We start from the raw sequence: 57,671 nt of genomic DNA on the forward strand, positions 1-57,671 counted from the left end.
GCCGCGGCCCAATCCACCTTTGCGTGCTTGACTCATCTCACTGCTCCTGGGTCGTCGTGGTGGCAGAGCGGGCGGCAAGTTCACGGCCGGCGTCGAGGTAACTCATGGCGCCACGTGAACCCGGATCGTAGTCGAGAACTGTCATCCCGTATCCGGGAGCCTCGGACACCTTCACGCTGCGCGGAATCACAGCGCGCAGAACGGCCTCACCGAAGTGCTTGCGTACTTCTTCGGCGACCTGGTCGGCCAGCTTGGTGCGCCCGTCGTACATCGTCAGAAGGACGGTGGAGACATGCAGATCCGGGTTGAGATGAGCCTGGACGAGTTCGATGTTGCGGAGCAACTGACCGACCCCCTCGAGGGCGTAGTACTCGCACTGGATCGGGATCAGAACTTCCTTGGCAGCGACCATCGCGTTGACGGTCAGCAGTCCCAGCGAGGGCGGGCAGTCGATGAGGACGAAGTCGACGTCAAGCTCTGCGAGCACCTTGTCGTTGAGCGCGCCTTTGAGTCGATTCTCGCGGGCAACCATGGAGACCAATTCGATCTCGGCGCCCGCCAGATCGATCGTTGCCGGGATGCAGAGAAGGCGCTCACTGTGCGGGCTGGTCTGGATCGCCTCCGGGGCCTTCACTTCGCCTATGAGCAGCTCGTAGCTCGACGGGGTGCCCGAGGTATGGACGACGCCCAGAGCGGTGCTGGCGTTGCCCTGAGGGTCCAAATCGACCACAAGGACAGTGAGCCCTTGAAGAGCGAGCGCCGACGCAAGGTTCACCGTGGTCGTCGTCTTGCCGACGCCACCCTTCTGGTTCGCGATGGTGATCACGCGGCGGAACGCCGGCTTCGGCAGCGTCACCGAATGGGGATGAAGCACTTGGCTCGCTCGATGCGCGGCCGCCCCGATGGGGGTCTCCTCCGAGGAGATCGCCGCGTAGGGGGCGGTGAAATTGTCGTCGTCGTTGACGATCTGATCCGCACCCGCACTCGTGTGCTGCTTCGGTGTTTCACGTGAAACGGCGGATTCAGATCGACCCGACATTGACTGCTCCTTCGATTGGGAATCGATCACTAGGTGCTCTCATCATCTGTACATTGCTCTCGATTGCATGCGTGTAAATCATCAACGCTGGCGGCGCTTCGGGAGACGTTCGGCCTTCACCACAACAGTGGGGGTGCGGAGAATCTTGGCTCCGCATTCGAGTATTTCCAACTTACCTGCGCCCAACTTGGTGAGCGCCGTACGGTCTCGCTCGATCTCCTCGGAGGCGCTCGAACCCTTGAGTGCCAACATCCGGCCGTGCTCGTGAATGAGTGGGAGGGACCAACGTGCCAGCTTCTCAAGAGGCGCCACAGCTCGCGAGGTGACTACATCCGCGCCGCCCGCTTCCTTCACAACACCCGATTCCTCGGCTCGCCCTCGGACAACCAATACGTCCAATCCGTTGGACTCGATGAACTCCGCGAGGTACACCGAGCGTCGGAGCAACGGTTCGACCAGAGTCACTTTCAAGTCCGGGCGGGCGATTGCGAGAGGGATACCGGGTAAACCGGCACCGCTTCCAACGTCCACAACCGACTCGCCTTCGGCAATCAACTCACCGATGACGGCGCAATTGAGAAGGTGACGCTCCCACAGTCGAGGGACTTCACGGGGACCAATGAGCCCGCGCTCGACACCATCCGTCGCCAGGGATTGGTAATACCGTTCCGCGATCTCATATCTGTCACCGAACACTGCGCGCGCAGTCTCTTGTTCGTCCCAGTCAACCGACGCCGCACCATTCTGTTCCACGTGAAACATCCTCCCGCGTAAACCGCGAAATCAACAATCAAGACCGAAATCATTATCCGCTCTGGAGCCGACATGTGTTCGCTTCTGCACACCGACTCGCTGTGAGTCTGCCGACTCGTTCATTCTTTGGGAAGTATTCGGCCCAAAATTCAAGCGGGGGAGGGGAGGGGTTCACGTTCCACGTGAAACATTGCGCTGAAAAATCTTCCAATTCTGACGCGTTTCACGTGAAACATGGCCGGGCGATCGAATGCAGATAGGAGCGCAATTCTTAGTATCATCACAGTGACGAAACTGCCATGGGTAGTTACATGGATGGAATTCTGACCCAAAAAGACCAATTTTCGATGAAAAAGTCGTTGCAAAAGATCGCCGACGTCGGACTGCAGAACGGACTCGGTCAGTCAGATCCTCTCTGTAGGTCGACTCGGAAAACAGACTTCGATTCCAGATCTCGGACAGCTTCGGTATCTCATCGCCGGTTGTTGCGAGCCATATATCCGTCGGCTTGACACTCCTGTTGCGGGACGCCGGAGGCTTGGCATCACAAACCGCGAATCCAAGGAGCTTCGCATCACAGGATGCGCATGGCGAGTTCGCCCTCTCCTCTGGACTGATGGTGAACGCACTCCGCAGCATTGGGCTCGCCCTCGACTCCGTCGCAGATGCATTGAGCAATCCGCACCACATAAATTTCTTCATCGAACTGCACCGTCGTTCCATGCCGGCTCGACACTGGGTGGGACTCGAACACGAGATCCGCCAGTTGGCATCTCCGGAACGATCGTCGACTCCGGCGCACGACGAACCGTTCGCGACATTCGAAATATCCGAAGACGATCCGATCTCGGCGATCTAGGCGCCGAAGCCCCACAGATCGCGATGATCGAGCAAGCAAACGGTGACGGGCTGAAGTTGGTTCACGGCCGCATCCGTCAGGTTGGGGTTCGCGCTGACGATGGCACACCAGAAGCCATTGGGTCGTGATCGCCATCCAGTAGACATCCAATACCAATCTGGGATGGAGATCGAGGGCTCGGGGCAACAACCATCGATCCGGTTTCACGTGAAACGAAGGGCCGACTATTTCCGCTGGGGGAGGGGAGGGGCTCACATGTAGTACGGCATGTTGTCGATCGAATATCCGAACATGCACAGTGCCCCGCCGACAGCCAAGAAGGCAATCATGAAGCTGAGCATGACGGCTCTCAAGAATCGCCGCCCGCCTGTGAGAGACGTTCGGGATCGAAGTTTCGGTCGCTGCCGACCTCCTCTGTTCCGACTTCCCCGTGGCTGTGGTGACGATGCAAGTGACCGAGCGTACCGCCGAATGCGCCAAGTCGGCCGTGCGCGCGCAACCGATGGTGGCACTTCCTCGACCGGGTGACCGGATCTGGAGACCTCTATTTTCGTACGACACCGTTGCAGCAGGATATGTGGGCCGAGTTGGAACCTGGCCACCTTTACCCCCTGGTACACGGCGGTCTCCGCGTCACCCCGTACACCGTCGGACAAGCTGGACAGAAAGGCCCGCGCCGGCACGACGGCAGCGAACCTCCGGTTGAGGCCCGGATCAGCCCGCCGGGGCCTCGAACACCATCCGGACCTCGGTCACTTGGTAGTTCGCCCGCTTGAACGCCGCGGCCATGGGTGTGTTGGGTACGTCCGTGGTCGCGGTGATGCGATTGGCGCCATCGGCTGCGTGAAAGCGGGTGATCTCGCAGAGGATGTCGTCCACGTAGCGGCACCCGCGTAGCTCGGGCACTACTCCGAGGTATCCGACGTTGCGGTGGTAGGGCGTCGCGGACGGGATCGCGAAGCCGACCAGCGTCCCGTCCATGGTCTCCGCCAGCCGCCACCACGATCGTTCGCCGGGGCACGACCGGTAGAACTCGAGATCGTCCCGGGCCTGGCTGACGATGTCCGTAGCCGCGATGCCTCGTTGCGTGGCGACGTCCAGGCTGCCGACAGCGACCCGCTGGAACACCGCGAGGAACTCCTCATCGGTGGCGGGACGGAAAGTCAGACGCTCGGAGGGGGCGGGCACACCGGCCGCAGGCGTCCACTCGAAACGCAGCCGCTCGATGATCTCGGTCAGTCCGGCCGCCTGGGCCGCCTCACGACGCCAGGACACGGCGTCTGCGACGGCGGAATTCGCGTCCTGCCCGGCGGTCGGCACGACCAGCACATACTCAGGTTTCGCATGGAACTCGGTGTGCGCCCGCGACATGAGTTCGGCGGCAAGCGCAGCACGATCCGGCACGTCAGCCAGCACGTGCAGGAAATCAAGGGCGAGCGGACGCTCACTGTCCTCACGCCCCCACCACAGGGCACGCGCGACGATCCTGGAGCCGTCAACGGCGAACCAACTCCATTCCGGACGAAGCCGTCCGGCCGCCACCTCTTCCCGGAGCGAGTCAGTGTCGACGAACTCGACCGGATCGTTCATCGCGAACCCCACGGGCTCTTCCAGCTCGGCCCGTGTCGCGGGTCGTATCAGCAAGATTGCTTCCCTTCACGACGCTTCATTGACGACAGGTTCCGAAATAGAGATAGGCCGTGTCGACAACGATAGGCACCTGACCTTCACCGTGCCGCCGGATTCGGTTTCACGTGAAACACTCTCGGACACAAAAGCGGGCCCCGGAAAATCCGGGGCCCGCATTCGATCAAGGGGGGAGTGTCAGTCCTTGAGGACAACTACTCGGCGAGACGGCTCAGCGCCTTCGCTCTCGCTGGAAACACCGGCGACCTTGGCGACGGCGTCGTGCACGATCTTGCGTTCGAACGGCGTCATCGGAGCAAGCTCTTCGCGTTCGCCGGTCTCGAGAACACGCTGTGCAGCTTCCGCACCGAGAGCACTGAGTGCCTCGCGGCGGCCCGCCCGCCATCCGGCGATGTCGAGCATCAAGCGGCTGCGCTCGCCGGTCGACTGTTGAACAGCCAGACGAGTCAGCTCTTGGAGAGCATCCAGAACCTCACCCTTACGTCCCACAAGCTTGGTCAGGTCGTCGCCGCCGTCGATGCTGACGATCGCCCGATCGCCCTCGACGTCAAGGTCGATGTCTCCGTCGAAATCGAGAACGTCGAGCAACTGCTCGAGGTAGTCGCCGGCGATCTCGCCCTCTTCGATCAGGTCGTCATCGGAATCGTCGATGTCTACATCCACATCGGTAACCGGCGCAGTGGTCTCGGTGCTCACGTCTGCGTTCTCTCCATCCACAACGATGTCAGCTTCACTGGACATTGGTCGTTCTCTTTCCTGGATCAGCGCCGTTTATTGCGCTTGGGGGAGTTGCCGCGGTTGCTCTGTGGCCGGTTCTGTTTCGGTTTCGACGTGGAACCACCACTGGAACCCGAGGGCTTCGGCTGTGGCTTCTTGAGCGAAACTTCCGGGGCGTCACCGTCGTCGTCGGCTGAATCCGCGGTCTTCAGCGCAGCCGGAGATCCCTTCTTCTTGCTGGGATCGGGACGGGCACCGGGCTTGGGCGCATTGTCGTTGCGGCGAGTGATCGCTTCCTGCTTCTTGGCTTCTTCTTCCGCGTCGATCTTGCGGAAGACGAGGTGCTGCTGACCGTAGGTCCAGATGTTGTTCGACACCCAGTACAGGAGGATCGCGATCGGAAGGAACGGTCCACCGACCAGAACACCGAGCGGGAAGACGTACAGGGCGAGCTTGTTCATGATCGCGGACTGCGGGTTCGCGGCAGCTGCTTCGCTCTGACGGGCAACAGAAGCGCGTGAGTTGAAGTGCGTCGCGATGCTGGCGATGATCATCAGCGGAGCGGCCACGAGAATGATGTTCAGCCGTGACGGAAGCTCGGGAACGTTCTCGGTGACGTAGGCCTGAAGCTGCGCAACCGGCGTCGTGATCGCGGCCGAGATGGGCGCGCCGAACAGACGAGCATCCAGGAACGACTGGACGTCAGTGGCCGAGAAGACGTAGTTCGGGGTGTTGAGGTTGTCTTCGGCGCTCATGCCCAGCTGGCCCATGCCGGTGCCGGTGCGGTTGAACGAGCGCAGGACGTGGAACAGACCGATGAACACCGGAGCCTGAGCCAAGACCGGGAGACAGCCCATGATCGGGTTGAATCCGTGCTCCTTCTGGAGCTTCTGCATCTCGACGGCCTGGCGCTGACGGTCGCCCGAATACTTCTTCTGCAATGCCTTGATCTGTGGCTGCAGTTCCTGCATCTGACGCGTCGTGCGGACCTGCTTCACGAACGGCTTGTACAGAACCGCACGCAAGGTGAACACCAGGAACACCACGGAAAGCGCCCAGGCTATTCCGTTGTCCGGGCCGAGAATGAACCCGAAGACCTTGTGCCAGACCCACAGAATCGCGGATACCGGATAGTAGATGAAATTGAGCACGGCTCTAAGTACTCCTCTGTTCGTCCGTCGGACTGTGACACGCTGCGCGTGCTTCCGGACAGCTATGGCGGCTACCCGCATCACGGTCACGACGGGCAGGGACAGGGTCCCACCCTCCAGAATGCCAGGGGGCACACTTCGCCAACCGCACCACAGTCAAGAAAAGGCCTTTGATCGCCCCGTGAGTGCGCAGCGCTTCGACTGCGTATTCACTGCAGGTGGGGGTGAACCGGCAGGTCGGCATCCTCAAGGGCGACACATACGTCCGGTACAACTCGATACAGAAGATGAGAACAGTGGCGGGAGCGCGACGCACAGCCTTCAACACCGTGATGACACGGGAGGCTCTGGGAGTCTCGATCTGCTCAGAGAGCGGAGTACTCATGGCTCTTCACTTACCGACACCAATAGGTTCATTTTGGTCAGGCCCCCGCGCAACTGCTTGGCCAGTTCGGCTGAACTGGCGGTAGCTGCACCCGGAAGTGCGCGGATAACCACGTCTGTCTCCGGTGAAACCTGTCCGACGAAATCTGCACAGATATGACGAAGCCGGCGTGCGACTCGATGTCGAATCACCGCCGGCCCGACAGCCTTGCTCACGATCAGCCCGAACCGGGGACCGTGATTTGTTACTACCAGCGCCTCTACTTGCTCGCGATCGAACGCGTGCACGACAAGGTCGCGTCTTCCCATACGACGTCCACGTCGCACCGCCACGGAGAAATCCGCGTGGCGACGCAACCGGAACGGCTCAGGCAACACCCCGAGCTCCTGAACTCGAAATCAGATCAGGCGGTGAGGGAATCGCGGCCCTTACGGCGACGCGCCGAAACGATTGCACGACCCGCACGGGTACGCATACGAAGACGGAAGCCGTGAACACGCGCGCGGCGGCGATTATTCGGCTGGAACGTCCGCTTGCCCTTGGCCACGGTCAACACTCCTCGAAGTTCATTGACGCCTCCCGGCGTCATTCAGTGATCGACGCCTTACGGCGCCTTTGGATACAACAGGTACAGAACAATCAGCTTCACTCGTTGTGGCTTGGAAGACCGTTCCGACCTGACATATGTAGCCAGCACGAAGCGATCACCACCAGCGGGTGACCGTTCGAGGTTACTTACCACCGTTGCCAAGGTCAAACCAGCCCGATTCAGGGCCCTCCCGCGGCAACTGCGGCGACACGCCGACACTTCCATTATTCCGAAGATTCCGTTCGCGGTGTGCATACGGCCGTGACCTCGAGCGGGCCGGCAAGTGTGACCTTGGCAACAGTTCCGCTACGGAACGCAGGTGACCCGAAGGCAACCCGGACAGTTCCACCCGCGCACGCTCTCGACAAGGCCTCATCAGCACATACGGGCACGAGCACCGGACGCGACCCCGAATCCCGAGTTTCCACATTCATCCACAGGGCTGTGAGTGTTGACGCATCCCCGACACCAAGTGGCGAACGCCTCGAGTTCCGACAAAGTTGCAGGTAGATCAATTTCTCGGTCACTTTGACGAATTTGGTTGACGAAAAAACCGACTCGGTGCAGGTTTGTCCACATCTGTGGATAATTGTGTGGAAACACAGCCCAGGTGGCATATTCGTAGCCTGTTACGGGGTTCTCACCCCGGGTGGTAATCCACCGAATCATTCGACGCCGCAGCCATACGCTCGGCAGCTGCAGCACACCCACTGTCGGCGAAACACGGGAAGGAACCACGTGAACGACGATCCCAACGCGCTCGCACGGGTCTGGGTCGACGTGGTTGCAGAACTCACGAGTGATGACCCCGGAAGTAATCTTCCGGCTTTGAGCAGCAAGCAGAAGGCATTTGTCCGTCTGGTGAGGCCTCTCACACTTGCTCAGGGTTTTGCACTCCTCTCGGTTCCATCGCCATTTGCTCAAGAGACGATCGAGCGCGATCTACGCGAGCCGATCCTGCAGGCACTCGGACGCCATCTCGGCGGCCAGGTCGAGGGACTCGGTGTCCGCATCGCACTCGAAGACGATGCCGACGCACCCGCCGAACCGGTCGAGGAGCGCACGGGCAGCCGTCAGTTCGAGTCGGTCAACTCATCGGGCGCATACCGTCGTCGCAGATTCACCGAAGGCGACGGCGAACCTTCGGACTCCGAGACTGCCGAGACCGAAGAAGTCGACGACGACCGCGAAGCACTCGCGAGCGTTCACGAATCGTGGCCGTCGTACTTCACGAAGCCGCCCGCTACTCCTTCTGCTTCGGGGTCCGGCGCCAACAGCCTCAATGCGAAGTACACCTTCGACACTTTTGTGATCGGATCGTCCAACCGATTCGCTCATGCCGCTGCCGTCGCGATCGCGGAGGCGCCGGCGCGTGCGTACAACCCCTTGTTCATCTGGGGAGCTTCGGGCCTGGGCAAGACGCACCTTCTTCATGCGGCCGGCCACTACGCACAGCGACTGTTCCCCGGCATGCGGGTCAAGTACGTCTCGACCGAAGAATTCACCAACGACTTCATCAACAGTCTTCGTGACGACCGCAAGGTCGCGTTCAAGCGTCGCTACCGGGAAACGGATGTCCTGCTGGTCGACGACATCCAGTTCATCGAAGGCAAGGAAGGTATTCAGGAGGAGTTCTTCCATACCTTCAACACCTTGCACAACGCGAACAAGCAGATCGTCGTTTCCTCGGACCGTCCGCCCAAACAGTTGGCAACCCTCGAGGAGCGTCTGCGGACGCGCTTCGAATGGGGCCTGATCACCGACGTTCAGCCGCCTGAGCTCGAGACGCGTATCGCGATTCTGAGCAAGAAGGCGAGGATGGATCGCCTCGAGGTCCCGCACGACGTCCTCGAGTTGATCGCCAGCCGTATCGAGCGCAACATTCGTGAACTCGAGGGCGCGTTGATCCGCGTCACCGCTTTTGCCTCGCTCAACCGCCAGCCGTTGGATCTGACGTTGGCCGAGGTGGTCCTGCGCGATCTGATGCCCGATTCGTCGAGCCTCGAGATCAACGCGGCGACGATCATGGCGGTGACGGCCGAATACTTCAACATGTCGATCGACGACCTGTGTGGGCCGGGTAAGGCCCGGCCACTCGCTCAGGCCCGCCAGATCTCGATGTATTTGTGCCGTGAGCTCACTGATTTGTCCTTGCCGAAGATCGGTCAGACGTTCGGCCGTGACCACACGACGGTCATGTACGCCGACAAGAAGATCCGTAAGGAAATGACGGAACGCCGCAAGGTGTACGACCAGGTTCAGGAGTTGACCGCAAGGATCAAGCAGCGCTCCAAGCGTTGACCTGCACTTATTTCGATCGATGCCGCTCGAGGCAGAGGTTCCCTCGAGCGGCATCGGTGTATTCGAAAGGTTCCACGTGCGGTCCCCTCGAGGGCGGTTGGTCACCTCGAGGGACGACACGCCGGAGTCAGACACGCCGATGAGAACAAACTCTTCGTTTCTTGTGAAAAGTATTCACATCTGTGGATAAGTGTGTTGATAACTCCGAAAGTCTGTGGAGTTCTCGAGGAGGAATCCGAAAACTTTCAGAGAGTGCACAGAGGGGGTCGATTGGTCCTCGAGTCTGTCCTCGAGAAGTGCACAGGCCCTCGAGGGGACCTACCAGCGTCGACAACCGTTGCTCCACAGATTGCACAGGACTTATTACTACTACTGAGAATTTCCTAGGAAAAGCTCTTTGAAAATAGTTCTGGGGACAACTCCTGTTGAGAACCTCGCCTCAGGCTGCGCTCGCCGCGGCTTCGGCTTTCCACTTGCGCCCTCGAGGGCATACGGTGGGCATCGCTTGGTCTGTGTCAGACTTCAAGTGAGCTGATGCAGATCCGCAGCAGACGAACATGCCTACCGAGAGGAATAACCCGGCGATGGAGCTTGGAAGCCTGAAGTTTCGCGTTTCCCGGGAAGAGTTCGCTGATTCAGTAGCGTGGGTTGCTCGTAGCCTGCCCTCGAGGCCGCCCGTGCCGGTTCTCGGCGGAGTTCTTCTCGACGCAACCGAAGCCGGCCTCACCGTTTCCGGGTTCGACTACGAGGTATCCGCGCAGGTCCGCGTCTCGGCAGATGTCACAACTGCAGGTCAGGCACTCGTCTCCGGACGCCTCCTTGCCGATATCACCAAGTCGCTTCCCAACAAGCCGGTCGATGTGACCCTCGAGGGCACTCGCGTGCTCATCTCCTGCGGAAGCGCCAAGTTCTCCCTGCCCACGATGCCGGTCGAGGACTACCCCCAGCTTCCGACGCTTCCGCAGCAGTCCGGGTCCATTCCCGTCGACCTGTTCTCCGAAGCCATCAGCCAGGTAGCCGTTGCAGCCGGCAAGGACGACACCCTTCCGATGCTCACGGGTATCCGTGTCGAGATCGAACAGAATTCGATCGTCCTCGCCGCTACCGACCGCTTCCGTCTCGCCGTGCGTGAACTCGAGTGGACTCCGGCCAATCCTGACGTCCAGGCTGCTGTTCTCATCCCGGCCAAGACTCTGTCCGAGTCCGCGAAAACGCTTGCCGGCAATGCAAATTCGCCGGTCGAGTTGGCTCTCGGCTCCGGTACGACCATCGGAAACGACGGACTCCTCGGCATCGTCAACGACGGACGCCGCACCACGACGCGCCTCCTCGACGCCGAGTTCCCGAAGTTCCGTCAGTTGCTGCCCGCTCAGCACACCGCGATGGCAACGGTCGAGGTCACGCCTCTCATCGAAGCCATCAAGCGTGTAGCACTCGTCGCCGAACGTGGCGCACAGGTTCGCATGCAGTTCTCCGCTGACGGCCTGCTCCTCTCTGCGGGTGGCGACGACGCCGGCCGCGCGGAAGAGACGCTCAACGCGTCGTTCCAGGGCGAAGCACTCACCATTGCGTTCAACCCCGGTTACCTGATCGACGGGTTGAATTCGCTTCACAGCGAAAACGTTCTGTTCGGCTTCACCACTCCCAGCCGTCCGGCTGTTCTTCGCCCCGCGGCCGAGGAAGAGCCCACGGCAGACGAGTCCGGTAACTTCGCTGCGCCCTCGAGCGAGTACACGTACCTGCTGATGCCGGTTCGCCTTCCGGGCTGAGTGGAACCCCGCACTTCAGTTCGCGCCTGACCAGGGAGAACAGTATGAAGATCGGACTCGTAGGTCTCGGCAAGATGGGCTTCAACATGCGTGAGCGCTTGCGCGCGCATGGCCTCGAGGTGATCGGATACGACCCTCGACCGGAAGTCACCGACGTCGGGTCTCTTGCCGAACTCGCTGCTTCCCTCGAGGGACCTAGAGTCGTCTGGGTGATGGTTCCGGCCGGTGACATCACCCAGAGCACCATTGCCGAACTGGCGGATGCCCTCGAGGGCGGCGATCTGGTCATCGACGGTGGAAACTCTCGCTTCACCGACGACGCTGTCCATGCCGAGCTTCTGGGTGCCCGTGGGATCGGTTTCCTCGACTGCGGTGTCTCCGGTGGCATCTGGGGCCGTGAGAACGGCTACGGCCTGATGGTGGGCGGATCCGAGCCCGACGTGGCAAAGGCAATGCCGATCTTCGACGCCCTTCGCCCCGACGGCGACGCTGCAGACGGCTTTGTCCACGCCGGCCCCGTCGGGGCTGGTCATTACGCGAAGATGGTGCACAACGGCATCGAATACGGCCTGATGCAGGCGTATGCCGAGGGGTACGAGCTCCTCGAGGCGGAAAGCCTGATCGCGGACGTTCCGGGCGTGCTCCGAGCTTGGTCGAAGGGAACCGTCGTACGTTCGTGGTTGCTCGATCTGCTTGTCGACGCCCTCGAGGAAGATCCGGAGCTTGCGCAGATCACGGGCTATACCGAGGATTCCGGTGAGGGCCGCTGGACGGTCGAGGAAGCTATCAAGCACGCTGTGCCCGCTCCCGTCATCTCCGCTGCTCTGTTCGCGAGATTTGCTTCACGACAGGATGATTCACCGGCCATGAAGGCGGTGTCGGCCTTGCGCAATCAGTTCGGTGGTCACGCCGTCAAGAGCGCCTCGCCCAAGAATTCGGCTTCTGGAAGCTAAGTGTTCGTTCGTAGATTTTCGCTGCGTGACTTCCGATCCTGGGATTCGCTGACGCTTGACCTCACGCCGGGAACAACCGTGTTCCTCGGTTCCAACGGGCACGGTAAGACGAACGTCCTCGAGTCACTCGGGTATCTGTCGACGCTGTCGTCTCATCGAGTGTCCACGGACGCACCGATGATCCGCAGCGGTTCCGCCAGTGCTTTTGCCGGTGCAACGGTGGTCAACAACGGACGCGAACTGACCATCGACGTCGAACTGATCGAGGGAAAGTCCAACCGCGCCAGGATAAATCAGTCTCCGACGCGTCGCCCACGCGAAGTGCTAGGGATTTTGCAGTCGGTGATGTTCGCGCCGGAAGACCTGTCGTTGGTTCGCGGAGATCCTGGCGATCGTCGACGCTATCTCGACGAGTTGTTGACGTCCCGGATACCCCGAATGGCTGCTGTCCGTGCGGATTACGACAAAGTTCTGCGTCAGCGCTCAGCCCTACTCAAAACTGCCGGTGCGGCTTTGCGTCGCGGTTCTCGTGGTGGCGAGTCCGACAACGTCCTCTCCACCCTCGAGGTGTGGGACGGGCATCTGGCCGCTCACGGCGCACAATTGTTGGCCGGGCGCCTCGAGTTGGTCCATGATCTGGCGCCCCACCTGGCGGAGTCGTATCGTTCCATCGCACCCGAATCCCGGCCGGCGTCGATTCGATACAAGAGCAGTCTGGGGTCCTCGTTGGATCCCGAATTCACCGACCCTGCAAGGATTTCCGGTATCGACGACGTTGCGTACCTCGAGGAGAGATTCCATCTCGAGTTGGCACAGATGAGGTCGAAGGAAATCGATCGCGGAGTGTGTCTGGTCGGTCCGCATCGGGACGATCTGGAGCTGATTCTCGGTGACAGCCCGGCGAAAGGCTTTGCAAGCCATGGTGAATCGTGGTCTTTTGCGCTTTCGCTGCGGCTGGCAGGTTTTGCCCTGTTGCGCGCCGACGGCAGCGACCCGGTCCTGATGCTCGACGACGTATTCGCGGAGTTGGACCGTCGTCGGCGTCGTGCGCTCGCCACCGTTGCAGCCACCGCCGAACAGGTGCTGATCACGGCCGCCGTTCCCGAGGATGTACCGGACGAACTCGAGGCGGCCAAGTTCGGCGTCGAAGCCTCCGATACCGGAGACGGTCGGATATCCCGGATAGTGCCCGTAGGCTCGACGGATCAGGAGGTCGAGTTCGATGACTGAAGACAGCAGCGCGGCTCCGGAGCCCGAGCTCAAGGGGATCGATCTGGCGCGCCGTGCCCTCGAGGAGGCACGCGCGACAGCCAAAGCCAACGGCAAGGCCGTCGGGCAGGGGCGCTCGTCGCCCAAATACGGAAGTGGCCGTCCGCGTCGACGCAGCGGTTGGTCCGGCCCCGGCCCGGATGCGCGGGACCCTCAGCCGTTCGGTGCTCTCACCAGCGCTATCTCCAAATCGCGTGGGTGGTCCCCCAAGGTGTCCGAGGGCACGGTCCTCGGTCGGTGGCCGCAGGTCGTCGGAGAAGACATCTCCGCGCACGCCGAGCCGATCTCTCTGAAAGAAGGTGTTCTCAGCATCTCCGCCGAGTCGACGGCGTGGGCTACCCAGTTGCGCATGATGCAGTCCCAGATTCTGGCCAAGATCGCTGCTGCCGTCGGTGACGGCGTCGTGAAGACACTGCGGATCACCGGTCCGAGTGCGCCTAGCTGGCGCAAGGGAGAAAGGCATGTGAAAGGCCGCGGACCTCGCGATACGTACGGCTGAGGAAAACTCAACCAGGCCCTGGTTCTACCTATTACTTCGTGTTACAGTTAAAACTCGCTAGTGAGTGAACTGTGTCACAAGGCTGTCGTTCCCCACCGATCGGCAGGCATGAAGGAGTAGCTAGATGTCGCAGAAGATATCGACACCCGCTTCGTCGTTCGCCGAGCCGGATCACATCCTGTTGCAGGCTCGCAATGTCGAGTTCGACTGGTCCGATCTGCCCATGCACTGGATTCCGGGCGATCCGTTCAGCACACACGTTCTCAACGTGCTCCATCTGCTCCTCCCTGCCGGTGAGGAATGGTTTGTCGAGACCTTCAAGGAAGCTCTTCCCCTCATCGAGGACGAGAAGCTCCGTGAAGACGTCGTCGGATTCATCGGCCAAGAGGCGATGCACTCCAACGCGCACTCGGGCGTCCTGGTCCATCTCAAGGAGAACGGCCTCGATCCGACGCCGTACACCCAGCAGATGGAATGGACCTTTTCGAAACTGCTCGGACCGCGTCCGATGACAGGACTGCGTGCCGAGAATCACCTGGTGGAGCGCTTGGCGATCATCGCGGCAATCGAACACATCACGGCTTTTCTCGGCGACTGGGTGCTCAACGCCAAGGGACTCGACAAAGCCGGTATGCACCCGACCATGCTCGATCTGCTCCGCTGGCACGGTGCCGAGGAGGTAGAACACCGCTCCGTCGCGTACGACGTGATGCGCTACTTCGACAAGCGCGAGACACGCCGCATCCGAACCCAGATCGTCGTCACGCCGGTACTGGTGTGGCTGTGGATTCGTGGCACCAGGTTCCTGATGCGCAACGATCCCGAACTTGCCGCTCAGGCCCCCAGCCGTCGACGCCCCCACCTGTCCGATTTCATCGCGGCGGGTAAGCGAGGCACAGTTCCCACGTCGTTCGAGCTGGCCAAGCGGATGTCGACCTACTTCAGCAAGTCGTACCACCCCAGTAAAGAGGGCTCGACCGCCCAGGCGGTGCAATACCTGGCGTCGTCACCCGCAGCCCAGGCGGCCGCACGGTGATTTCACTCTCGAGGGTCAAGGACGTCATCTCCGGTCACGACGGGTTGCCGCGTTTTCCGGCTCCACCCGATCTGTCCGGGAAGAACCGTCCCGACCGCGCCATGCGCATCACGGAGTTGTTGGCGGACAAGTACCTTCGCGTGTTGACGGCCTACGACTACAACCCCGATATCGCGGGCCACAACCCTGACACGGCCATGAACATGGTGGTCAGCAAGCGTGAGGTGGTGGCGACCGACGAGAACGTCGTTCGCCTGCGCTTCGAATCCGCGGACGGCTCACCGATTCCGCCGTGGCATCCGGGTTCGCACCTGGACTTCCATCTACCTTCGGGTCTGCGGCGTCAGTATTCGCTGTGCGGCGACCCTGCCGACCGCACGGGGTACAGCGTCGCGGTGCGCCGGATCCCCGACGGCGGTGGCGGTTCCATCGAGATGCACGCTCTCCAGCCCGGTGAGCACGTCACGGTACGCGGACCACGCAACGGCTTCCCGTTTGTCGGAGAAGGCAGCGCGTTGTTCGTCGCCGGCGGCATCGGTATCACGCCGATCATCGCAATGGTCCGTGCGGCAAGAGAATTGGGGATGGACTGGTACTTCGTGTACTCGGGCCGCTCCCGTGAATCCATGCCGTTCCTCGACGAGATCGCAACCTGGGATCCCGAGCGTGTCTTCGTGCGCCCGGACGACGAGTTCGGATTGCCCACCACCACAGACCTTCTCGGACGAGCGCCGGTCGGCGGCGCCGTGTACTGCTGTGGCCCGACGCCGATGCTCGATGCCGTCCGCCGCGGTTTCCGCGATACACCCTCCACCGCTTTGCATTTCGAGCGGTTCGGGGCTCCGCCGGTGATCGACGGCAAGGAATTCGAAGTGCAGCTTGTCAATTCGGGTCAGGTACTCGCCGTGCCCGCCGACGAGTCCGCGCTCGACGTCATCAAGAAGGCATTGCCCGGTGTCGGGTACTCGTGTCAGCAGGGTTTCTGCGGAACCTGTCGTGTGAAGGTGCTCGCGGGTAAACCCGATCACCGCGAAAGGCGTCTGACCGACACCGAACAGGAAACGGAGATGCTCATCTGCGTATCCCGTTCCGACGGTGGACGTCTCGTTCTCGATCTCTAGATATTTCCCGACTCCGAAGGGTTCGACAATGTCGAAGCACTCTCCTGTCCATGCCGTGACCGCGCGTCGCGTGACCAACGGTTCCGTCAGCCTGGCCGTGTTCGAGCAGGGCAAGGCGGACGGCGAGACCATCGTCCTGGTGCATGGTTGGCCCGACACCCATGAACTGTGGAACCGCATCGTGCCTTTGCTGGCAGACGACTTCCGCGTCGTCAGCTACGACAGCCGCGGGGCCGGTGAGAGCACAATCCCCTCGAGGGTGCAGGACTACCAACTGAGCGCACTGGCCGGCGATCTTTTTGCCGTCATCGACGCGGTCAGCCCGGGCAAGCCGGTGCACGTCCTCGCGCACGACTGGGGATCCGTCGAAACGTGGGAAGCGGTCTGCGAGCCGGGTGCCGAAGAGAAGATCGCGTCGTTCTCGTCCATCTCGGGCCCCAATCTCGATCATCTCGGCAAGTGGATCCGGGCGAGCGCGTCCAAGCGTCGTTTCCTCGGCCCGGCGGCGCAGGGAATTGCGTCGGCCTACACCGTTCTGTTCCAGATTCCCGGGCTGTGCACCCTTCCGTTGCGTCTGTGGTTCTCCAAGCACTGGCCGGCATTTCTGGGCTTCTTCGACGGTCTGGACCCCCGTGTGGTCAACACCGCGCCCACCATCGCCGACGACATGGTGAACGGACTCAAGCTTTATCGCGCTAACATCCGGCCGTCTCTCGGCAAGCCGCGGGATCGGTACACGGACGTGCCTGTTCAGCTCATTCTGAACAAGTACGACAAAGCCGTTCGTCCGGTGGGATACGAAGACACCGAAAAATGGGCCTCCGACCTGCAGCGACGTGAAATTGCCGCGGGACACTGGTCACCGTTTTCACATCCGGGCGAGGTTGCCGAACATGCGCGGGCATTTATCGCGAGCCTGAGAGAGCGTCGCTCGGAGAAGCAAAGTTCCTAGCGTTTCACCTTCCGGGGATCGTAAAAATTCGTCTGCGGCGCAGCCAGGGGTGTCATTGGCCGCTTCTAGTCGGTGCTTACCAGTAAGATGGTCAACGGTAACTAGCGGCAACATTCTCGAACCCGCTCCGACGACACCCGCAAGGGCTTGCTGACGGCTGCGCTCGAGTATTGACGGAGAAGGAGAGCTACCCACCCGTGGCTGCCCAGAAGTCAGATACAAGCACTTCCAGCAAGGACTACAACGCGTCGTCCATCACCGTCCTCGAAGGACTCGAGGCGGTACGTAAGCGTCCAGGCATGTACATCGGTTCCACCGGTGAACGCGGCCTGCACCACCTCATTTGGGAGGTCGTCGACAACTCGGTCGACGAGGCGATGGCCGGACACGCCACCAAGGTCGAGGTCACCCTCCTCGAAGACGGCGGAATCCGCGTCATCGACGACGGCCGTGGCATCCCGGTCGGCATGCACGCCTCCGGAGTCCCCACCGTCGAGGTCGTGCTGACCCAGCTGCACGCCGGCGGCAAGTTCGACTCCGACTCCTACGCCGTCTCCGGTGGTCTGCACGGCGTCGGTATCTCGGTGGTCAACGCGCTTTCCACCCGGCTCGACGTCGACATCAAGGTCGACGGCTACCGGTGGCAGCAGACGTACACCGATTCCAAGCCGGGAGAGCTCGTACAGGGCGACCCGACGAAGGAGACCGGCACCACCGTCAGTTTCTGGGCGGATCCCGAGATCTTCGAGACCACCCGCTACAACTTCGAGACCGTTGCGCGTCGTCTGCAGGAAATGGCCTTCCTCAACAAGGGCCTGACCATCACGCTGACCGACGAGCGCGCCGAGGTCATCGACGACGAAGCTGCCGAGGTGGCCGAGGCTCCCAAGTCTGCTGCCGAAGAAGCCGAAGAAGCTGCTCAGGCAGCGCCGCGTAAGTCCAAGACCCGTATCTACCACTACCCCGGTGGACTCGAGGACTACGTCCGGCACATCAACAAGAGCAAGACCCCGATCCACAACTCGGTCGTCGGATTCACCGCCAAGGGCACCGGCCACGAGCTCGAGGTCGCAATGCAGTGGAACTCCGGCTACTCGGAGTCCGTGCACACCTTCGCCAACACGATCAACACCCACGAGGGTGGTACCCACGAAGAGGGCTTCCGCGCCGCACTGACCGCAACGGTCAACAAGTACGCGCTCGAAAAGAAGCTGCTCAAGGACAAAGATCCCAAGCTCACCGGTGACGACATCCGTGAAGGACTCGCGGCCATCATCTCGGTGAAGGTCGGTGAACCCCAGTTCGAGGGTCAGACCAAGACCAAGCTCGGCAATACCGAGGTCAAGTCCTTCGTGCAGAAGGCGTGCAACGAGCACCTCGCGCACTGGTTCGAGGCGAACCCCGCCGACGCGAAAACCATTGTGAACAAGGCTGTTTCGTCGGCGCAGGCCCGCGTCGCCGCACGTAAGGCGCGTGAGCTGGTCCGCCGTAAGAGCGCGACCGACCTCGGTGGCCTGCCAGGCAAGCTCGCCGATTGCCGCTCCAACGATCCGGAGAAGTCCGAGATCTACATCGTGGAGGGCGACTCCGCAGGCGGCTCGGCCAAGTCCGGCCGAGACTCGATGTACCAGGCGATCCTCCCGCTCCGCGGAAAGATCATCAACGTCGAGAAGGCGCGTATCGATCGCGTCCTCAAGAACACCGAAGTCCAGTCGATCATCACCGCGTTCGGCACGGGCATCCACGACGAGTTCGACATCGCCAAGCTGCGCTATCACAAGATCGTGCTCATGGCCGACGCCGACGTCGACGGTCAGCACATCGCAACGCTGCTGCTCACGCTGCTGTTCCGCTTCATGCGGCCGCTCGTCGAGCACGGCAAGGTCTACCTCGCGCAGCCGCCGCTGTACAAGCTCAAGTGGCAGAAGGGTGCGCAGCCGGAATTCGCGTACTCCGACCGCGAGCGCGACGCGATGGTCAAGGCCGGCCTCGAGTCCGGCAAGAAGATCAACAAGGACGACGGCATCCAGCGCTACAAAGGCCTCGGCGAGATGAACGCCAAGGAGCTGTGGGAAACCACGATGGACCCGACGGTGCGCGTTCTGCGTCTCGTCACGCTCGACGACGCGGCTGCTGCCGACGAGCTGTTCAGCGTGCTGATGGGCGAAGACGTCGAAGCACGACGCAGCTTCATCACTCGCAATGCCCGGGACGTTCGTTTCCTCGACGTGTAGGCCTGCGGCCCTGTGCGTGGTTGAGGAGTCCCCGGACTCCTTTTCCGCGCACAGGGGCTTGCCCCCTCTTTTAAGAAAGTGAGCTCATGACCGACACCACGTTGCCACCGGACGGTCCGCAACACGACCGGATCGAACCGGTCGACATCCAGCAGGAAATGCAGAACAGCTACATCGACTACGCCATGAGCGTCATCGTCGGTCGCGCTCTGCCGGATGTCCGCGACGGACTCAAGCCGGTGCACCGCCGCGTGCTCTACGCGATGTACGACAACGGATATCGCCCCGACCGCGGATACGTGAAGTCTGCCCGACCGGTCGCCGAGACCATGGGTAACTACCACCCCCACGGCGACTCCTCGATCTACGACACGTTGGTCCGTATGGCCCAGCCGTGGTCGCTGCGTTACCCGCTCGTCGACGGTCAGGGAAACTTCGGATCCCGCGGCAACGACGGCGCAGCCGCCATGCGTTACACCGAGTGCAGGCTCACGCCGCTCGCGATGGAAATGCTGCGCGAAATCGACCACGAGACAGTCGATTTCACCCCGAACTACGACGGCAAGACGCAGGAACCGACGGTTCTGCCCAGCCGTATCCCGAACCTTCTGATCAACGGTTCCAACGGCATCGCCGTCGGTATGGCCACCAACATTCCGCCGCACAACCTGCGTGAAGTTGCCGAGGCCATCTACTGGGCGCTCGACAACTTCGAAGCGGACGAGGAAGCCACCCTCGCGGCCGTCATGGAGCGCATCAAGGGACCCGACTTCCCCACGCACGGGCTCATCGTCGGTGGACAGGGCATCCAGGACGCCTACACCACCGGCCGTGGCTCCGTTCGTATGCGCGGCGTCGTCGAGATCGAAGAAGATGCCAAGGGCCGCACCACGATCGTCATCACCGAGCTGCCCTACCAGGTCAACCCGGACAACCTGATCACCTCCATCGCGGAGCAGGTTCGTGACGCCAAGATCGGTGGCATCTCCGACATCCACGACGAGTCCTCGGACCGCGTCGGCATGCGCATCGTCGTCACCGTCAAGCGTGACGCCGTTGCCAAGGTCGTGCTGAACAACCTTTACAAGCACACCCAGCTGCAGACCAGCTTCGGCTGCAACATGCTCTCCATCGTCGACGGAGTGCCGCGCACGCTGCGCCTCGACCAGATGATCCGTCTGTACACGGCGCATCAGCTCGAGGTCATCGTCCGTCGTACCAGGTACCTGCTTCGCAAGGCACAGGAGCGCGCCCACATCCTGCGCGGTCTGGTCAAGGCCCTCGACGCTCTGGACGAGGTCATCGCCTTGATCCGTGCGTCGCAGACCGTCGACATCGCTCGCGCCGGATTGATGGAACTCCTCGACGTCGACGAGATCCAGGCCGACGCCATCCTCGGCATGCAGCTGCGTCGTCTGGCCGCCCTCGAGCGTCAGAAGATCGTCGACGAGTTGGCAGAGATCGAACTCGAAATCGCGGACCTCGAAGACATTCTGGCTCGCCCGGAGCGTCAGCGCGCGATCGTTCGTGACGAGCTCAAGGAAATCGTCGACAAGTACGGCGACGACCGTCGTACCCGCATCATCGCCGCCGACGGAGACGTCAACGACGAGGATCTGATCGCCCGCGAAGACGTCGTCGTCACGATCACCGAGACCGGTTACGCCAAGCGCACCAAGACCGACCTGTACCGCTCGCAGAAGCGCGGCGGCAAGGGTGTTCAGGGTGCCGGCCTCAAGCAGGACGACATCGTCTCGCACTTCTTCGTCACGTCGACGCACGACTGGCTGCTGTTCTTCACCACGAAGGGCCGCGTCTACCGCGCCAAGGCTTACGAACTGCCCGAGGCGAGCCGTACAGCTCGCGGTCAGCACGTTGCCAACCTGCTGGCATTCCAGCCGGACGAACGCATCCAGTCCGTCATCCAGATCAAGACGTACGAAGACGCGCCTTACCTGGTGCTCGCCACTCGCAACGGTTTGGTCAAGAAGTCCAAGCTCACCGACTTCGATTCCAACCGCAGCGGTGGCATCGTCGCCATCAACCTGCGCGGTGAAGACGAACTGGTCGGCGCTGTCCTCTGCTCCGCCGAAGACGACCTCCTTCTCGTCTCGGCACAGGGCCAGTCGATCCGCTTCTCGGCCACCGACGAGGCACTGCGTCCGATGGGCCGCGCCACTTCCGGTGTCCAGGGCATGCGTTTCAACGGTGACGACGAGCTGCTCTCGCTCAACGTCGTTCGTGAAGGAACGTTCCTCCTGGTCGCCACGTCGGGCGGTTACTCCAAGCGAACCGGCATGGAGGACTACCCGGTGCAGGGTCGCGGCGGCAAGGGCGTGCTCACGATTCAGTACGACAAGAAACGTGGCACTCTGGTCGGTGCGCTCATCGTCGACGACGACGACGAGCTGTACGCGATCACCTCGGGCGGCGGCGTCATCAGGACGGCTGCCAAGCAGGTTCGTAAGGCGGGACGCCAGACCAAGGGCGTGCGTCTGATGAACCTCGGCGAAGGCGACACACTGCTCGCGATTGCGCGCAACGCCGACGAGCCCGAAGAGCTCGCTGCAGAGACCACCGACAACGCAGACAATGCCGATGGAGCTAAGGAGTCCTAGTGAGCACTCCCAACCAGCCGGGCAGTGACCAGAAGAGCGAAAGCACTTCAGGTTCGACGCCACCGAAGCCGGAGCAGGCAACTGCTCCGGCGGGGCCGCAGACCTCGAAACCTGCAGCTCCAGCGGACGGCGGACCCAAAGCTTCCGAGGCAGCTCCGGCGCCCAAGGCACCGGAGCCGCCTCGCGGCCCGTCGGCTCAGAAGCCGGCGGGTGGGGCTTCCGACGTCGCGGGTGCGGCCAAGGGTCAAGCTCCTTCCGCTCCTTCTGTGGCTCCGGCTGCGCCGGTAACTCCGGCAAAGGGTGACGGTCAGGCTCCGCCGCAACCGGTGGCCAATCAGGCTCGTGGCAGCCAGGCGCCGCCGTGGCAACGCGGACCCCAGCCGTCGGGTCAGCCGCAGGGGCAGCCAGCTCAGAACCCCGCTGCTCAGAACCCCGCTGCTCAGAACCCGGCGTCCAAGGCCCCGGCGTCGAAGGCTCAGCCACCGCAGAATCAGGCTCCGCAAAGTCAGCCGCAGACCAACATCACGCGCCCAGCCGGCGCTGGTGCTCCTGCGGGTCGACCGGCAGCTCCTGCCGGGGGTAAGCCGCCTGCGGGTCCGCAGCGTCCTGCAGCGGCAGGCCCGGCGCAGGGTGGTCCGGCGCAGGGTGGTCCGGCCAAAAACCCCGCGCAGGGTGGTGCGCCGAAGGGACAGCCACAGGCGGGTCGCCCCGCTGCCGGTGCACAGACGGGTCGTCCTGCCGGCAACCCGTCGGCACGTCCCGTCGTGACAGGAACGGCGGCTGCCGCAGCTACCGGTGGCGTCGCCGGCGCGGCAGCAGCCAAGGCTGTTGCACCCTCGGGCGCAAATCCCAAGGCTGCAAACGCCACGGTCGCCAATCCCACGGTCGCTAATCCGAAAGCAAAAGCCGCCGCGATCGACGGGCCGACTCGGCACATCGATCGCAAGGATCTTCCGAAGGACATGCCTGACCTCTCCGAGGCCAAGCATCCGTTGCCTGCTGCGGTGAAGGGTGAGAAAACTCACGCCGTATCGGCTTCGGTCGTGGACGGTGCGCCACTACGCGCAACGGTCCAGATCCGTCGTATCGACCCGTGGTCCACGCTCAAGATCACATCCGTGATCTCGGTGTCGCTGTTCTTCGTGTGGATGGTGGCCGTCGGACTGCTCTACGTCGTTCTCGACGGCATGGGCGTCTGGGATCGCCTGAACAACGCGTTCACCGACATCGTTGCCGACGGCGGCTCCGACGGTCTGGTGACGGCCGGCCAGGTGTTCGGCTACGCCGCACTGATCGGTATCGCGAACATGGTGCTTTTCACGGCACTCGTCACGATCGGATCGTTCATCTACAACCTCTGCAGCGACCTGGTTGGCGGCGTCGAGGTAACTCTCGCCGACCGCGACTGACCTGCGAAAACATTGCTCCGCCGGGCCCGTTTTGGTGTCAGCGGCCCGGTGGGGTAATCTTTGGAATCGGTTCAGGGGCCTATAGCTCAGGTGGTTAGAGCGCTTTACTGATAATGAAGAGGTCGGAGGTTCAAGTCCTCCTAGGCCCACTCCCATGTGCCGAAGAAGGGTTGCTGGAATGAAGGTTTTCCTGCTTGTCGGGGCCGGAATTCTGGTAGCTCTCGGGGTCACCAAGCTGATCAAAAGTCAGCGCGGAGACAAGGTTTGGCACGATTTGGAAACAGGATAGAACCTAGGTACTCTGACTCCGGTCAGAAAACCGAACGGGGCCTTAGCTCAGTTGGTAGAGCGCTGCCTTTGCAAGGCAGATGTCAGGAGTTCGAATCTCCTAGGCTCCACAGTAAGAAAACACCCTCCCGGGATCCGGGAGGGTGTTTTTGTATGCCGATGTACCCGATCTCTGCTCGCCCCGGCCGGTGCCCGACTTGCCCGACTTGTGTGCCCCCTGTTTTTGAGCGAACGGCACTTTCGGCGCACTGGAGGCGATGAACATGCCGTTCGCTCGGAGTGGGGTGGCCAGAACCGCGCCCACTATGGACCGTTCGTCCCGAATTCTCCGGAAAGTCTAGTGGTCATAACCAGCCGGGCGTAGCGTGAGGAGAATCCAATTTCAGGAGGTTCGTAGTGCTTCACAACGACATTCCCAGCCACGGTGAAATTGCCGCACTCGCGGAGGTGGAGGGGCCCACCTGCATCACCATCGTTACTCCGACTGAAGATGCGCCGCAGGATTACGACAAAGCGCGCATAGCCTTCAAGGACCAGGTCCGCTCGGCACTCGCATCGGTGGAGGATCCGGCCGAGCGCAAGCAGTTCGAGGCCGAATACGCAGAGCTCGACGACGACGACGATTTCTGGCGCTTCCAGTCGCGCTCATTGGTCACGTACGCGACGCCGGAGCGTCTGGTGACCTTCCGCCTCCCCAACCGTCTGCAGGCGCTCGAAACGGTCAGCGATCGGTTTCATCTCAAGCCGCTGCTCCGTTCGGTGACGTTCCCCCAGACGGCGTTTGTTCTCGCTCTGGCAGAGGGTTCGGTGCGACTGATCGAGATCGCCGCCGATCAACCGGCCGACGAGGTTCGTGTTCAGGGAATGCCGAAGAATGCTGCGGATCACGCGGGCAAGTCGTCGATCAACAGCCGAACTGAAGCGGGTCGGTTGTCGGGGTCGGACAGCCGAAAGTTGCGCGTCAATCAGTACGCCCGCGCAGTCGATCACGAGGTCCGCGGTGTGCTCGCCGGCCGTGACGTCCCCTTGATTCTGGCCGCTGCGGAACCCATCGCGTCGGTGTATCGCTCCGTGAATTCGTACCGCCACCTGGTCGACAAAACCGTCGAGGGAAACCCGGAAGCCTTGTCGACGCAGGAAGTGGCGGACGGTTCGCGTCCGGCGCTCGACGACTTCCATGCCGAGCAGCTGGCGGCGGTGCGGGACACCTTCAATGTGCGCACGGAACAAGGTCGCACTCAAACCGACGTCGCCGACGTGGCAACAGCCGCGACGTACGGACAGGTCGACACCGTTTTCATCGACATCGATTCCGTCGTACCCGGAAGTCTCGATCCCCAGACGGGCGCTCTCACGACCGGTGAGTCGACCAACGGAAGCACCTACGGGGTCGTCGACGAGATCGCTCGTCGTGCGCTCCTGACGGGTGCACGGGTGCTCGCTGTTCGCGCGGAGGACATTCCGGGCGGCGGCGCAGTTGCCGCGATTTTGCGCTTCGCCCCGTAAACAGACTGGACGCGTGTGCGCTTCGTGACCTGATTCGGGCACGGGGCGCATACGATTCCGGCATGAAACGTGTGTGGGAACGGCTGCGCCTCTACTGCAAGACGCTGCACCCGGTCGGGCTTGCCTTTGCTCTGGTCTTCTTCACCTGGTCGATGAGTCCGTCCCTGTTGCCGCGCGCGTGGTACCTGCAGGGCGTTGCGACGGGCATCTCGCTCGCGATGGGATACGGCGTCGGCGTGACGGTCGCCTGGATGATCCGCAAGTGCGGCGTCGAACCGCAGTGGTCGGATCGCACCAAGAAGATCGGCTGGCGAATCCTGTTGGTCGCGGCCGTCATTCTGGTGCCGACGTTCTTGGTCCTCGGTTCGTGGTGGCAGCAAATCGTTCGCGATCTCGTGGAAGCTCCACGCGCCAATCAGGCGAATTATCTTCTGGTGCTGATGATTTCGCTCGGAATCTGGTTCATCCTGCTCGAGGCAGGCCGTGGTCTTCGTTTCACCACCAACAAGCTCACCGCCGTCGCACTTCGGTTCGTTCCCCTCGAGGCGGCGAAGGTCGGCAGCTTGATCGTCATCTTCGCCCTCGGCATCTTCATCGTGAACGGTGCGCTGTACAACGGGCTGATCGCATTCGCGAACTGGAGTTTCTCCGGTGCGGATCACGAAACACCGGACGGCATCGAACAGCCCATGATTGCAGAGCGGAGCGGTTCGCCGATGTCCGCCGAGGCTTGGGATTCTCTCGGTCAGGAGGGGCGCACCTTCATGGGTAGCGGTCCCACTGCAGCCGAGATCTCTGCATTGACCGGACGTGAAGCGAAGCAACCGATCCGGGTGTATGCCGGACGTGAATCCTCGGACTCGATCAACGGTGTCGCACAGCGGGTCGTCGACGAGTTGGAGCGCACCGGCGGATTCGACCGCGGAACCCTCGCAGTTGTCACGACCACCGGCCGCGGTTGGGTGAACGAGGACGTCGCGTCGGCGTTCGAGTACGTCGAGGGCGGGGACACGGCGATCGCGTCGATGCAGTACTCGTTCCTTCCGAGTCCGTTGGCCTTCATCGCAGACCGCGAGACGCCGATGATCGCCGGGCGGGCACTCTTCAACGCGGTCTACGCCAAGTGGATCGACCTGCCCGTGGAGACGCGTCCCGAACTGGTTGTCTTCGGTGAGAGCCTCGGCTCCTACGGTGGCCAGGCCGCATTCGCCGGCGCCCAGGACATGATGACGCGCGTCGACGGCGCACTGTGGGTCGGAACCCCCAACTTCACTGCTCAGTGGCAGGAAATCACGGACAGTCGTGACTCGGGCTCACCGGAGATTCTGCCGGTGATCGACGGTGGCCAGGCAATTCGGTTTGCCGGTGATCCGGAAGATCTGGAGCTGAAGTCGGACTGGGACGACGATCGCATCGTGTACTGGCAGCACGCCAGCGACCCGATCACGTGGTGGTCCTTCGACCTGCTGCTCAACAAGCCGGATTGGCTCAAAGAACCGCTGGGTCGCGACGTGGATCCGGGAATGACATGGGTTCCTCTCGTGACCTTCTGGCAGGTAACCCTCGACATGGTCTTCTCGGCTGACGTCCCGTCCGGGCACGGTCACAATTACGGCGAGGATGCAGCGGACATGTGGGCCAAGATCCTGCACCCCGAGGCCTGGACCTCGGCTGATACCGACAAGCTTCGTGCGCTGCTGACCACCAATCTGGAGCCCACGAAGTAGTCGTAAACGGTTGTATTTCAGCCTGTTAAGGCGAAAACCTCACGAAAAAGTGTTACGTGAGGTATGTGTTACTCTGCGTTCGCTGTGTGCCAAGCCACAGCGCAGGCGAACGTGGGGAGATCGAAACGTGAAGAGCAGAGCATGGTGGGCGGCCGGGGTCTCCGTCGCGGCACTGGTCATGGGTGCTGTGACGGCCCCTGCCGCAACGGCGGAGCCGGCAGATTTTTACACGCCGCCGGTCGAGCTTCCGGCAGGTGCCAACGGAGATCTCATCAAGAGTGAGCCGTCACCACTGCTGCTGAGCGTGCCCGGATCGAACGGTGCGTGGCCGGCAACCGCCACCAAGATCATGTACCGAAGCGAGGACGCCAAGGGCGCCCCCGTTGCCGTGACGGGCACCTATCTCGAACCGTCGAACCCGTGGACCGGGCAGGGGGCGCGTCCACTGGTTGCCGCAGCGGTAGGAACGCATGGGCAGGGCGATCAATGCGCACCATCCAAGCTGTTCAACACCGGTATCGAGTACCAGTTCCCGACGGACGTCATGGTCGGCTACGAGTCCATCTGGGTGAACACGTTGCTGCTCAACGGCATTGCCGTCGTCGTCACCGATTACGAGGGCCTCGGAACTCCGGGCGATCACACCTACGTCAACCGTGAAGCCGAAGCACACGCGGTTCTGGACTCGGTGCGAGCCGCTCAGCAACTCCCGAACACGAGCATTCCCGCCGACGGCCCCATCGGACTGTGGGGTTACTCGCAAGGTGGTGGAGCTGCCGCTGCCGCAACGGAATTGAAGCCGTCGTATGCTCCCGAGCTTGATCTCAAGGGCACGTACGCAGGTGCACCGCCCGCCGATCTGGCGGCGACGCTGCAGCAGGTCGACGGCACGTTCCTCACCGGAGTGATCGGATACGCGCTCAACGGGATCCTTGCCCAGTACCCCGAGGTTCAGCCGCTGCTCGACGCCGAGATCAACGATCGCGGCCGACAGATGTTGGCCGCCACCAAGAACCAGTGCGTCGCCGAAAGTGGATTGCAGTTCGGCTTCCAGCAGTCGTCGAGCTTCACCAATTCCGGTGAATCACTCTCCGCGGTTCTGGCGCGTCTACCCATGGCGCAGGCAATCCTCGACGAGCAGAAGATCGGCAAGCTGACGCCGGAGTCGCCCGTGCTCATTCAGCATGGCCGCTCCGATGACATCGTTCCGTTCGGCCAGGGACAGCAACTGGCGCGAGACTGGTGCGGCAAGGGTGCAACGGTGCAGTTCTCCGTCAACGAACTGCCCCCGATCATTCCGGGACTGGCAATCAATCACGCGACGCCGTACCTGGTGGGTACCCCCGAATCCATCGGATACATGATCGATCGCTTCAACAACGTCCCGGCACCGTCCAACTGCTGAACGTGAACATCGAAAAGCCCCGGAACACAATCTGTTCCGGGGCTTTTCGTATCTCGACTAAGCGGTCTTCTCGGCCGAGTTCTCCTCGAGGCGAGGGGGTGCGGAAGCGACCGGCGGATGCTCGCGTCGGCGGCTCTTGAAGAACACCGCGCCACCGATCACCGCAACACCGGCGATGACGAACACCGTGACGCGCTTGCGGCCGCGAGGCTTCTCGGTGCGTTCCGCGGACTTCGTGGGGATAGCCTTTGCGCGCTCGACGCCCTTCTTGGCGAGGACTTTGCCCTGACGGCCCAGGAACAACCCGACCTGCCCAGCGCCGCGAGCGACCGACGTGGCGACCACCGCAGCGATGCGGCGAGCGTTGTCGGCTGCCTCGGACTCTTTGATGCGAGCCGCTGTCTCTTCGAGGTAGGCGGCAGTCTCGTCGAAGGTGTCCTCGACGCGGGCGCGCGCGTGATCGAAGGTGTCGGGCAACTGCGTGCTGAGGGACTCGGTCACTCGTGTCATGACTTCACTGTGCCATAACAGTGGGGCGAGGACAGGGAGACTTTTGCGGGGCGACATCCGCGAGAACGCCGGCAATGGCACGATGGTGGTGTGACTTCAACTCATCAGACCGCAACCGCAACGCTGCACACGAACCGCGGCGACATCAAGATCGCTCTGTTCGGCAACCATGCGCCGAAGACCGTCGAGAACTTCGTCGGCCTCGCCGACGGCTCGAAGGAGTACACCACCGCAAACGCCGCCGGCACCAAGACCGGCCCGTTCTACGACGGTGCCATCTTCCACCGCGTCATCGACGGCTTCATGATCCAGGGTGGCGACCCCACCGGAACCGGCACCGGCGGCCCGGGCTACAAGTTCGGTGACGAGTTCCATCCGGAACTGCAGTTCGACCGCTCCTACCTGCTGGCCATGGCCAACGCAGGCCCGGGAACCAACGGCTCGCAGTTCTTCATCACCACCGGCCCGACGCCGCACCTGAACCGTCGCCACACCATCTTCGGTGAGGTTCTCGACGACGATTCCAAGAAGGTTGTCGACGCTATCTCCTCCACCGCCGTCGATCGTGGCGATCGTCCGGTCGAGCCCGTCGTGATCAACAGCATCACCATCTCCTGAACAGGTAAAACAAGCAGATGACGAACCCCGGTTGGGGCGGCGGTGCGAGTGAGGGCATCCCGCCCCAACCGCGGTGCGTCCGCCATCCAGATCGACCCACCGCACTTTCCTGCAATCGTTGTGGACGTCCGGCGTGCCCGGACTGCCTCCGCGAGGCGGCGGTGGGATACCAATGTGTTGACTGTGTAGCTGCCGGCCAACGCGATGTCCGCCCCGTTCGGGGCGTCGCCGGAAACACCGTGAGCCCCGCCCGTGCGATCCCGATCGTGACGTACACCTTAATGGGGCTCAACGTCCTGGCGTTCCTCGCCACCTTCGCGCAGTCGCGAAGCATCATGAACAATCAGGTCGGCTCGTCGATCTTCGCGAACTGGGCACTCAATCCGGGGCTGGTCGCCAGCGGTGACTGGTTCCGGCTCATCGGCTCCGGGTTCCTGCACTTCGGAATCCTGCACCTCGCGGTCAATATGTACGCCCTCTACATCCTGGGCCGCGACACCGAAATCGTGGTGGGCCGCTCGAGGTACATCGGCATCTACCTGGTTTCGCTTCTCGGCGGTTCCGCCTCGGTGATGGCATTCCAGCCGGTGTTCTCTTCGCTCACGGCCCTGTCCTGGACTGCTGGGGCGTCGGGTGCGATCTTCGGCATCATGGGCGCACAGGCAGTTCTTCTCCTGCGTTTGCGTCGAAGCCCGGTCCCGATCATCTCGGTGATCGCGATCAATGTGATCATCAGCATTTCGCTGCCCGGGATCTCGTTCTGGGGTCACGCGGGAGGTCTGGTGGCAGGTGCCGCAACGGCCGCTGCATTCCTGTACGCCCCGCAGTGGTTGGGCGCCGGTGAGAACCGCGTGAAGGCGGTGCGGATCGGCTGGATCGCTTTTGGTGCCGTCACCGTGGTGACAATCGGAGTCATCGTGCTCCGCGTCGTCCAACTGCGCGAACAGCTGGGAATCAGCTAGCAAGAATCCTAGGGCCCAGCCGTTCTATGGCTCAGCCGCCGATGATGGACTCGCAGGCGAACGTGATCTCGAAGCTCGACGTCTCCGTCGGGTTGCCCTTGTCCCGGGCGCCGATTCCCTCGCCCGTCACCACGAAGGTATTGCCGTTCTGCTTGGCACTGGCAGATCCGCCGGGCAGTCCCGGTGCGTATCCGGCGGTGTACGGCAGACCGTTCGATCCACCCTCGCTTCCGGCGATTCCAGCAGTCTGAACCGTGCCGGATTCATCGACGATGGCCGAGACGGTCAACATGCCGTAGGTGGGATTTTCCGCGTCGAGCAGTGTCATAACTGTCGTGCCGCCGTCCTTTGCGCACTTCGTCTCGAATTTGGCGTCGAGCGTCTTCCTGCCGACGGTGGCCGAGGATGTAGCGGACGAGGCGCCGGCAGCGCTCTTGTCGGAGTCGGTCTTGTCGGAGTCGCTGCCGCAGGCGGAGGCGAATAGAGCGACCGCCGCGAGGGTGGCAGCGACTGCGGTGGAGGACCGGCGGGTCATCGTGGTCCGAACCAACTTCGTCATGTTCTGTCCTTCAAGTCACGCGGTGCGTCCGCACTTGCTCTGGCTGTTTCGCCGACAACACTAGCCAGTGACTTGGTGCTGGTAGCTCTAAACCCCCAGCTCAGACGGGTTTGTCGCCTTCGACTGTTCAGGGACGTTCGTCTGGCGGCCCGGGATCATCTGCCGGATCTTTGGGAGCAATCGCACATGCAGAGACGGCTTCTGTAGAGATTGTCCACATAGGTTGGGCTCGGTCGTGCTTCTACTGTGGCTTGAGTCACTTCGTAGATAGCAACGCTGACCTTTTCCGAGGAGTACCCCTGCCATGACCTCCACCGATAGCACCACCACTGACGGTGGGGTTGCGCCGAGCGAGATCGAATCTCGCGTGGTGAAGAAGGTAGCGCGACGACTGATCCCCTTTTTGATCCTGCTCTATTTCGTGAACTATCTGGATCGTACGAACATCGCCTTCGCGAAGCTCACCATGAGCGCCGACCTCGGGATGACCGAGACGATGTTCGGCCTTGCGTCCGGTCTCTTCTTTGTCGGCTACCTGCTGTTCGAGGTGCCGAGCAACCTGGCCCTGCACCGCTTCGGCGCCCGGCTGTGGATCGCGCGGATCATGCTCACCTGGGGCATCCTTGCCGCTGCGCTGGCATTCGTGCCTAACGTGGGCAGCCTCTATTTCCTCCGCATTCTGCTGGGCATCGCCGAGGCCGGCTTCTTCCCCGGAGTTCTTCTCTACCTGACCTTCTGGTTCCCGAAGAAGTACCGCGTACGCCTGATGGGCTTGTTCCTGCTGACACTTCCGCTCTCGTCGGCGCTCGGTGCCCCGCTCTCGGCCGCCATCATCCAGTACGGCGACGGACTGTTCGGCCTCGCCGGATGGCGCGTGATGTACCTGATCGAGGGTCTGCCCGCCGTGATCTTGGCGTTTGTCGTCTGGTTCTACCTCACCGATCGTCCCGCCGACGCAAAGTGGTTGACCCTCGAGGAGCGCACCTGGCTGATGAAGTCGATGGCCGACGAGGAGAAAGAACTCGGCGACGCCGGTCACCAGTCGGCCGGTAAGACCCTGCGTGATCCCCGCGTCATCGGTTTCGGTCTGGTCTACTTCGGAATCACCTACGGGCTTTACGCTTTGAGCTTCTTCCTGCCCAGCATCGTCGCGGGATTCAAGCAGACGTTCGACACCGATTTCTCGCTCGTCGAGACAGGCCTGATCGTGGCCGTCCCCTACGCGATCGGCGCTGTCGCGATGGTGCTGTGGAGCCGCCATTCCGACAAGACCGGTGAACGAATGTGGCACGTTGCAGCCCCGACGCTCCTGGGCGCGGTATCCATTCCGATTGCGCTGTACCTGGATTCACCGTTTACCGTCATGATTGCGGTCTCGCTCACTGCTGTCGGCGTCCTCTGTGCGCTCCCCGTCTTCTGGTACCTGCCCACCACGTTCCTGACGGGTGCCAGCGCGGCCGCGGGTATCGCCATGATCAACTCGATCGGCAATGCGTCGGGCTTCGGTGCTCCGTACATCACCGGCTGGCTCACCGATGTGACCGGAAATGCCAAGGCAGGCCTGTGGGTGGTGGGCGCCGTGATGCTCTGTGCCGCAATTCTTGTGGTGGCGCTGGCCAAGCGATCGAGCAAGACCGCTCAGATCTGACCGAGTTTCCCCGCACTGGCACGAAGCCGGATCAGGAGCGCAAGATCGAGCGCCTGGTCCGGCTGACGCCACTGTGTACCGATCAATCGGTCGATCGATTCGAGGCGTTGGTACAGAGTGTTGGCGTGAATCGCGAGCGCGGTGGCGGTCGCAGAATGTTTGCAATTGTGCGACAGGTACGACGCGAGGGTGTCCAGAAGTGGAACGCCGCGTCGTTGCTCCTCCTCGAGGAGAGGGCCGAGGGACCGCTGCGTCAGCGATTCGAGTTCTTCGCGGCCGGTGCGGCTGAGGAGAATTCGGTAGATACCGAGTGAACTTGCCGGCTCCACGTGGGAGGCCCGCCCGAGAGTCTCGAGGACGTCGACGGTGTGCTGTGCCTCGACATAGGCTCGCGCCAGAGCTTCCGCTCCCACCGCGGGATCGGCGATTCCGACGGTCGGGTTCTCCGCCGGCTGAACCCACGCCTTCGCAACTGCTGCCGGTGACATTCCGGGAATCAGTGCGATGACCCGTGAACCATGTTCGGCAACAACGGTTCCCGAGGGGAATGCAATTTCCTCGATACTGCGCCGCGCACGGTCGACGGCGTCGGCCGGGCGGGCCACCACGACGGTGTATGAGCGGTCGGGGTTGAGTCCAGCCAGGCGGAACTGACCGGTGACTTCGGCCGGCGTCGGCGCTGGCCTGGTGATCAGATCGACCAGAAATGCGTCGCGTGCTCGACGGGTGGCTTCCCTGGCCGCCCGTTCGCCGACCAGTGCCAGCGCAATGGCGGGAGCAGACCTTTCGAGTGCCAATCTCATGGCGGCGGTGGGTTCATGACGCGAGAGTAGGAACAGAACTCCGAGTTGGTCACCGGCACTGCGCACTTCGGTGGCGAACAGGAACTGCTCACCGACGATGAGCGTCACTTCCTGCTCGCGTCGGTCAGCGGCAAAGATGTCGAAGACCCGATGCACGCTCTCGCTGACCCGTTGCAGTCCCGGTGGGATCTCGGATGTTCCGGTCACGAAGAACACGGGCGAGCCCGTCGACGCCGAGGTTTCCTCCACGAGTTCACGGACTCCACCGCCGCGCAGGACAACTTGTGTGAGCGAACGATCCCAGGTCAGCGTCTGTTCGAGAAGTGCTGTGCGCTTGGCAAGTTCGGTGTTCGCTGCATTCACTTCTGCAACCGTCGCGCGATAGCGTTCGAGAGAGCGGGCATTCTCGATGGCTACCGAGGCATGAGCTGCGAGGGCGGACAGCAACGCAACTTCCTCGTTGCCGAATCGACGCTCCTGACGCTTGCACGCGCAGAGGGCACCCAGGATCTTGCCGTTCAAAGTCAGCGGAACGGCCAACAGGCCGCGCATGTTCTCGGCCCGTGCTGCGTCGTCGGCCGGTCCGATATGTGCAAACGAGGGATCGTTTCGGTAGTCGGGAGACCAAGCAGGAGAAGAGTTCTCGACCACGCGACCGATCAGACCTTCGCGGAAGGGAACCGTGAGGCCGAGCAATTGGGAGGTGTACGCACCGCTCGTGACTTCGATGATCAAGATGTCGTCGTGAATGAGAGCAAGGTACGAAAGGTCGACGCCGAGTAGTCGTTTGGCCTGATCCACGATCTCCTGCAGGAGGGCGTGGTGATCGTGCATCGTGGTCAGCAGCGACGCGATGTCGTTGAGTGCCCCGAGTTCGGTGGCGCGCTGTCGGCGCTGAGCCAGGAGACTTCGTAGTTGAAGCGCCGATCGGGCTTCTCGCTCGATCTCGGCGGCGACCTCGGGGCCTGACCCAGCGGCCAACTGATCGCGGTGTTCGATCAGTTCCTCGGTGGATGCCTCGGCCAGGAGAAGCTGTAGCCAGTTCTCGTGCATCCGCGCTCCCTTGTCAGACCAACTCGTCAGACCAACTCGTCAGACCAATGATGAGTATGGAGAGAATGTCCATACAGTTTCCGGTTTCTCGGAGTAAATCTACATGGGGCGGTGTAGCCGCCGTCACTATCGTGGAGACATGACACTCCTCGAGGCGCTCGGCTCGCAGATCGATGCGGATCGACTGATCACCGACCCCGACATCATGGCGAGCTACATCCACGACGACGCCGAGTGGGCTCCCTACGAGATGCCGGTCGCAGTGGTCCGCCCGCGCACAGCCGAGCAGGTACAGACAGTTGTGCAGGCGTGCATCGCCCACGGTGCGCCCGTCGTCACGCGCGGAGCCGGAACCGGTCTGTCGGGCGGAGCCAACGCAGTCGCCGGCGGCGTCGTGATCGCATTCGACGCGATGAACGCCATCAAGGAGATCAACACCCTCGAGCGTTTGGCCGTGGTCGAACCCGGAGTGGTCAACGATCACCTCCGCGACGCGTGCGCCGAGCACGGCCTCTGGTATCCGCCCGATCCGGCGAGCGCGCCCTGGTCGACGATCGGCGGCAACGTCGCGACCAATGCCGGCGGCCTGTGTTGCGTCAAGTACGGCGTCACCAAGGACTACGTGCTGGGCATGCAGGTGGTCACCGGAACCGGTGAGCTGGTTCGGCTCGGGCGTCGAACTGCCAAGGGAGTGGCTGGGTTTGATCTCTCGGCACTCATGGTCGGCTCCGAAGGCACTCTCGGGGTGATCACCGAGGTGACCGTCAAGCTTCGTCCTCAGCGCGATCCCGAACGCACCATCGTCGGATACTTCGACTCCATCGTCGCTGCGGGCAAGGCCGTCGAAGCCGTCGCCGCAGACGGTCTCACGCCGTCGGCCCTCGAGCTGATCGATCGGCAGTGCCTGCTTGCCGTCGATGCCTGGAAGAACATGGGCCTCTCGGCCGACGCCGAGGTTGTCCTGCTCGGCCGCATCGACACACCGGGCGAGATCGGCGACGCCGAAGCCGAGCGAATGTTGGCCTGCTTCAACCGCTCCGGGGCTACCTGGAGCGCCAGATCCACCGATCAGGAGGAAGCCGACGCCTTGTTCTCCGCCCGGCGTCTGGCGTACCCCGCCCTCGAGCGGCTCGGCCCGGTGCTCACCGAGGACATTTGCGTCCCAAAGGCGGCGGTTCCGGAGATGTTGGCGCGCATCGAGGCCATCTCGGCCCGGCACGACACGCACATCGCGAACATCGCGCACGCGGGTGACGGCAACCTGCATCCGCTGCTGATCACGCCACACGACGACGAAGCGGCGCGGAGGCGCGCTCAGGCCGCTTTTGCCGAGATCATCGACAATGCCCTCGAGTTGGGCGGAACCGTCACCGGTGAACACGGCGTCGGCCTACTGAAGATGGGCGGCTTGGCGCAAGAACTGTCACCGGCCGTCGTCGCGATGCATCACGCGATCAAGGGTGCACTCGACCCCCACGGAATCATGAACCCGGGCAAAGTGATCTGAAAGGCTGGCTCCGTAACCGAATCGGTTTCCGGAGTTACGCCGTCGAAATGACGAGTTCCTACGCTCGAGTTGAACCGTTTGGCCAACTCGACGTATGGAGTGATGAATGTTCTCTTCCGATTTGACGCTGGCAAGTGTTGTTCCGCGGCGCGTGGAGACGGTCGAGGCCGTCCGGGCGGCAATCGCTCTCGACGGGGCCGCGGTCTTCGGTGGCCTGCACACCGAGGACGATGCCATTGCCTTCGCGTCGAAGTTGCTCGGTGAGAAGTGCATTCGCGTCGGCCGCCAGTTCGAGGCGAGTGCCAAGAGTCAGGATGCCGAAGCAGCTGTCGTCGACACCCAACCGGTGGACGAACGCGGCAGGAAGCGCTCGTTCGGCATCTCCGGCGAGCGGATGACCGCCCACAACGACGGTTTTGCGTTCGGTGATTACGCGCCCGACTATCTGTTTCTGTGGTGCAAGCGTCCGGCGTATCCGAGTGGCGGTGACTCGTTTCTCATCGATGCGCTCAAACTGACGCGGTTGCTCGCCTTCGATCCCGCAACAGCGGAGCTGGCCGAATTCTGTTGGAGCACAGACATCGACCATTCGGAACCGAACTTCCCGCAGAACACATTCGCGCCGATCGCCCGGACGGTGTCGAGTGGACGCAACCAGGTTCGGTATCACCCATATCTCGCGCCGATCGCCGGCGAATTGGAAGAAGCGCAGTGGCCGCTGGTGAAGCAGTGGAGTGAGGCCGTGATCCACGTGCGAGACAGCGGGCCGATGTTCCGTGCCGAAGCCGGCGAGATGATCTGCATCGACAACTACCGGGTGCTTCACGGCCGCGACGGGTACACCGACCCCGGCCGTGAGCTGTACTCGATCTGGGGATGGTCGAGCGACGCCGTCGCGGTGCCGCAGCAGGCTCTCGACATCGTGCAACCGGACCTCGCGGCACTGGCCATGTAGGTAGCCCGCGCTTACTTCTCGGGCGGCACTAAACCGTGAACGGCGAGCACGTCCAGGACGTCCTCAGGCGACGTGCCGAGATCCCAGCGTCCGAAGATCAACAGCTTCTCCGTGTCGGTGGGACGGTCGACGATGTCGATCTCGAGCATCGGGACGCGTCGACCCAGACGCGGGTAGCGGACGAGACGCACGCGGTCGATCTGTTCGCGGGTGAACTCGTGGCGGGCGCGCAGTCGCTGCACCGCGATCGACTTGGTTCCCGCGTCCTCGATCACAGCCAGGCGGGGACGCTGACGCAGGGCGAGTCCGCCCATCACGAACAGCCCGATCACCGCGAGGGCGAGCAGGAAGCGTCCGGCAGGCTCCGTGGGCGCGATTATCGAGGCGATCGCGAGGGCAATTCCGCCGCCGAACATCGCGTAGACAACACCCATCGGAGTGGCCCACGAGACGACTTCCGTGGCGTTGTCACGAGGCTGTGGATGAAATTCATCCTCGAGCATGTGGATAACTTCCTAGGTTGTCCACAGGAGTTATCCACAATGGGGATGAATGACACCCATGTAATTGAATGACGGTCACGATCCGGGTCGAATCAGATACTCGCTGGTCAGCGCCATCTCATGGTCATGACAAGGCCGACAACCATGAAACCGAAGCCGACGAGGAAGTTATAGTTTCCCAAGTCGTTCATCCACGTGATCGAATCCGCGGCCAAGTAGTACACAATCAACCACGCCAGGCCGACGAGCATGAATCCGAGCATTACGGAGACGTACAACGTGCTCGACGGACCCATCTTCACCTTCACCGGAGTGCGGTTTGCCGGGTTGACTGTGTAGTCGTTCTTCTTACGGACCTTCGACTTGGGCATGACGTCCTCGCTCTACGGTGTGACCTGCATGTGTTACCTACACGCTAACGTAGCTGTGTCCAGTTGGTCACCGGCCGACCTGCACAATCCGGGAGGAGCCACGTGTCTTCGGGTGAATCTTCACGAACCGTCTGGCACATCGGTGTACTTGCCGTCTGCCTGGTAGCCGGTCTGATGGTCGCCACGGCGCAACGATCCGCCGAGGAAAACCAGCTGCAGGTCACCGAAAGCACCAGGCTCTCCGATCTGGTCCGCAGCGCCCAGGCCAATGCCGAAAAAGTTTCGGCCGACCGGGACGAACTTGCCGCTCAGCTCGATTCGCTGCAGCAAGACGCGGCTCGGTCCGACGCCGGAGTGGCCGCCGCGCTCGGTGACATCAAGAACATCTCCGCCGACGCGGGACTGACGGAGATGACCGGCCCCGGCGTCGTGGTCACGATGACGGACGCCCCACGCAACGCCGACGGCAAGTACCCGGTCGACGCCACCCCGGACGACCTCGTCGTGCATCAGCAGGACGTCCAGAGCGTCCTGAACGCACTGTGGGCCGGCGGGGCCGAAGCGGTGGGCATGCAGGACCAACGGATCATCAGTACGTCGGCGCCGCGGTGCATCGGAAACACTCTTCTTCTTCACGGACGTACCTACAGCCCGCCCTACGTGATGAGCGCCATCGGTGACGTTGCGCGCCTCGAGGCGGCCCTCGCCGCCGAACCGGGCATTCGGATCTACAAGCAGTACGCGACCCGCTTCGGCCTCGGGTACACGCAGGCAACGCCGTCGCAGATCACGGTCCCCGCCTATACCGGCGGATAGCACAGGCGTTTACCCTGCTCTCATGAGGATTCTCGTCGTCGACAACTACGACAGCTTTGTGTTCAACCTGGTGCAGTACCTCGGCCAGCTCGGAACCGAAGCCGTGGTCTGGCGCAACGACGATCCACAACTGACGGCAGACCTCGAAGGTGCAGTAGCGCAGTTCGACGGCATTCTCCTGAGCCCTGGCCCCGGAACTCCGCAGCGCGCGGGAGCGACGATGGATCTGGTGAAGGTCTGCGCCGACACCAAGACCCCGCTGCTCGGCGTCTGCCTCGGACATCAGGCGATCGGTGCGGCTTTCGGCGGAACCGTCGACCGCGCGCCCGAACTGCTTCACGGCAAGACGAGTCTGGTTCACCACAAGGACGTCGGCGTCCTGGCCGGGCTGCCCGATCCGTTCACCGCTACCCGCTACCACTCGCTGACGGTTCTCGAGGACACCATTCCCGAGGAACTCGAGGTGACCGCCCACACCGAGAGCGGCGTCGTGATGGCGATGCGCCACCGCGAACTGCCGATTCACGGCGTCCAGTTCCACCCCGAGTCCGTACTCACCCAGGGTGGACACCGGATGCTCGCGAACTGGCTCGCAGTCTGCGGTGAGGCGCCGCCGGAAGGGCTCGTCGCAGCCCTCGAGGCCGAGGTCGCGTCGGCGCTCGGCGGCGCATTGCCCGCAATTCTCTGACACCTGTCCACAAAAAAGTGCCTCCCGGGAATCTCCGGGAGGCACTTTTTCACTTTGCTAGCGGCCGGGGATTCCGAGCGCTCCGACGCTGACGGTGATGACCGCGTCCTTGGAGATCTCCGAGCCCGGAGGCTGGGTCTGCGAGACGATCTTGCCCACCATTTCCGGGGTGAGCGTCGTGCTCTGGTTCTGAACCAGCTGCGAAGCGGTTCCCGCCCAACCGGCTGCGCGAAGCGTGCTCAACGCCTCCGACACCGTCTTGTTGGTCAGATCAGGCATCGCGACCTGGTTGCCGTTGGATACTCGCAGCGTCACGGTCGAACCCTTGGTGGCCGACGTGCCGCCGGTCGGGTCGGTCGAAACGACCTGTCCCTTCGGCAGACCCGAATCGATCTCCGTGATCTGGACGACGAACCCGGCACCTTCGATGTTGGGCCTCGCCACCTCTTCACGCTGACCGGTGACGTCCGGGACACGAACCTGCTCCGGTCCGGTGCCGACGGTGATCGAGACCGCGGAATCGAGAACAACCGACACTCCGACGGCAGGATCCTGATTGACGATCTTGTCGACCTCGGCGACGGTCGATGCCGCCTTGCCGATGGTCGGATCAAGTCGGAGTCCGACGGAGTTGAGCTTCTTCTCCGCGTCGTCCTGGCTCAGCCCGGTCAGGCGTGGGATCGCGACCTGCTCGGGGCCGGTGGACACGTCGATGGTGACGGTGCTGCCCTTCTCGATGCGCACCCCGGCAACCGGACGCGTCGTGATGACGTTTCCGGCGGCGATCACCTTGTCCGTCTTCTGCTGACGCTCCACCTGGAATCCGGCGTTGGTCAGCGTCGCCTCGGCGACGTCGGCGGGCTGGTTGGTCAGGTCACCCGGAACGGTCACCATCTCGACCTTCGGCGAGTTCACCCGAATGAGGAAGAACGTCACCAGACCGATCACCAGAAGCGCCGCGATGCCCATCAGGGCGTAGCGTCCGCCCTTCTTCTTGGCAGGCGGCTCGGCGGCGCGAGTTGTCCTCGCAGCAACCGGCTCGACCGGATCGGGAGCAGTGCGGTAGTTCCCGGTGTCGGAGCCGACGGCGCCGAGGATGGTGGTGCGGTCCTCGTCGTTCATCACCATCGGCGCACTCGGACGCTGACCGCCCAGAACGCGTACCAAGTCGCTGCGCATGTCGCCGGCGCTCTGGTAGCGGTTGGCCGGGTTCTTGCTCATTGCCTTGAGAATGATCGAATCCAGCTCGCGCGGAATGTCGGGATTGATCTCCGACGGCGTCTGCGGATCTTCACGAACATGCTGGTACGCCACGGCGACCGGTGAATCACCCTTGAAGGGCGGCTCGCCCGTCAGAATCTCGAACAGCACACAACCGAGCGAGTACACGTCCGAACGCGCGTCCACCTGCTCACCTCGCGCCTGCTCCGGCGAGAGGTACTGAGCGGTGCCGATCACGGCGGCCGTCTGCGTCATCGGGCTCGACGCGTCGGAAATGGCACGGGCGATACCGAAGTCCATCACCTTCACGGCGCCGGCACGGTTGATCATGATGTTGGCGGGCTTGACGTCGCGGTGCACGATGCCGTTGCGGTGGCTGAAGTCCAAAGCGGCACAGACGTCCGCGATCACTTCCATCGCCTTGCGCGGAGCCATCGGCCCGGTGCTGCGCACGATGTCACGCAACGTGTCGCCGTCGACGTACTCCATGACGATGTACGGCAGCGGCCCGGCGTCGGTCTCGGCTTCACCGGTGTCGTAGACGGCCACGATCGCCGGATGGTTCAGCGCAGCAGCGTTCTGCGCCTCACGACGGAACCGCAAGTAGAACGTGGGATCGCGCGCGAGGTCTGCACGCAGCACCTTGATCGCGACGTCGCGGCTGAGTCGGAGGTCGCGCGCCAGGTGAACCTCGGACATTCCGCCGAAGCCGAGAATCTCACCCAGCTCGTAGCGGGAGGAGAGATTGCGGGGTGTCGTCATTGGTCTTGTCCTAGCGGTTCTTCAGCGTCTCCGGGATCCGCCAACGGCTCAGTGGTCGTTGTGGTCGTCGTTGTCGTCGTGGTGGTGGTTGTGGTCGTCGGAGTTGTTGTTGTCGTGGTCGGCGTTGTCGTGGTGGTTGTCGGCTCGGTCGTGGTTGTCGTCGGCCGAGTCGTCGTTGTTGTCGGCTCGGTGGTCGTCGTTGTCGGCCGAGTCGTCGTCGTGGTGGGCTTGGTCGTCGTCGTGGTCGGCAATGTCGTGGACGTGACGACGGGCGGCGTCGGGTCGCTCGGACCGTCGGTTGCGATCCAGACTCCGCCGATGATCAACGCCAACAAGATCAATCCGCCGCCGGCCCACGCCACGGCCTTCTGCCCACTGGTCAGTCCGCCGGCTGCCGCGTCGTCCGCAGCAGCGGCGCCCGTCACCGGACCCGCGTACGTCGGCGGCATGACCTGCGTGGCACCCGTTGCCGGCAACGCGCTCGCGGCACCGGTGGCGAGCAGACCGGGCGGCGGTGGACGCCTTCCTGCCCGAACGGCTGCAACGGCGTCGGCGAACTCGCCGCCACTGGCGTAGCGGCCGGCCGGATCCTTGGTCAACGTGATGTCGATGAGCTCGCGGATGTTCGGCGGCAGGTCGGCCGGCATCGGAGCCGGGGTTTCCTGCACGTGCTTCATCGCGACGGTCAGCGCGCCGTCACCGGTGAACGGGCGTCGACCCGAAAGTGCTTCGTATCCGACGATTCCCAGCGAGTACACGTCACTCGCCGCGGTCGCGTCCTGACCGAGAGCCTGCTCGGGCGCGATGTACTGGGCGGTGCCCATCACCATTCCCGTGCGCGTGACAGGAGAGTTCTCGACGGCCTTGGCGATGCCGAAGTCCGTGATCTTCACCTGGCCAGTAGGCGTGATGAGGATATTGCCCGGCTTCACGTCGCGGTGCACGACACCGGCGTCGTGTGCGACCTGCAGGGCGCGGCCGGTCTGCTCGAGCATGTCGAGGGCATGCGGAACCGCCAGGCGGCCGACGCGTGCCAGGACAGCGTTGAGCGGTTCACCGTTGACGAGTTCCATCACCAGGTACGCCGTGGAATCACCCGAGCTGTCGCGGGTCTCGCCGTAGTCGTAGATTCCGGCGATACCGGGATGGTTGAGCTGTGCGGTGGTGCGGGCCTCGAAGCGGAAGCGCTCCAAGAACTCCGGATCGGAAGAGAACTCGGACTTGAGTACCTTGACGGCGACGCGACGGTTGAGCCGGGAGTCGGTGGCTTCCCACACCTGACCCATCCCACCGGTGGCGATGAGACGGATCAATCGGTAACGATCGGCGATCAAAGCGCCGTTGTTCAACGCCACGGTTCAGCCCCCTTGGATTCCGGCTGCGATGACTGCACGACCGATCGGCGCAGCAACCGAGCCACCGGTAGCGGCAAGTCCGCGGTCACCACCGTTCTCGACGATGACGGCCACGGCGACCGTCGGATTCTGCGCCGGTGCAAAAGCGATGTACCAGGCGTGCGGCGGAGTTTCCCGCGGATTCACGCCGTGCTCGGCGGTACCGGTCTTGGACGCGATCTGAACGCCGGGGATCTTGCCGTCGCCGCCGGTGAAGTTCTCCGAGCCGATCATCAGATCGGTCAGCGTTGCCGCAACTGCCGGCGAGATCGCCTGACCCATCGACACCGGTGACGGCGTACTGAGATCGGTCAGATCCGGTGCCTGCAACTGGGAGATCAGGTTGGGCTGCATCCGCACACCACCGTTGGCGACGGTAGCGGCGATCACTGCATTCTCGAGCGGGGTCACCGCGACGTCGCGCTGGCCGATACTGGTCTGGCCGAGAGCCGCGTCGTCGGAGATGTCGCCGACGGTGCTGTCCGCAACCGGCAGCGGGATCGCGGGAGTGTTGGGTCCGATGCCGAAGGCGCTGGCCTCGTCCTTGATGGCGTCGGCGCCGTCCTTGATGCCCAGTTCGACGAAAGCCGTGTTGCACGAGCGCGCAAACGCGTCACGCAACGACGCCGTCGGGTTGGGGCCGCACGTGCTGCCGTTGTAGTTCTCGAGGGTCGTGCTGGTGCCGGGCAGCGTGATCTGCGGCGCCGCGGTCAGCTGGTCGTCCGGCGTCGCACCGTTGCCAAGAGCTGCAGCCGTGGTGAGCACCTTGAACGTCGAACCGGGCGGGTAGGTCTGCGAGATAGCGCGGTTGACCAACGGATCGTTGGGATCGGCATTGAGCTCGTCCCACGCCTTGGTGGTTTCGGCGCCGTCGTGGCTGGCAAGCAGGTTCGGGTCGTAGCTCGGAGTGCTGACCATCGTCAGGATGCGTCCGGTGCTCGGCTCGATCGCGACGACGGAACCGGTGTAACCCTTGCTGGTCAGCTGGTCGTACGCCACCTGCTGCATGGCCGGATTGAGCGTCGTGACGACGTTGCCGCCGCGCGGATCGCGTCCGGACACCAGGTCGAAGAAGCGCTGACTGAACAACCGGTTGTCCGAGCCGTTGAGAATCGGATCTTCGGTGCGCTCGAGGCCGGCGCTGCCGTACTGCATCGAGTAGAAGCCCGTGACCGGTGCGTACGGGTACGGATTCGGATACTCGCGCAGGTACTTGTACCGGTCGTCGGTGGCGCGGGAGGCGGCAAGCACCTGACCGGAAGCCGAGATCTGACCTCGCTGGCGTGAGTACTCGTCGAGCAGCACCCGCGAGTTGCGCGGGTCGGCTCGCAGGTCGTCAGCTTTGATGACCTGTACGTACGTGGCGTTGGCGAGGAGCGCGACGACCATCACCATGACGGCCATCGCGACGCGGCGCAGTGGAGTGTTCATACGCGCGGCATCATCTCGGTATTGGCGTCAGCGATTGGGGGCGGACCTTTCTTCTTCGTCACTACCGGCGCACGAGCCGCGTCCGAGATCCGGACGAGGATGGCCAGCAGTAGGTAATTCGCGAGCAGCGACGAGCCGCCGTACGACATGAACGGTGTAGTCAGACCCGTCAGCGGGATCAGCTTGGTGACGCCGCCGACGACAACGAAGATCTGGATCGCGATGGTGAACGACAGACCGGCGGCGAGCAGTTTGCCGAAGCTGTCGCGCACTGCCAACGCCGTACGCAGGCCGCGGACGATGAGAAGCAAGAACAGCATCAGCACAGCGGCCAGGCCGATCAAGCCGAGCTCTTCGCCGATGGTCGCGATGATGAAGTCCGTCTTCGCGAACGGCACCTGGTTGGGTCGACCACTGCCCAGACCTGTTCCGGCGATACCGCCGGTGGCCAGGCCGAACAGCGATTGCGAGATCTGATACCCGGTGTTGGCGTAGTCGCCGAGCGGGTCCAGCCAGGTGTCGACGCGCACGCGCACGTGTCCGAACATCTTGTAGGCGAAGAAGAATCCGATGGCGAGCAGTCCGCCGCCGATCACCAGCCAGCCCACACGTTCGGTCGCGATGTAGAGCATCACCAGCACGGTGCTGAAGAGCAGCAACGACGTACCGAGGTCGGTTTCGAAGACGAGAACGCCCACCGAGACGATCCAGGCGAGCAGGATCGGACCGAGGTCTCGGGCCCGCGGAAAGTCCATGCCCAGGAAGTGTTTACCGGCCGAGGTGAACAGGTCGCGCTTCGCGACGAGCACTGACGCGAAGAAGATGATGAGCAGGATCTTCGCGAACTCACCTGGCTGAATGCTGAATCCGGGCAGGCGAATCCAGATCTTCGCGCCGTTCACGCTCGAGAACTTCGCCGGCAGGATCGCAGGAATCGCCAGGAACACCAGACCTGCGAGGCCGAGGGTGTAGCTGAACCGCGCCATCAGGCGGTAGTCCTTCAAGAACACGAGCAGCAACACGAAACCGGTGATCGCCAGTGCAGTCCACATGACCTGCTGGTTCGCATCCGGTGACGGTGCCTCGACGCCGTTGTAGAGCGCAGTCTGTTCGTCGGCGAGGTCGAGTCGGTGGATGAGCACCAAACCCAGGCCGTTGAGCAGGGCGACGATCGGGAGCAACAGCGGATCGGCGTACGGCGCATACCGCCGAATTGCCAAGTGCGCGATCAGGAACAAGCCCGTGTACGCGAGCGCGTACTTGGCCAGATCGAGAGTGATCTTCTGTTCCTGGCTCGCCTCGACGAGCAGAAGCGAGACCGTCGTGATGATGACGGCAAAGCCCAGGAGCAGCAGCTCCATGTTTCGACGGGTCGACTGGACCGGCGCCGGGGCAAAACCTCCGGGCGGACTCGGAAAAGCCGTCCCCGCAGCTGCGTTGGACGACATCAGTTGACCGTCCTGCAAGTCTGACCGGGAATGTCGGTCGGCGTCGGCGTAGTCGTGGGTGCCGCCGTCGTCGGCGCAGCAGGCTCCCCGGGCGGTGCGGGGGGCGGCGTGGTCTCCGGTGCCGGCGGGGGAGTGGGCGTGGCCGTCGTCGTCGGAATCGGCTCACAACGAGGCAGCAGATCGCCGCCGATGAGACGGATCATCTGGCTCTGCGCATCCTCACGCTTGCCGGACGGCAACCCGGCGCGCACCTGCTCCTGCGCCGACGGCTGCAGATCCGTCACTTCGAGGATGTTGCAGTTGCTGGGAATCGCGTCGGGGGAGACGAGGGTCAGGACGTCGTCGTCGCCGACGCAACCCACCAGATCCGCGTCTTGCAGCGAGTAGCCGAGCACCGAACCGGGGATTCCGCGCAGCACCGTCACGCGACCGTTGTCTTCGCCGACGTAGTAGTTGTTGCGGATGACGGCGCGGCCGATCACGGCGCCGACGCCGACCAGCGCGATCAGCACCACGGCGAGGACCACCCACCACAACCGGTTCCGCTTCTTCTTCGGTTCCGGTTCGGGTTGGGAGACAACTCGCTTGGGCGTCGCGCGCGGCGGACGCATGGCAGCGGCGCGGCCGGCAGCGGTGTTGGGGGGAGGGGCGTCCTCTTCCTCTTCCGTCGACGCGGCGCCCGCGACGATGGGATGCGACTGGCCGTAGTCGAGGTCGATGACATCGGCGACGACGACGGTGACGTTGTCGGGACCGCCGCTGCGCAGCGCCAATTCGATGAGACGGTCGGCGCACTGCTCCTGCGAGCCCTCGCGCATCGTGTTCTCGATGGTCTCGTCGCTGACCACGTCGGAGAGGCCGTCGGAGCAGAGCAGGTAACGATCGCCGGCGCGGGCTTCGCGCACGGTGAGCGTCGGCTCGATCTCGTTGCCGGTCAGCGCCCGCATGATCAGGGATCGCTGCGGGTGCGTGTGTGCCTGTTCGGCGGTGATCCGGCCCTCGTCGACCAGCGACTGAACGAACGTGTCGTCACGGGTGATCTGCGTCAGGTGGTCGTCGCGCAGCAGGTAGGCGCGCGAGTCGCCGATGTGCACGAGGCCGAGCTTGCTGCCGGAGAAGAGGATCGCGGTGAGCGTGGTGCCCATGCCGTCGAGTTCGGGTTCTTCCTCGACGTGATCGGCGATGGAATCGTTGCCCTCGCGGGTGGCTGCCTCGAGCTTGCCGAGCAGATCCTCGCCGGGCTCGTCGTCGTCGAGATGCGCCAGGGCGGCAATCATCAACTGCGACGCGACCTCACCGGCCGCGTGTCCGCCCATACCGTCGGCCAAGGCCAGCAGGCGTGCACCGGCGTAGACGGAATCTTCGTTGTTGGAGCGCACGAGACCGCGGTCGCTGCGCGCCGCGTAGCGGAGAACAAGGGTCACGGGCGTAGCTCGATTACCGTCTTGCCGACGCGAACCGGGGTGCCCAGCGGCACGCGCACCGCAGTGGTGACCTTGGCGCGGTCCAGATAGGTGCCGTTGGTCGAACCGAGATCCTCGACGTACCAGTCGGCGCCGCGCTGCGAGAGCCGCGCATGGCGCGTCGACGCGTAATCGTCGGTGAGAACGAGCGTCGAATCATCGGCGCGGCCGATCATGACCGGCTGAGAACCCAGGGTGATGCGGGTACCGGCGAGGGCGCCCTGCGTGACCACCAGGTACCGAGGCACCTTCGCCTTGCCCAGCGAGGGCAGGACCTTTCCGGCGCGGGTGTACCGCGGCGGAACCCTGACCCCGGAGCCGGCATAGATGTCGGAGCGGAGAGTGCGGAGGACTGCCCAGACGAACAGCCACAGTAGGAGCAGGAAGCCCGCCCGTGTGAGTTGCAGAATCAGGCCCTGCACGGCTGTCCACCTCCTTCTATGGCTCGAGCCCCGCCGCAGCGGGGTTCGAGCATTGTCGACTGGCAGCATCATAGGGGGCTCTGGGCCCCGAAGATCACGATACTGACAGCCGCGTGACGGCGGCGCGCCGACGGACCGCCGAATGTTCGATTGTTATCGGAAAAATCCTGGCGTCCGTTTCTCAGCTCAGAGAATGCGAACCAGAATCTCCGAGTGACCTGCACGAATGATGTCGCCGTCTGCCAGCTGCCAGTCCTGGACCGGTGCTCCGTTGACGGTGGTGCCGTTCGTGGATCCCAAATCGGACAGCATCGCGGTGCGGCCGTCCCAACGGATGTCGATGTGGCGACGTGAGACGCCGGTGTCCGGGAGGCGGAACTGAGCTTCCTGGCCGCGGCCGATGACATTGCTGCCGTCGCGAAGCTGGAAGTGGCGTCCGCTGCCGTCCTCGAGCTGCAGGGTTGCCGTCAGGCTCTGGGCCGTCGGTGCGTAACCACCCTGCGGCTGGGCGTAACCCTGCTGCGGGTAGGCCTGCGTCTGCTCGAAGTTGCCGCCCTGCTCGTAGCCGGCCTGCTCGTACGGCTGCTGTGTGTACGCCTGCTGGTCGTAGCCGCCCTGCTGGTAGCTCTGCTGGTCGTAGCCCGGCTGATCGTAGGACTGGCCGTTGTACGGCTGCTGGTAACCCTGCTGGTCGTAACCGCCCTGCTGGTAGCCCTGCTGGTCGTACCCACCCTGGTACGCCTGCTGGCCGTAGCCCTGCTGGTCGTACGGCTGCTGCTGGTAACCCTGCTGGTCGTAGCTGGCGCCCTGCTGGTCATAGCCCTGCTGGTCGTAACCGGCCTGCTCGTACGGCTGCTGCGGGTTCGGGTACGCCTGCTGGTCGTAGCCACCCTGCTGCTGGTTGTAGCCCTGCTGGTCGTCGCCCGTGCGGTAACCGTCGCCGCGGTCGTAACCGTTCTGGTACGGCGCTTCCTGGCCCTGCGGAGCGGCGTAACCGCCGTCGTCGTGGGAGTACCCGTTCCGTGCCGGCTGCTGCGGTTCGGGCTGGCGACCCGCCGGTTCGCGGCTTGGTTCGTAGCCTGAGTTCTGCGTCATGGGGCCGGCTCCTGGTTGTGACGGGACTGGATTGGAAACAGGGGGAACAATCGGTGCGGGTCGCTGAGGCGGCCGTTGTGGAGGCCGCGACGAAACCTGCGGAACATGCGACGGCGGGGATGCCTGCTCGGCGTCACCATCCGGGTCGACGGTTCCGCGGGTGCGGAACTGACCGGTGTGGAGCGTAGGCGAAGGCTCGAAGGTGACCGAGATGTCGCCGTACGTCTGCCAACCCTGATCGCGGATGAAATCCTGCAGGTGTCGGCTGAAAGCCTTGGTCGTCAGTTCGCGATCGGCTGCCAACTCTTCGTGATCGGAGTTGTTGATGGTGATCACGTAGTTGTTGGGGGCGAGAAGGATTCCGCCGCCGAGGTGCTCGACGCGGTCACGTGCCTCCTGCTGGAGCGCCGCCTCTACTTCCTGCGGCACAACACCACCACCGAAGACCCGCGCGAATGCGTCGCCGACAGCTCCTTGGAGCTTTCGTTCGAAACGCTGCACGATGCCCATCGGGCCCTCCTCTCGCCTCGCATCTACGACGGCAAAATGCTCGGCAAGTAGCGCCGGCACCGCCTTGTCGCGTGTCGTCCAAACTGCTGTACAGGTTCCACGGTACTGTCAAATGTCGCTTCGGCAGTACCTGGCCGCTGTTTCAGCATGGTATCGGTTCTGGGCTTTTGGGTGCTCGGTGTTCATCGATTCGTGCCCTGAACTGCACGAATAGAACTTTCAAAGTTTGTCGTGATAATGTTTCGGCGTTGCTCGGGCGAGTGGCGGAATGGCAGACGCGCTGGCTTCAGGTGCCAGTGTCCTTCGGGACGTGGGGGTTCAAGTCCCCCTTCGCCCACCACAAGACGAGGCCACGAACTCATAAGAGTTCGTAGCCTCGTTTTTTGTTGTCGGCTATCTGGCCGCAGCCTGAATGAAGCTCAGAACGAAGTCCAATGCGGTGCCCGCAAACGGGTCGCCGACTGGTTGAGGGGGCGCGGCGGGCGCAGTGATCTGAGGGGTCATCATCCCTGGCGGCAGTGTGCCGGGTGGGAGATTGATGATGGCGTTGATGTCGTAGATGGTGTTGTCGGGACCGTTGGTCACCGAGAACGAGAGACTGCCGAAGTCGGCGACCGGAGTGTCGGCCGATGCAGTACCAACTGCACTGCCGAAGGTGATCGCGGCAGCGAGCGCGCCGACACCGAGGGCTGCGGTGGTTCGGGACAAACGAGTAGGCGTTGCGGGTCCATTCACAGATGTGCTCCCTTTCGTGGTGACAGCATCCGTGCGCGGGATGCCAAGCAGCCAGGAGATTGCAACTACTGCCGAGGAAGATAACGGACATTCACCCCATGGCGGAGTGGTTCGGCACGAAGTGCTTCGTCGTTCCCAGCAGTCAGAGACTTGGGACTTGCCCGGGTGACTGCCCAGGAGATTCTTGTCGTCTTGGTTGAACGTCTGTTGGCCGACGAACCCTCAGTAACGGGTAAAACGTGACGTTCTCGCTCGACGCTGACCCTTTTCGTATGTACGTATATCCGTAGATGCGGACATACACGGAAAGCTAAATGGGGGTCCCACAAGGAGGCAACCCGGCGAAGCTCCAGACCGGGAACCTTTGGAAGGAAAAACCCGATCATGAACGACTTTAGCCTCCGGGCTGCCCGTATCCAGCTAGGCGCATTGCTCGCCGCACTCGCACTCGCGATCGTCATTGCACTCGGCATCACCACCGGCGCATTCGTACTTTCCTTCGCCGTACAACGCGACCTTGCAAGGCAAGCGCTGATCCCCGAACACCTGACCTGGATTTTCCCGGCGATCGTCGACAGTGCAATCCTCGGCGCGACCATCGCCATCGTCATCATCAGCAAGCTCAACATGAACAATCGCGACAGAGGCTTCTACATAGCGCTTGCAGTCAGCGTTGTCGTGATCAGCATCCTCGGAAACGCGTACCACGCCTATCACGCAGCAATCGCCGCACGGCGGTTCATCGTCGGTGGGGGAGACCTCGGGTTCAGTCCCCTCGCGAGTACAGCACCGCCCTCGACGTCGAGGCTCAACTCCTGTGCTCGCTGCTCTGGGCGCCGGCTGAGAGCGCGAAACGTGCCGTCGCAGCTCTGACCAGCGCAGACTTCTACCGGCCCGTGAACGCGGCACTGTTCACCGCCATCGAGGAGCTAGTCACTTCCGGCAAACCGCACAACAGTGCCCATGTCTTCGCCACCTTGCAGCAGGAAGGACGCACCAGCGGGCACCTCGGGAAACAAATCACCAAAGCACTCACCGACATCAGCACCATCGGCGTCCCGTCCGCTGAACTCGAGCACAAGATTGCCGCAGTCCTCATCCAGGCCTACCGGCGCGGATTCCGCGAAGCAGCACGATCCCTCGCCCAAGCCGCCGAAGAACTCCCCGAAGACCAACTGTTCGAACACCTGCTCAGCATCGGCCGCGAACGCCGCGCAGCCTCCCAACGCCTCGCAGCCATCCGCGAAGGCCGCCCATGACTAACAAACCGAGAGTGTTGAAACACAGCATCTTCGGAGTCCTCGCGCTCGCCGTCGCAGCCCTGGACTTCACCATCGGCACCAAACACATGATCACCGCCGGAATCATCGCCCTCACCGCCTCCGTCTACAGCTTCACCAAAGCCGCCAGCCTCCGAAAAGCCCCAAACGACAAAGGGAATCGACCATGACGACCGAAAAAGACACCAGCAAACCCGGCTGGAAAGCGCACACCGTCGTCGCGCTGATCAGCCTCGCCGTAGGCATCATCTTCCTCACCGGCGGAACAACCATTTCACTCATCGCCGGAACAAGCCTCCTCGGGCTTGCCGTCTACCACTACGTCGTAGCCCTACGCCTCCGCCGAGAACTCAAGACACCCGCCGAAGAGGAGGGTTGAACGTGAGCGACGACGAACACGATGCCTGGCAACTGCACCACCACGGAGCCAGCTGGGACGACATCGGCACCGAAATGGGATGCAGCCCCACCACCGCGCAAACCCTCGCAACCGCCTACGAGAAACGCACCGACAACGCCGCCGCACAAACCCAAAACACTCTGTTCTGAAAACCCGTCCGTAGGTCCGTGTCGGAGCTACCAGGCACAATCGCCGGAAACGACAGAAAGGAACGCCATGAACAACGAGATCACGAATGGCGGAATTGGCAGCGAACCCGATCGACGGACACTTCGACTTCGCGCACCTGCAAGCAATCCACCGACACCTACTCGGCGACCTGTACGAATGGGCCGGTGAAATCCGCACCATCGACACCGCGCCAGGCGATCTCGGCATCCTCCACGACCCACCCGCCGCCATCCCAGGCGAACTCGACCGGGTGTTCACCGACATCAACAGCGGCGTCTACGTCAACCACCACAGCCACGAAGCGTTCGTCCAGGACCTCGCCGGACACTGGGGAGATCTCACCAGTGTCCACCCGTTCGTCGACGGAAACTCCCGCACCCAAAGGGTTTTCTTCGACCAACTCGCACGCGACGTCGGATGGGCAATCGAATGGCGCGAACTCAGCGCCGACGCCGTCCAAGCCGCCCGCAACTTCGCCTACATCGACGGCGGAACCATCCTCGCCGACGTCCTACGACCCGCGATCAAACCTGTCACCGAAGTGCCCATGGACTCCATCGCCACCGCACCCCGCGAGAACGTCATGACGTTCCCCGCGCACTGGCAGGCGATGATCGAGCACTACGACACCATGCCCGAACAGACCTATACCTGGGCGAGCCAGATCAAACCCGAAGCACCACAACATGACCCACAGACCACCGAGATCCGGCCAGCCCCCAAGCCGGCCGCTCCGGAACCGGAACTAGCCGACCTCGACACCACCAAGTTTCACACCCACTGGAGCCCCGAGGTCGACCACCAACTCATGAACAGCCGCACCATCCCACAACACAGCAGCAGACCAGAAGGACCGAGACTGTGAGCATCATCGGATACGCCCGCGTCTCCACCCTCGAACAAAACCCCGAACTGCAAGAACACGCACTCCGCCAAGCCGGAGCGATCCGCATCTTCACCGACTACGAATCCGGCTCCAAAACGCAGCGCCCCCAGCTCACCGAATGCCTGAACTACCTACGTGACCACGACGGTGATGTCCTCGTCGTCTGGAAACTCGACAGGCTCGGACGATCCGTCCGCCACGTCATCGACACCGTTCACAACCTCGGTGAGCGCGGCATCGCATTCCGTTCCCTCACAGAAGGATTCGATACCACCACCGCAGGCGGCGAATTTCTCTTCCACATCATGGCAGCCCTTGCCCAAATGGAACGCCGCATGATCGTCGAACGTACCCACGCCGGCCTCGAAGCCGCCCGACGTCAAGGTCGACGCGGCGGCCGGCCGACTGTCATGACCCCGGAACGCACTGAACTCGCCCGTGCACTGCGCGAGCAAGGGAGGAGTCTTGACTCCATCGCTTCGACACTGGGCGTCGGTCGGTCCTCTGTCGGCCGTGCACTCCTGACGGCCATCCAATAGCTCGATCTTTTTCGGAAGACGGTAGTTCAGTTGTGAATCTTGTTGCAGTCTCTACGAATACCGATGGTACCGGTTGGCTCGGTGAGTGTCCTCTCGGAGGTTGAGGGGCTCGATCACGGTGGACTGACCGAGACTGATACCGACCGAAGCTCCTCAACAGTTTGTGGGCCACCGACTGCACCCGCCAGTGAGCCTAATCATGAAGGCTACGCGTTCGTCTCCGTCTCGTTGGAACGGAGACACGGAGACTTTAGCGCTGAACCGCGATGTAATTCGCTGTTGGAAGGGTGCTCCGCGAGGCTGGAGGAGGACTTCGGGACGGGGAGCCGTCCGGAGTCGAGGAAGATGATGCGACGTTCGATGTCGACGTGTGATTGCAGAATCGTCCGCAGAACCGTCCGAGGAGGGTGAAGCCGACAGCTGTTTGTACTCCGTGTAGCCACTACAGGTGTGGGGAGGCGCAGACCGGCGATCTTGGCTACGTAGGTGCGTCTGGTCGGTAGTGGGTCCGCATGGATGTGGCGTTGCGGCGTTTCCCCATACCGTTGAAGGTCTGTGGTCGGGGCGGGTTTGCGTTGGTGGTGTGTGGGATACCTCTGGGTTGCGGTATCGGGAGCACTCGAAAAGGATTTCGGGGCGCCGCGCAGACGACCTGCCTTCCGGCTGTCCGCTCGCCGGGGGTGGGTCAGCCCCGAAATGGGGCATCCTGGTACGGGCAGTGCCGGGATGCGCATCGGGTTCGCTGGCGTCGGCGCTCACACCTCGGCGCCGGCGAACCACCCTTTGGTTCGGGTTGCTGGTGCGGCGGGACCGCGGCGTCGTGGTGGGGTTTGGTGGTGGTGTGTTCGGGCATTCGTGAGTTGTTGACAAGTGGAGATCGGGGTTTTGCCCATTTTCGTCGTGTGCCGTCACGGTCTCGTGGGAGTGCGTGTGAGGTGTGGGATGGATGTCGTACGAAGCGCTGCTGTCGGTGATGGGTGGTTTCCTCCGCTCGATGCGGCTGCCGAAGCGTTGCAGGATCTGTATCGGGTGTTGAATCCGGCCGGTCACATCGAGAAGTATCTGAACCGGTTGTGTGAGCATGCGGTGGAGTTGATCGAGGATGCGGACATGGCGGGGGTGACGGTTCTCGATGAGGAGGGTGCTGCGTCGACGGCGGCGCGCACGTCCCGTGAGGTCGTCATAGTAGACGAGCTGCAGTATCGGTCGTGGGCGGGTCCGTGTATCGAGGCCGCGGAGAGCGAGCAGATCGTGGTGGCGGACCGCACGACTGCCAGTGAGCGGTGGCCGGGTCTGGCGTCCGAGGCCCGGCGATTCGGGGTGCAGAGTTTCCTGTCGATTCCGTTGCCTGCGGTCGAGCCCGGGGTGCGTGCGGGTGCGGTCAACGTGTACGGCAGCCGTGCGGACGGGTTCGCTCGTTCTGAGGTGGCGTTGATGAATTTGTTCACCACTGCCGCTGGGTATGCGATCGGCAGTACCGAACGTTACCGGGGTGCCCGGCAGTTGGCTCTGCAGCTCGAGCGTGCTCTCGATTCGCGGGCGGTGATCGATCAGGCGAAGGGGGTGTTGATGGCGGTCCACGGTGTCGATGCGGATGCGGCGTTCGCGATGCTGGTCGAGAGATCCCAACGCACCAACACGAAACTGCGGGCGGTGGCAGAGGATCTGCTGGCGAGTGTGCGCATCACCTAGAGATGATGACAAGCCCTCGCCGATGCCGGGCAATGAGCGTGCGAGGGTCCGCGTCCGGGGTCGTGCTGATCGGTTGATGTGAGGTGTGACTCCTCCGACCTGCCGCTGGGCCACCCTACGATCGGCACACACACCGCACCCTCGTTGTGGGGCCGGAACTGTCTGGGTTTCCGAAACCAATGAGAGAGCACTGCATCACACGTGTCGCATTTCAGTCCGGTGAGGGCTGGTACTTTCAGCCGATCGGGTGCAGGGTGAGAATCGTCCCGGTCTGTGCTGGCTCGGGACTGTTGTTCTGCCGGACGTCGACTCCCATCCCCGTCCGGCAGAGCCCGTTCGTAGCGAATCGAGAACCGTTGGTTCGGTGACAAAGCAGGCTCCTCGGCAACAGACGCCTCGTTACCGAGCCACGGACGCGCTCGGAGTTCAGCGCTGGTCGTCGAGCGGGGAGATCGATTGTTCGAGCAGATATTCCTCGGGTGCCGGCCATAGGGTATCGAGTTCGGCGGAGAAGGCTTCCATAAATTGCCTTGCGCGAACTCCGTTCTGCCACAGGATGAACGAGGAGCTAGCTGCGACATTGCTCGACGAGTGTGTGAGTGCTTGACACCCCACCGTCAGTGGCACCACCAGGTCGTCGTCGGTGCCGGCAGGTCGTCGTCGGAACGAATGCGATCGTCCAGTTCCCCAAGGCCTCGGCGCCGACGACTGAACTTCTTCCCAGCCGAGTTCGTTGACGTCCTGCAACCGCGCGGATCTCCCAGAGCGCACGGTCATTGCCACGTCACGTTTCCTCAGTGCGTGAGCTGGGTAACAAATCGGGGGTCGGTGAAGGAGGGCTTGTGGTGGATGTCGCGTCGTGGACGGAGTCCGAAGAGCACGAAAGGTGGTGGCGCGAGATCGTGGGAATCGCACCTTTCGAAGACCGCCGTGTGGCAAGAGATGTCGGAGACTTGCCGTGTGCCAAGGATTCCACGGCCTCCGCAGGCACGAATGGAAGCCCGCTGCGTTTCGCGGCGTGACGGCGGCCTGAGAGCCGGCCTCATAGAAGGGTGGATGCACGGTGCTGAATGTTGTTCTGTTGCTTGTGATGCTGAGTATCGGCATGGGTGTGGTGATGTGTCTGGACTTCCGATGGCTTCGCTCTTCGGCTCGAGATGATCGTCGACGGTTTGCGTATCGGGGAGATGCGGGGATCCCCAAGTCGTAAATCTGTTTCTGACGGCTCAGGTCGCATACCAGCGACCTCTCTGATCGCCTCGCGCACTTCGTGTGTGAACCGTACAGTCGGCGTACGACGCGCGGGGTCAGCGCCTGAGCGTCCATGGTGACGGTACGGGTTGATACGCCGTCGTCGCAGTCGATGATTGAAGAAGCATCGGCTGGGGAAGCCGACCCGAATGGCTACTTACAGAGTGATCAATCCTGCAGGCGACGTCACCGCGACGCGCGAGATCGACAGCGCTGACGATGCGCATGCCTGGTTCGTCGATGCCCGCGCCGACAACTCGGAACTGGGATGGCGCATGGAAGTCCAGCATGACGGTGAATGGTCGTTCTTCGACGACACCGAGGGCGCATCCAGCTGAGCAGTCGCTCGACGGTTGTGACGAAGATGAGGGAGGACGTTCAAGCATGAGTCGACTACTCGCAGGAAAGAAAGTGGCATTCCTCGTGACGACGGAGGGAGTCGAACAAATCGAGTTGACGGACCCGTGGGATGCGTTGGTTGCCGAACACGCTCAGCCGTCGATTGTTTCGACAAAATCCGGAACTATTCAGGCATTCAATCATCTCGACAAAGCTGACGTCTTCGACGTGGATGCGGTGGTCGAGTCGGCGAAGTCGTCGGAATACGACGCACTCGTCCTACCCGGTGGTGTGGCCAACCCTGATTTCCTTCGTGTGAATCCAGGGGCGGTGGCGTTCGCCCGGAGTTTCTTCGACGCCGGGAAGCCTGTCGCAGTGATCTGCCACGGACCGTGGACGCTGGTCGAAGCCGGCGTGGTCGCCGGTCGCACGCTGACGTCGTGGCCTAGTTTGCGTACCGATATCACGAATGCGGGCGGCACGTGGGTGGACGAAGAAGTCGTGGTCTGTACTTCAGGACCGAATACGTTGATATCGAGCCGCAACCCCGATGATTTACCGGCGTTCTGCGCGACACTGACCGACACGCTTCGGCAGCCCCAGGCATCGACGAGGACTTCCGAGGGAAGTTGACCGGGAGGTACATCGTGACTTCTACACCGCCCGAACCAGATCCGGACAATACCCCTGACCTGGAACCCGGAGGCGGGGTCAAGCCGGGGAGCACCCCGCCCGATGCTCCCCAGACGTCGGGATTGTCCGAACCCGAACCCGCGACCGTCAAACGCTTTTCAGGAACCGGAATTGCAGCGATGGTCGCGGTCGCGTTGGTTGTCATCGTTTTCGTCATCGCCGCGGTGGCCATACTGGCATGATTTCTGCGCTTCGGACCGAGCGGTGTCGCATGGCGATTCGTACACAGAAGCCGAGTGTCGGGGTGGACCTGACGCCAAGGGCGAGGTTCAGTGATTTCGGAGGGTATCGATCAGTTCGCTCTTCTTGAGTTTCGAATAACCGTGAAGATCCAGCTCTTTGGCACGCTTCTTCAATTCCTCCACCGTCCAGTCTTCGTACGGCGAAGACTTGCCCCCGGATTTACCCACACTCGACCGCCCACGATTGGCGGCCGCGTTGGAAATCCGTGCCGCCTTCTGCTTCGAATCCCCTTTCTTTCGTAATTCTTCGTAGAGGTCCTGATCCTTGAGTTGGGGTTGTGAGTCTTGGCGAGCCACTGGTGCGTCCTCCCACTGTGCCTTTGAACTGAGGGTCCGGTCTCGTACAGGTGCTACCCGTGAGGTGGACGATCAAACCGGAAAACAAGGCACCCTGTGTCACCACCCGAAAGCAGTCGAGGAGTCGGTCGCATCAGGCACGGCCGTACCTGCGCCCAGCCCGTTCCAAGTGTTTGAGGA

Annotated in this window: 56 protein-coding genes, 3 tRNA genes and 1 pseudogene (1 of these 60 cut by a window edge); 36 read left to right on the forward strand and 24 right to left on the reverse strand. The window is 62.7% G+C overall.

The genetic code is table 11. From position 1 onward, the window contains the following. The 3 genes from GN300_RS10845 to rsmG form a co-directional block, all read right to left on the reverse strand. Positions 1-36: the start of a ParB/RepB/Spo0J family partition protein gene (locus GN300_RS10845; protein ID WP_007729136.1), read on the reverse strand. Its footprint begins 1,005 nt before the window's first position; only the first 36 of its 1,041 coding nucleotides appear in the window; its start codon is at positions 34-36; its stop codon lies beyond the left edge, outside the window. A gap of 1 nt (position 37) precedes the next feature. Next, positions 38-1,039 (reverse strand): ParA family protein, encoded by a 1,002-nt coding sequence (locus tag GN300_RS10850; protein ID WP_003942510.1) that lies wholly within the window; start codon positions 1,037-1,039, stop codon positions 38-40. 81 nt (positions 1,040-1,120) lie between these two features. Beyond that, the gene (gene rsmG, locus GN300_RS10855) at positions 1,121-1,801 is read right to left on the reverse strand and encodes a 16S rRNA (guanine(527)-N(7))-methyltransferase RsmG (protein ID WP_039973059.1); all 681 of its coding nucleotides are present in this window, start codon (positions 1,799-1,801) and stop codon (positions 1,121-1,123) included. A 607-nt stretch (positions 1,802-2,408) separates the two neighbouring features. On the opposite strand from rsmG, the gene GN300_RS10860 reads away from it, so the two are divergent. Beyond that, on the forward strand, positions 2,409-2,651 hold the full coding sequence (locus GN300_RS10860; RefSeq protein ID WP_063315342.1) for a hypothetical protein: 243 nt from the start codon (positions 2,409-2,411) through the stop codon (positions 2,649-2,651). Positions 2,652-3,365: 714 nt separating this feature from the next. Here the strand turns inward: GN300_RS10860 and GN300_RS10865 are convergent. The 6 genes from GN300_RS10865 to rpmH form a co-directional block, all read right to left on the reverse strand. After that, complete coding sequence (locus tag GN300_RS10865) at positions 3,366-4,241, reverse strand: GNAT family N-acetyltransferase (protein ID WP_042453666.1); 876 nt, start codon at positions 4,239-4,241, stop codon at positions 3,366-3,368. Positions 4,242-4,475: 234 nt separating this feature from the next. Next, a complete protein-coding gene (locus GN300_RS10870) occupies positions 4,476-5,039 on the reverse strand; it encodes a protein jag (RefSeq protein ID WP_003942504.1) in 564 nt (187 codons plus the stop codon). Between the two features lie 20 nt (positions 5,040-5,059). Beyond that, complete coding sequence (gene yidC / locus GN300_RS10875; protein WP_003942570.1) at positions 5,060-6,166, reverse strand: membrane protein insertase YidC; 1,107 nt, start codon at positions 6,164-6,166, stop codon at positions 5,060-5,062. Positions 6,167-6,170: 4 nt separating this feature from the next. After that, positions 6,171-6,551, reverse strand: a complete 381-nt coding sequence (gene yidD / locus GN300_RS10880) for a membrane protein insertion efficiency factor YidD (protein WP_007729147.1) — start codon at positions 6,549-6,551, stop codon at positions 6,171-6,173. Then, positions 6,548-6,928 (reverse strand): ribonuclease P protein component, encoded by a 381-nt coding sequence (rnpA, locus tag GN300_RS10885; protein WP_003942450.1) that lies wholly within the window; start codon positions 6,926-6,928, stop codon positions 6,548-6,550. Before rnpA ends, yidD begins: the two co-directional genes overlap by 4 nt. A gap of 26 nt (positions 6,929-6,954) precedes the next feature. Then, positions 6,955-7,098 carry a 50S ribosomal protein L34 gene (gene rpmH, locus GN300_RS10890; RefSeq protein WP_003942540.1) on the reverse strand — a complete coding sequence of 48 codons (144 nt, stop codon included), beginning with the start codon at positions 7,096-7,098 and terminating at the stop codon, positions 6,955-6,957. 780 nt (positions 7,099-7,878) lie between these two features. Here rpmH and dnaA point away from each other — a divergent pair. The 16 genes from dnaA to GN300_RS10970 all read left to right on the forward strand — a co-directional run bounded on the left by dnaA (position 7,879) and on the right by GN300_RS10970 (position 28,227). Continuing rightward, complete coding sequence (dnaA, locus tag GN300_RS10895) at positions 7,879-9,441, forward strand: chromosomal replication initiator protein DnaA (protein WP_003942491.1); 1,563 nt, start codon at positions 7,879-7,881, stop codon at positions 9,439-9,441. Positions 9,442-10,025: 584 nt separating this feature from the next. Beyond that, positions 10,026-11,210: a DNA polymerase III subunit beta gene (gene dnaN / locus GN300_RS10900; RefSeq protein ID WP_007729165.1), complete on the forward strand. Its 1,185-nt coding sequence runs from the start codon at positions 10,026-10,028 to the stop codon at positions 11,208-11,210. Between the two features lie 44 nt (positions 11,211-11,254). After that, positions 11,255-12,163, forward strand: a complete 909-nt coding sequence (gene gnd, locus GN300_RS10905) for a phosphogluconate dehydrogenase (NAD(+)-dependent, decarboxylating) (RefSeq protein WP_063315341.1) — start codon at positions 11,255-11,257, stop codon at positions 12,161-12,163. Continuing rightward, positions 12,164-13,393: a DNA replication/repair protein RecF gene (recF, locus tag GN300_RS10910; protein WP_054828073.1), complete on the forward strand. Its 1,230-nt coding sequence runs from the start codon at positions 12,164-12,166 to the stop codon at positions 13,391-13,393. Then, a complete protein-coding gene (locus GN300_RS10915; RefSeq protein ID WP_003942471.1) occupies positions 13,386-13,931 on the forward strand; it encodes a DUF721 family protein in 546 nt (181 codons plus the stop codon). The genes recF and GN300_RS10915 overlap by 8 nt, the downstream gene beginning before the upstream one ends. A gap of 124 nt (positions 13,932-14,055) precedes the next feature. Next, positions 14,056-14,967, forward strand: a complete 912-nt coding sequence (locus GN300_RS10920; protein ID WP_003942578.1) for a metal-dependent hydrolase — start codon at positions 14,056-14,058, stop codon at positions 14,965-14,967. Then, positions 14,967-16,088, forward strand: coding sequence for a PDR/VanB family oxidoreductase (locus tag GN300_RS10925; RefSeq protein WP_063315979.1), 1,122 nt, complete (start codon positions 14,967-14,969; stop codon positions 16,086-16,088). The genes GN300_RS10920 and GN300_RS10925 overlap by 1 nt, the downstream gene beginning before the upstream one ends. Before the next feature lie 28 nt (positions 16,089-16,116). After that, positions 16,117-17,040 carry an alpha/beta fold hydrolase gene (locus tag GN300_RS10930; RefSeq protein ID WP_063315340.1) on the forward strand — a complete coding sequence of 308 codons (924 nt, stop codon included), beginning with the start codon at positions 16,117-16,119 and terminating at the stop codon, positions 17,038-17,040. Between the two features lie 197 nt (positions 17,041-17,237). Further along, positions 17,238-19,274 (forward strand): DNA topoisomerase (ATP-hydrolyzing) subunit B, encoded by a 2,037-nt coding sequence (gyrB, locus tag GN300_RS10935; protein WP_003942515.1) that lies wholly within the window; start codon positions 17,238-17,240, stop codon positions 19,272-19,274. An 86-nt stretch (positions 19,275-19,360) separates the two neighbouring features. Further along, on the forward strand, positions 19,361-21,892 hold the full coding sequence (gene gyrA, locus GN300_RS10940) for a DNA gyrase subunit A (RefSeq protein ID WP_047272672.1): 2,532 nt from the start codon (positions 19,361-19,363) through the stop codon (positions 21,890-21,892). Next, positions 21,892-23,301 carry a DUF3566 domain-containing protein gene (locus GN300_RS10945; RefSeq protein ID WP_063315339.1) on the forward strand — a complete coding sequence of 470 codons (1,410 nt, stop codon included), beginning with the start codon at positions 21,892-21,894 and terminating at the stop codon, positions 23,299-23,301. The genes gyrA and GN300_RS10945 overlap by 1 nt, the downstream gene beginning before the upstream one ends. Before the next feature lie 75 nt (positions 23,302-23,376). Continuing rightward, a tRNA-Ile gene (locus tag GN300_RS10950) sits at positions 23,377-23,450 on the forward strand. A 176-nt stretch (positions 23,451-23,626) separates the two neighbouring features. Beyond that, positions 23,627-23,699: transfer RNA gene (locus GN300_RS10955), tRNA-Ala, on the forward strand. A gap of 286 nt (positions 23,700-23,985) precedes the next feature. Next, positions 23,986-25,095, forward strand: coding sequence for a hypothetical protein (locus tag GN300_RS10960; RefSeq protein WP_030536714.1), 1,110 nt, complete (start codon positions 23,986-23,988; stop codon positions 25,093-25,095). 62 nt (positions 25,096-25,157) lie between these two features. After that, the gene (locus tag GN300_RS10965; protein ID WP_063315338.1) at positions 25,158-26,822 is read left to right on the forward strand and encodes an alpha/beta-hydrolase family protein; all 1,665 of its coding nucleotides are present in this window, start codon (positions 25,158-25,160) and stop codon (positions 26,820-26,822) included. Positions 26,823-26,949: 127 nt separating this feature from the next. Beyond that, positions 26,950-28,227 carry a lipase family protein gene (locus GN300_RS10970; protein WP_063315337.1) on the forward strand — a complete coding sequence of 426 codons (1,278 nt, stop codon included), beginning with the start codon at positions 26,950-26,952 and terminating at the stop codon, positions 28,225-28,227. Positions 28,228-28,284: 57 nt separating this feature from the next. On the opposite strand, the gene GN300_RS10975 is transcribed toward GN300_RS10970, so the two are convergent. Then, positions 28,285-28,737 carry a hypothetical protein gene (locus GN300_RS10975; protein WP_042453366.1) on the reverse strand — a complete coding sequence of 151 codons (453 nt, stop codon included), beginning with the start codon at positions 28,735-28,737 and terminating at the stop codon, positions 28,285-28,287. Between the two features lie 90 nt (positions 28,738-28,827). Between GN300_RS10975 and GN300_RS10980 the strand changes: the two genes are divergently transcribed. Together GN300_RS10980 and GN300_RS10985 are read left to right on the forward strand one after the other, a co-directional pair. Beyond that, positions 28,828-29,355 carry a peptidylprolyl isomerase gene (locus tag GN300_RS10980; RefSeq protein ID WP_007729190.1) on the forward strand — a complete coding sequence of 176 codons (528 nt, stop codon included), beginning with the start codon at positions 28,828-28,830 and terminating at the stop codon, positions 29,353-29,355. A gap of 17 nt (positions 29,356-29,372) precedes the next feature. Next, positions 29,373-30,317 (forward strand): rhomboid family intramembrane serine protease, encoded by a 945-nt coding sequence (locus GN300_RS10985; RefSeq protein ID WP_063315336.1) that lies wholly within the window; start codon positions 29,373-29,375, stop codon positions 30,315-30,317. A 31-nt stretch (positions 30,318-30,348) separates the two neighbouring features. On the opposite strand, the gene GN300_RS10990 is transcribed toward GN300_RS10985, so the two are convergent. Further along, positions 30,349-30,876, reverse strand: a complete 528-nt coding sequence (locus GN300_RS10990; RefSeq protein ID WP_063315335.1) for a lipoprotein LpqH — start codon at positions 30,874-30,876, stop codon at positions 30,349-30,351. A 304-nt stretch (positions 30,877-31,180) separates the two neighbouring features. Between GN300_RS10990 and GN300_RS10995 the strand changes: the two genes are divergently transcribed. Continuing rightward, complete coding sequence (locus tag GN300_RS10995; protein WP_063315334.1) at positions 31,181-32,524, forward strand: MFS transporter; 1,344 nt, start codon at positions 31,181-31,183, stop codon at positions 32,522-32,524. Here GN300_RS10995 and GN300_RS11000 read toward each other — a convergent pair. Then, positions 32,515-34,380, reverse strand: a complete 1,866-nt coding sequence (locus GN300_RS11000) for a GAF domain-containing protein (RefSeq protein ID WP_063315333.1) — start codon at positions 34,378-34,380, stop codon at positions 32,515-32,517. The two genes, GN300_RS10995 and GN300_RS11000, sit on opposite strands and share 10 nt — an antisense overlap. Before the next feature lie 139 nt (positions 34,381-34,519). Here GN300_RS11000 and GN300_RS11005 point away from each other — a divergent pair, with 139 nt between their 5' ends. Then, entirely contained in the window at positions 34,520-35,887 is a 1,368-nt protein-coding gene (locus GN300_RS11005; RefSeq protein WP_024487653.1) for an FAD-binding oxidoreductase, read from the forward strand. 106 nt (positions 35,888-35,993) lie between these two features. Further along, positions 35,994-36,842, forward strand: coding sequence for a TauD/TfdA family dioxygenase (locus GN300_RS11010; RefSeq protein ID WP_063315332.1), 849 nt, complete (start codon positions 35,994-35,996; stop codon positions 36,840-36,842). Between the two features lie 11 nt (positions 36,843-36,853). On the opposite strand, the gene GN300_RS11015 is transcribed toward GN300_RS11010, so the two are convergent. Then, complete coding sequence (locus tag GN300_RS11015; RefSeq protein WP_063315331.1) at positions 36,854-37,345, reverse strand: PH domain-containing protein; 492 nt, start codon at positions 37,343-37,345, stop codon at positions 36,854-36,856. Between the two features lie 107 nt (positions 37,346-37,452). Further along, a complete protein-coding gene (gene crgA, locus GN300_RS11020; protein WP_003942576.1) occupies positions 37,453-37,716 on the reverse strand; it encodes a cell division protein CrgA in 264 nt (87 codons plus the stop codon). A 102-nt stretch (positions 37,717-37,818) separates the two neighbouring features. Between crgA and GN300_RS11025 the strand changes: the two genes are divergently transcribed. Both GN300_RS11025 and GN300_RS11030 read left to right on the forward strand, forming a co-directional pair. Beyond that, positions 37,819-38,532, forward strand: coding sequence for a DUF881 domain-containing protein (locus GN300_RS11025; protein WP_003942461.1), 714 nt, complete (start codon positions 37,819-37,821; stop codon positions 38,530-38,532). 22 nt (positions 38,533-38,554) lie between these two features. Further along, entirely contained in the window at positions 38,555-39,220 is a 666-nt protein-coding gene (locus tag GN300_RS11030) for an aminodeoxychorismate/anthranilate synthase component II (protein WP_003942537.1), read from the forward strand. 57 nt (positions 39,221-39,277) lie between these two features. On the opposite strand, the gene pknB is transcribed toward GN300_RS11030, so the two are convergent. The 7 genes from pknB to GN300_RS11065 all read right to left on the reverse strand — a co-directional run bounded on the left by pknB (position 39,278) and on the right by GN300_RS11065 (position 48,966). Then, a complete protein-coding gene (pknB, locus tag GN300_RS11035; RefSeq protein WP_007729221.1) occupies positions 39,278-41,203 on the reverse strand; it encodes a Stk1 family PASTA domain-containing Ser/Thr kinase in 1,926 nt (641 codons plus the stop codon). Further along, positions 41,200-42,558, reverse strand: coding sequence for a protein kinase (locus tag GN300_RS11040; RefSeq protein WP_063315330.1), 1,359 nt, complete (start codon positions 42,556-42,558; stop codon positions 41,200-41,202). The genes pknB and GN300_RS11040 overlap by 4 nt, the downstream gene beginning before the upstream one ends. Before the next feature lie 3 nt (positions 42,559-42,561). Beyond that, complete coding sequence (locus GN300_RS11045; protein ID WP_007735774.1) at positions 42,562-44,028, reverse strand: penicillin-binding protein 2; 1,467 nt, start codon at positions 44,026-44,028, stop codon at positions 42,562-42,564. Then, entirely contained in the window at positions 44,025-45,476 is a 1,452-nt protein-coding gene (locus GN300_RS11050) for an FtsW/RodA/SpoVE family cell cycle protein (protein ID WP_007735775.1), read from the reverse strand. The genes GN300_RS11045 and GN300_RS11050 overlap by 4 nt, the downstream gene beginning before the upstream one ends. Continuing rightward, a complete protein-coding gene (locus GN300_RS11055; RefSeq protein ID WP_007735776.1) occupies positions 45,476-46,900 on the reverse strand; it encodes a PP2C family serine/threonine-protein phosphatase in 1,425 nt (474 codons plus the stop codon). Before GN300_RS11055 ends, GN300_RS11050 begins: the two co-directional genes overlap by 1 nt. After that, positions 46,897-47,361: an FHA domain-containing protein gene (locus GN300_RS11060; protein ID WP_003943418.1), complete on the reverse strand. Its 465-nt coding sequence runs from the start codon at positions 47,359-47,361 to the stop codon at positions 46,897-46,899. The genes GN300_RS11055 and GN300_RS11060 overlap by 4 nt, the downstream gene beginning before the upstream one ends. 186 nt (positions 47,362-47,547) lie before the next feature. Continuing rightward, a complete protein-coding gene (locus tag GN300_RS11065; RefSeq protein ID WP_063315329.1) occupies positions 47,548-48,966 on the reverse strand; it encodes an FhaA domain-containing protein in 1,419 nt (472 codons plus the stop codon). A 254-nt stretch (positions 48,967-49,220) separates the two neighbouring features. Here GN300_RS11065 and GN300_RS11070 point away from each other — a divergent pair. Beyond that, positions 49,221-49,306 (forward strand) — tRNA-Leu (locus tag GN300_RS11070). A 53-nt stretch (positions 49,307-49,359) separates the two neighbouring features. On the opposite strand, the gene GN300_RS11075 is transcribed toward GN300_RS11070, so the two are convergent. After that, complete coding sequence (locus GN300_RS11075) at positions 49,360-49,701, reverse strand: hypothetical protein (RefSeq protein ID WP_063315328.1); 342 nt, start codon at positions 49,699-49,701, stop codon at positions 49,360-49,362. 384 nt (positions 49,702-50,085) lie between these two features. Between GN300_RS11075 and GN300_RS11080 the strand changes: the two are divergent. From GN300_RS11080 to GN300_RS11115, 8 genes and pseudogenes are all read left to right on the forward strand, one after another. Continuing rightward, positions 50,086-50,481: pseudogene (locus GN300_RS11080) on the forward strand (DUF2637 domain-containing protein); the annotation flags it as partial. A 44-nt stretch (positions 50,482-50,525) separates the two neighbouring features. Further along, a complete protein-coding gene (locus GN300_RS11085; RefSeq protein WP_233405638.1) occupies positions 50,526-50,960 on the forward strand; it encodes a DnaB-like helicase N-terminal domain-containing protein in 435 nt (144 codons plus the stop codon). Positions 50,961-50,974: 14 nt separating this feature from the next. Beyond that, positions 50,975-51,151, forward strand: coding sequence for a hypothetical protein (locus GN300_RS11090; protein ID WP_172403474.1), 177 nt, complete (start codon positions 50,975-50,977; stop codon positions 51,149-51,151). Continuing rightward, complete coding sequence (locus GN300_RS11095; RefSeq protein ID WP_054781723.1) at positions 51,148-51,360, forward strand: hypothetical protein; 213 nt, start codon at positions 51,148-51,150, stop codon at positions 51,358-51,360. The genes GN300_RS11090 and GN300_RS11095 overlap by 4 nt, the downstream gene beginning before the upstream one ends. A gap of 2 nt (positions 51,361-51,362) precedes the next feature. Then, a complete protein-coding gene (locus GN300_RS11100) occupies positions 51,363-51,530 on the forward strand; it encodes a hypothetical protein (RefSeq protein ID WP_165638552.1) in 168 nt (55 codons plus the stop codon). 86 nt (positions 51,531-51,616) lie between these two features. Beyond that, positions 51,617-52,417, forward strand: coding sequence for a Fic family protein (locus tag GN300_RS11105; RefSeq protein WP_063315327.1), 801 nt, complete (start codon positions 51,617-51,619; stop codon positions 52,415-52,417). Further along, the gene (locus tag GN300_RS11110) at positions 52,414-52,977 is read left to right on the forward strand and encodes a recombinase family protein (protein WP_054781726.1); all 564 of its coding nucleotides are present in this window, start codon (positions 52,414-52,416) and stop codon (positions 52,975-52,977) included. Before GN300_RS11105 ends, GN300_RS11110 begins: the two co-directional genes overlap by 4 nt. A 942-nt stretch (positions 52,978-53,919) precedes the next feature. Beyond that, positions 53,920-54,669, forward strand: a complete 750-nt coding sequence (locus GN300_RS11115; protein ID WP_063315326.1) for a GAF and ANTAR domain-containing protein — start codon at positions 53,920-53,922, stop codon at positions 54,667-54,669. Positions 54,670-55,095: 426 nt separating this feature from the next. Here GN300_RS11115 and GN300_RS11120 read toward each other — a convergent pair whose 3' ends face one another. Continuing rightward, complete coding sequence (locus GN300_RS11120) at positions 55,096-55,452, reverse strand: hypothetical protein (RefSeq protein ID WP_054781728.1); 357 nt, start codon at positions 55,450-55,452, stop codon at positions 55,096-55,098. Positions 55,453-56,069: 617 nt separating this feature from the next. On the opposite strand from GN300_RS11120, the gene GN300_RS11125 reads away from it, so the two are divergent. Genes GN300_RS11125 through GN300_RS11135 form a run of 3 tightly spaced genes read left to right on the forward strand, consistent with a single transcriptional unit; the run spans position 56,070 to position 57,134 of the window. Then, the gene (locus tag GN300_RS11125) at positions 56,070-56,258 is read left to right on the forward strand and encodes a hypothetical protein (RefSeq protein ID WP_058036953.1); all 189 of its coding nucleotides are present in this window, start codon (positions 56,070-56,072) and stop codon (positions 56,256-56,258) included. A 46-nt stretch (positions 56,259-56,304) separates the two neighbouring features. After that, positions 56,305-56,892, forward strand: a complete 588-nt coding sequence (locus GN300_RS11130) for a type 1 glutamine amidotransferase domain-containing protein (RefSeq protein WP_063315325.1) — start codon at positions 56,305-56,307, stop codon at positions 56,890-56,892. 14 nt (positions 56,893-56,906) lie between these two features. Beyond that, positions 56,907-57,134, forward strand: a complete 228-nt coding sequence (locus tag GN300_RS11135) for a DUF6480 family protein (RefSeq protein ID WP_054781741.1) — start codon at positions 56,907-56,909, stop codon at positions 57,132-57,134. A gap of 87 nt (positions 57,135-57,221) precedes the next feature. Here GN300_RS11135 and GN300_RS11140 read toward each other — a convergent pair whose 3' ends face one another. After that, entirely contained in the window at positions 57,222-57,491 is a 270-nt protein-coding gene (locus GN300_RS11140) for a Rho termination factor N-terminal domain-containing protein (protein ID WP_054781729.1), read from the reverse strand. Positions 57,492-57,671 lie beyond the last annotated feature (180 nt).

It is taken from the genome of Rhodococcus sp. Ni2, from assembly GCF_021352185.1.
Classification (GTDB): domain Bacteria; phylum Actinomycetota; class Actinomycetes; order Mycobacteriales; family Mycobacteriaceae; genus Rhodococcus_F; species Rhodococcus_F qingshengii.

Coding starts and splice junctions, on each gene's coding strand:
- dnaN (WP_007729165.1), top strand. CDS start 10,026: ATGGAGCTTGGAAGCCTGAAGTTTCGCGTTTCCCGGGAAGAGTTCGCT.
- pknB (WP_007729221.1), bottom strand. CDS start 41,203: ATGACGACACCCCGCAATCTCTCCTCCCGCTACGAGCTGGGTGAGATT.
- GN300_RS11130 (WP_063315325.1), top strand. CDS start 56,305: ATGAGTCGACTACTCGCAGGAAAGAAAGTGGCATTCCTCGTGACGACG.
- GN300_RS11115 (WP_063315326.1), top strand. CDS start 53,920: ATGGATGTCGTACGAAGCGCTGCTGTCGGTGATGGGTGGTTTCCTCCG.
- GN300_RS10995 (WP_063315334.1), top strand. CDS start 31,181: ATGACCTCCACCGATAGCACCACCACTGACGGTGGGGTTGCGCCGAGC.
- GN300_RS10850 (WP_003942510.1), bottom strand. CDS start 1,039: ATGTCGGGTCGATCTGAATCCGCCGTTTCACGTGAAACACCGAAGCAG.
- GN300_RS10985 (WP_063315336.1), top strand. CDS start 29,373: ATGACGAACCCCGGTTGGGGCGGCGGTGCGAGTGAGGGCATCCCGCCC.
- GN300_RS10975 (WP_042453366.1), bottom strand. CDS start 28,737: ATGACACGAGTGACCGAGTCCCTCAGCACGCAGTTGCCCGACACCTTC.
- GN300_RS10915 (WP_003942471.1), top strand. CDS start 13,386: ATGACTGAAGACAGCAGCGCGGCTCCGGAGCCCGAGCTCAAGGGGATC.
- GN300_RS10865 (WP_042453666.1), bottom strand. CDS start 4,241: ATGAACGATCCGGTCGAGTTCGTCGACACTGACTCGCTCCGGGAAGAG.
- GN300_RS11065 (WP_063315329.1), bottom strand. CDS start 48,966: ATGGGCATCGTGCAGCGTTTCGAACGAAAGCTCCAAGGAGCTGTCGGC.
- GN300_RS11000 (WP_063315333.1), bottom strand. CDS start 34,380: ATGCACGAGAACTGGCTACAGCTTCTCCTGGCCGAGGCATCCACCGAG.
- GN300_RS10965 (WP_063315338.1), top strand. CDS start 25,158: ATGAAACGTGTGTGGGAACGGCTGCGCCTCTACTGCAAGACGCTGCAC.
- yidD (WP_007729147.1), bottom strand. CDS start 6,551: ATGAGTACTCCGCTCTCTGAGCAGATCGAGACTCCCAGAGCCTCCCGT.
- GN300_RS10990 (WP_063315335.1), bottom strand. CDS start 30,876: ATGACGAAGTTGGTTCGGACCACGATGACCCGCCGGTCCTCCACCGCA.
- GN300_RS11010 (WP_063315332.1), top strand. CDS start 35,994: ATGTTCTCTTCCGATTTGACGCTGGCAAGTGTTGTTCCGCGGCGCGTG.
- GN300_RS11005 (WP_024487653.1), top strand. CDS start 34,520: ATGACACTCCTCGAGGCGCTCGGCTCGCAGATCGATGCGGATCGACTG.
- GN300_RS10870 (WP_003942504.1), bottom strand. CDS start 5,039: ATGTCCAGTGAAGCTGACATCGTTGTGGATGGAGAGAACGCAGACGTG.
- GN300_RS11045 (WP_007735774.1), bottom strand. CDS start 44,028: ATGAACACTCCACTGCGCCGCGTCGCGATGGCCGTCATGGTGATGGTC.
- gyrA (WP_047272672.1), top strand. CDS start 19,361: ATGACCGACACCACGTTGCCACCGGACGGTCCGCAACACGACCGGATC.
- rsmG (WP_039973059.1), bottom strand. CDS start 1,801: ATGTTTCACGTGGAACAGAATGGTGCGGCGTCGGTTGACTGGGACGAA.
- GN300_RS11015 (WP_063315331.1), bottom strand. CDS start 37,345: ATGCTCGAGGATGAATTTCATCCACAGCCTCGTGACAACGCCACGGAA.
- GN300_RS11105 (WP_063315327.1), top strand. CDS start 51,617: ATGGCGGAATTGGCAGCGAACCCGATCGACGGACACTTCGACTTCGCG.
- GN300_RS11030 (WP_003942537.1), top strand. CDS start 38,555: ATGAGGATTCTCGTCGTCGACAACTACGACAGCTTTGTGTTCAACCTG.
- GN300_RS10930 (WP_063315340.1), top strand. CDS start 16,117: ATGTCGAAGCACTCTCCTGTCCATGCCGTGACCGCGCGTCGCGTGACC.
- GN300_RS10860 (WP_063315342.1), top strand. CDS start 2,409: ATGGTGAACGCACTCCGCAGCATTGGGCTCGCCCTCGACTCCGTCGCA.
- GN300_RS11095 (WP_054781723.1), top strand. CDS start 51,148: ATGACGACCGAAAAAGACACCAGCAAACCCGGCTGGAAAGCGCACACC.
- GN300_RS11125 (WP_058036953.1), top strand. CDS start 56,070: ATGGCTACTTACAGAGTGATCAATCCTGCAGGCGACGTCACCGCGACG.
- gnd (WP_063315341.1), top strand. CDS start 11,255: ATGAAGATCGGACTCGTAGGTCTCGGCAAGATGGGCTTCAACATGCGT.
- GN300_RS10920 (WP_003942578.1), top strand. CDS start 14,056: ATGTCGCAGAAGATATCGACACCCGCTTCGTCGTTCGCCGAGCCGGAT.
- GN300_RS11050 (WP_007735775.1), bottom strand. CDS start 45,476: ATGTCGTCCAACGCAGCTGCGGGGACGGCTTTTCCGAGTCCGCCCGGA.
- crgA (WP_003942576.1), bottom strand. CDS start 37,716: ATGCCCAAGTCGAAGGTCCGTAAGAAGAACGACTACACAGTCAACCCG.